This window comes from Shewanella sp. Sh95 (genome assembly GCF_001308045.1).
Classification (GTDB): domain Bacteria; phylum Pseudomonadota; class Gammaproteobacteria; order Enterobacterales; family Shewanellaceae; genus Shewanella; species Shewanella xiamenensis.
This window is the reverse complement of sequence record NZ_LGYY01000234.1, coordinates 1-49913: the sequence shown is the minus strand read 5'-3', so window position 1 is coordinate 49913 and position 49913 is coordinate 1. Positions and strand designations below refer to the sequence as shown.

Annotated in this window: 39 protein-coding genes; 21 read left to right on the top strand and 18 right to left on the bottom strand. The window is 46.1% G+C overall.

The window, feature by feature from the left end; all coding sequences use genetic code 11:
• Positions 1 to 123: 123 nt before the first annotated feature.
• On the bottom strand, positions 124 to 882 hold the full coding sequence (locus AEA42_RS23065; RefSeq protein ID WP_156312365.1) for a methyl-accepting chemotaxis protein: 759 nt from the start codon (positions 880 to 882) through the stop codon (positions 124 to 126).
• Positions 883 to 1313: 431 nt separating this feature from the next.
• On the opposite strand from AEA42_RS23065, the gene AEA42_RS17195 reads away from it, so the two are divergent.
• Complete coding sequence (locus AEA42_RS17195) at positions 1314 to 4025, top strand: acetate--CoA ligase family protein (RefSeq protein WP_055648381.1); 2712 nt, start codon at positions 1314 to 1316, stop codon at positions 4023 to 4025.
• A 335-nt stretch (positions 4026 to 4360) separates the two neighbouring features.
• Here AEA42_RS17195 and AEA42_RS17190 read toward each other — a convergent pair whose 3' ends face one another.
• The gene (locus AEA42_RS17190) at positions 4361 to 5392 is read right to left on the bottom strand and encodes an isoaspartyl peptidase/L-asparaginase (protein ID WP_055648380.1); all 1032 of its coding nucleotides are present in this window, start codon (positions 5390 to 5392) and stop codon (positions 4361 to 4363) included.
• A gap of 120 nt (positions 5393 to 5512) precedes the next feature.
• Between AEA42_RS17190 and AEA42_RS17185 the strand changes: the two genes are divergently transcribed.
• Positions 5513 to 7369 carry an autotransporter assembly complex family protein gene (locus tag AEA42_RS17185; RefSeq protein ID WP_055648379.1) on the top strand — a complete coding sequence of 619 codons (1857 nt, stop codon included), beginning with the start codon at positions 5513 to 5515 and terminating at the stop codon, positions 7367 to 7369.
• A complete protein-coding gene (locus AEA42_RS17180; protein ID WP_055648378.1) occupies positions 7366 to 11550 on the top strand; it encodes a translocation/assembly module TamB domain-containing protein in 4185 nt (1394 codons plus the stop codon). Before AEA42_RS17185 ends, AEA42_RS17180 begins: the two co-directional genes overlap by 4 nt.
• A gap of 195 nt (positions 11551 to 11745) precedes the next feature.
• Here the strand turns inward: AEA42_RS17180 and rplY are convergent, their stop codons facing one another.
• The gene (rplY, locus tag AEA42_RS17175; protein WP_037417983.1) at positions 11746 to 12033 is read right to left on the bottom strand and encodes a 50S ribosomal protein L25; all 288 of its coding nucleotides are present in this window, start codon (positions 12031 to 12033) and stop codon (positions 11746 to 11748) included.
• A gap of 312 nt (positions 12034 to 12345) precedes the next feature.
• Between rplY and AEA42_RS17170 the strand changes: the two genes are divergently transcribed.
• Positions 12346 to 12789 (top strand): hypothetical protein, encoded by a 444-nt coding sequence (locus AEA42_RS17170; protein WP_037417982.1) that lies wholly within the window; start codon positions 12346 to 12348, stop codon positions 12787 to 12789.
• Here AEA42_RS17170 and AEA42_RS17165 read toward each other — a convergent pair.
• The 10 genes from AEA42_RS17165 to AEA42_RS17120 form a co-directional block, all read right to left on the bottom strand.
• A complete protein-coding gene (locus AEA42_RS17165) occupies positions 12740 to 13288 on the bottom strand; it encodes a DUF882 domain-containing protein (protein ID WP_047540686.1) in 549 nt (182 codons plus the stop codon). The two genes, AEA42_RS17170 and AEA42_RS17165, sit on opposite strands and share 50 nt — an antisense overlap.
• 123 nt (positions 13289 to 13411) lie before the next feature.
• Positions 13412 to 14824, bottom strand: a complete 1413-nt coding sequence (locus AEA42_RS17160) for a L,D-transpeptidase family protein (protein WP_231640417.1) — start codon at positions 14822 to 14824, stop codon at positions 13412 to 13414.
• Positions 14825 to 15233: 409 nt separating this feature from the next.
• On the bottom strand, positions 15234 to 17417 hold the full coding sequence (mdoH, locus tag AEA42_RS17155; protein ID WP_037417976.1) for a glucans biosynthesis glucosyltransferase MdoH: 2184 nt from the start codon (positions 17415 to 17417) through the stop codon (positions 15234 to 15236).
• A 23-nt stretch (positions 17418 to 17440) separates the two neighbouring features.
• Positions 17441 to 19075: a glucan biosynthesis protein G gene (locus AEA42_RS17150; protein WP_037417971.1), complete on the bottom strand. Its 1635-nt coding sequence runs from the start codon at positions 19073 to 19075 to the stop codon at positions 17441 to 17443.
• 410 nt (positions 19076 to 19485) lie between these two features.
• On the bottom strand, positions 19486 to 20880 hold the full coding sequence (locus AEA42_RS17145) for an ATP-binding protein (protein ID WP_037417968.1): 1395 nt from the start codon (positions 20878 to 20880) through the stop codon (positions 19486 to 19488).
• Between the two features lie 110 nt (positions 20881 to 20990).
• Positions 20991 to 21650, bottom strand: coding sequence for a response regulator transcription factor (locus AEA42_RS17140; protein WP_037417965.1), 660 nt, complete (start codon positions 21648 to 21650; stop codon positions 20991 to 20993).
• Positions 21651 to 21659: 9 nt separating this feature from the next.
• The gene (locus tag AEA42_RS17135; protein WP_055648376.1) at positions 21660 to 22562 is read right to left on the bottom strand and encodes an FAD:protein FMN transferase; all 903 of its coding nucleotides are present in this window, start codon (positions 22560 to 22562) and stop codon (positions 21660 to 21662) included.
• Between the two features lie 136 nt (positions 22563 to 22698).
• Positions 22699 to 24045, bottom strand: coding sequence for a DUF3570 domain-containing protein (locus AEA42_RS17130; protein WP_050991330.1), 1347 nt, complete (start codon positions 24043 to 24045; stop codon positions 22699 to 22701).
• A 75-nt stretch (positions 24046 to 24120) separates the two neighbouring features.
• A complete protein-coding gene (locus AEA42_RS17125) occupies positions 24121 to 24342 on the bottom strand; it encodes a DUF4266 domain-containing protein (RefSeq protein ID WP_037427735.1) in 222 nt (73 codons plus the stop codon).
• 3 nt (positions 24343 to 24345) lie between these two features.
• Positions 24346 to 24813, bottom strand: a complete 468-nt coding sequence (locus tag AEA42_RS17120; RefSeq protein WP_037417957.1) for a TlpA disulfide reductase family protein — start codon at positions 24811 to 24813, stop codon at positions 24346 to 24348.
• Between the two features lie 348 nt (positions 24814 to 25161).
• Between AEA42_RS17120 and hyaA the strand changes: the two genes are divergently transcribed.
• The 11 genes from hyaA to hypA all read left to right on the top strand — a co-directional run bounded on the left by hyaA (position 25162) and on the right by hypA (position 37511).
• A complete protein-coding gene (gene hyaA, locus AEA42_RS17115) occupies positions 25162 to 26298 on the top strand; it encodes a nickel-dependent hydrogenase small subunit (RefSeq protein WP_037427738.1) in 1137 nt (378 codons plus the stop codon).
• A 3-nt stretch (positions 26299 to 26301) separates the two neighbouring features.
• Entirely contained in the window at positions 26302 to 28005 is a 1704-nt protein-coding gene (hyaB, locus tag AEA42_RS17110) for a nickel-dependent hydrogenase large subunit (protein ID WP_055648375.1), read from the top strand.
• A gap of 21 nt (positions 28006 to 28026) precedes the next feature.
• The gene (gene cybH / locus AEA42_RS17105) at positions 28027 to 28701 is read left to right on the top strand and encodes a Ni/Fe-hydrogenase, b-type cytochrome subunit (protein ID WP_037417952.1); all 675 of its coding nucleotides are present in this window, start codon (positions 28027 to 28029) and stop codon (positions 28699 to 28701) included.
• A 7-nt stretch (positions 28702 to 28708) separates the two neighbouring features.
• Entirely contained in the window at positions 28709 to 29287 is a 579-nt protein-coding gene (locus AEA42_RS17100) for a HyaD/HybD family hydrogenase maturation endopeptidase (RefSeq protein WP_037417949.1), read from the top strand.
• Positions 29268 to 31106 carry a hypothetical protein gene (locus tag AEA42_RS17095; protein WP_055648374.1) on the top strand — a complete coding sequence of 613 codons (1839 nt, stop codon included), beginning with the start codon at positions 29268 to 29270 and terminating at the stop codon, positions 31104 to 31106. Before AEA42_RS17100 ends, AEA42_RS17095 begins: the two co-directional genes overlap by 20 nt.
• Positions 31107 to 31238: 132 nt before the next feature.
• A complete protein-coding gene (gene hypF, locus AEA42_RS17090; protein WP_197278453.1) occupies positions 31239 to 33668 on the top strand; it encodes a carbamoyltransferase HypF in 2430 nt (809 codons plus the stop codon).
• Positions 33669 to 33898: 230 nt separating this feature from the next.
• On the top strand, positions 33899 to 34696 hold the full coding sequence (gene hypB, locus AEA42_RS17085) for a hydrogenase nickel incorporation protein HypB (protein ID WP_037427746.1): 798 nt from the start codon (positions 33899 to 33901) through the stop codon (positions 34694 to 34696).
• Positions 34696 to 34941: a HypC/HybG/HupF family hydrogenase formation chaperone gene (locus AEA42_RS17080; protein ID WP_055648372.1), complete on the top strand. Its 246-nt coding sequence runs from the start codon at positions 34696 to 34698 to the stop codon at positions 34939 to 34941. Before hypB ends, AEA42_RS17080 begins: the two co-directional genes overlap by 1 nt.
• 62 nt (positions 34942 to 35003) lie before the next feature.
• A complete protein-coding gene (gene hypD, locus AEA42_RS17075) occupies positions 35004 to 36143 on the top strand; it encodes a hydrogenase formation protein HypD (RefSeq protein ID WP_037417937.1) in 1140 nt (379 codons plus the stop codon).
• Positions 36136 to 37155: a hydrogenase expression/formation protein HypE gene (gene hypE, locus AEA42_RS17070; RefSeq protein ID WP_055648371.1), complete on the top strand. Its 1020-nt coding sequence runs from the start codon at positions 36136 to 36138 to the stop codon at positions 37153 to 37155. The genes hypD and hypE overlap by 8 nt, the downstream gene beginning before the upstream one ends.
• Positions 37155 to 37511: a hydrogenase maturation nickel metallochaperone HypA gene (hypA, locus tag AEA42_RS17065; RefSeq protein ID WP_037427750.1), complete on the top strand. Its 357-nt coding sequence runs from the start codon at positions 37155 to 37157 to the stop codon at positions 37509 to 37511. Before hypE ends, hypA begins: the two co-directional genes overlap by 1 nt.
• 92 nt (positions 37512 to 37603) lie before the next feature.
• On the opposite strand, the gene lpxM is transcribed toward hypA, so the two are convergent.
• From lpxM to pheS, 4 genes are all read right to left on the bottom strand, one after another.
• Positions 37604 to 38542 (bottom strand): lauroyl-Kdo(2)-lipid IV(A) myristoyltransferase, encoded by a 939-nt coding sequence (gene lpxM, locus AEA42_RS17060; protein ID WP_055648382.1) that lies wholly within the window; start codon positions 38540 to 38542, stop codon positions 37604 to 37606.
• A 95-nt stretch (positions 38543 to 38637) separates the two neighbouring features.
• Positions 38638 to 38934, bottom strand: coding sequence for an integration host factor subunit alpha (ihfA, locus tag AEA42_RS17055; protein ID WP_011622581.1), 297 nt, complete (start codon positions 38932 to 38934; stop codon positions 38638 to 38640).
• Positions 38935 to 38937: 3 nt separating this feature from the next.
• Complete coding sequence (gene pheT, locus AEA42_RS17050; protein ID WP_055648370.1) at positions 38938 to 41325, bottom strand: phenylalanine--tRNA ligase subunit beta; 2388 nt, start codon at positions 41323 to 41325, stop codon at positions 38938 to 38940.
• Positions 41326 to 41339: 14 nt separating this feature from the next.
• Positions 41340 to 42323 carry a phenylalanine--tRNA ligase subunit alpha gene (gene pheS, locus AEA42_RS17045; RefSeq protein ID WP_037417925.1) on the bottom strand — a complete coding sequence of 328 codons (984 nt, stop codon included), beginning with the start codon at positions 42321 to 42323 and terminating at the stop codon, positions 41340 to 41342.
• Positions 42324 to 42793: 470 nt separating this feature from the next.
• Between pheS and AEA42_RS17040 the strand changes: the two genes are divergently transcribed.
• Together AEA42_RS17040 and AEA42_RS17035 are read left to right on the top strand one after the other, a co-directional pair.
• Entirely contained in the window at positions 42794 to 44311 is a 1518-nt protein-coding gene (locus AEA42_RS17040; RefSeq protein ID WP_055648369.1) for a methyl-accepting chemotaxis protein, read from the top strand.
• Between the two features lie 522 nt (positions 44312 to 44833).
• Positions 44834 to 45124, top strand: coding sequence for a cytochrome c3 family protein (locus AEA42_RS17035; protein ID WP_037417920.1), 291 nt, complete (start codon positions 44834 to 44836; stop codon positions 45122 to 45124).
• A gap of 231 nt (positions 45125 to 45355) precedes the next feature.
• On the opposite strand, the gene AEA42_RS17030 is transcribed toward AEA42_RS17035, so the two are convergent.
• Complete coding sequence (locus tag AEA42_RS17030; RefSeq protein WP_055648368.1) at positions 45356 to 47278, bottom strand: ATP-dependent DNA helicase; 1923 nt, start codon at positions 47276 to 47278, stop codon at positions 45356 to 45358.
• 434 nt (positions 47279 to 47712) lie between these two features.
• Between AEA42_RS17030 and AEA42_RS17025 the strand changes: the two genes are divergently transcribed.
• From AEA42_RS17025 to AEA42_RS17010, 4 genes are all read left to right on the top strand, one after another.
• Positions 47713 to 48183 carry a DUF2059 domain-containing protein gene (locus AEA42_RS17025; protein WP_055648367.1) on the top strand — a complete coding sequence of 157 codons (471 nt, stop codon included), beginning with the start codon at positions 47713 to 47715 and terminating at the stop codon, positions 48181 to 48183.
• 91 nt (positions 48184 to 48274) lie between these two features.
• Positions 48275 to 48727, top strand: a complete 453-nt coding sequence (locus AEA42_RS17020; RefSeq protein WP_047535512.1) for an acyltransferase — start codon at positions 48275 to 48277, stop codon at positions 48725 to 48727.
• 68 nt (positions 48728 to 48795) lie between these two features.
• Positions 48796 to 49122, top strand: coding sequence for a hypothetical protein (locus AEA42_RS17015; RefSeq protein ID WP_055648366.1), 327 nt, complete (start codon positions 48796 to 48798; stop codon positions 49120 to 49122).
• A 65-nt stretch (positions 49123 to 49187) separates the two neighbouring features.
• On the top strand, positions 49188 to 49808 hold the full coding sequence (locus AEA42_RS17010; protein ID WP_231640416.1) for a hypothetical protein: 621 nt from the start codon (positions 49188 to 49190) through the stop codon (positions 49806 to 49808).
• Positions 49809 to 49913: the final 105 nt, after the last annotated feature.

The window sequence follows — 49913 nt, the reverse complement described above, 5'->3', positions numbered from 1 at the left end:
TAGGATATTGGCTTCGCGCATCTTGTTGTCCAAGTGTAGTTTTTAGCGAAACCATTTGATCATGCAACAAGATGCGCTTCCACCCTAATTTGATGATTTATTTGTAAATCATCAGGGGATTCTTCAGTGCTGGGTGAGTTGTTCAATCTGATTCTGAATAGATCTCAGTTGTTTTTGAATACTTTCACTAAATCCAGAACTGCGGTTAGACAATGCACGCACTTCATCCGCCACGACCGCAAAGCCTCTACCCGCTTCCCCCGCACGCGCCGCCTCAATCGCGGCATTTAAAGCGAGTAAGTTTGTTTGAGAAGATATTTGATCGATATCCTGTAAGGCCTTCATCGCCTGCGGCATGGATTCGTAAATAAGATTAACTTTCTCAAGCAATTCCATTGTTGAGGCAGACATTTCTATGGTGGATTGAATAAAGCGTTCTAACGTTTGCGACGTATTATTCGCAAATTGTTTCATCTGCTCGGAGTGAAATATCTCAGCATCATCAGTACTTTTTACTAGATCAGAGATAAATCCCGTTTGCTCAGTCATCAGCCGGCCTAAGCCATCAAAAGAATCTCCGAGTAAATTAACCGCATCTTCCTGAACCCGAAGGACATTATGGATATTATTTTCACATTCACTAACAGTCGCAATCGCCTCTTGGTATAAGCGTTGGTGCGTTTGCCAACCAAGAGCGACGCCATCCCGTTGTTCTACTTGAGATATGCTAGACACCACCGAAGATTGCTGCTGACGGTAAAATTGCCAACATAACATCACGGCAACCGCCAACACCGGACTGAGGAGCCAAAGGGTAATAGACCCCACCAAGTAACCTATTGCTATTGCAAAGACTGCGATGATGCCATCCATGTATCTCATAAACACTTCACAATAATTTATCCGTGTGTAAAAAGTAGTTTGAGATTCAGGGGTTTTCAAACAAATACGGAAAAATTTTACTTTGTTGAGGGCGTGTTGACATTTCTTGATTAGATTATCTTCGCTCTGGCAAGCTTATACTCTCGTAACACGTCGACTCAGATGACGAGAGGCAAGGAGTAGACGTTTGCCATCTGCTGCCTTGTAGCATTTGGCAACCAAAATCTCCGCAAAGCCCACAGGTTTTCGCTTCTGTAGTCAGAGATCTCGCTGTTACTAAAAATGTTTCATTAAAGATAAAAATATGATGTTTACCGCATTTAACTTAATGATTTACTAATAAACTTACCGCGCAATACCTGAATCAAAACTGTGCAGCCCCACGTGCGTAGGTTACACTGGCAGCGTCTTCGTCTGGGATGGGATCATTTATGAGTCAACGTACACTACATTCCTTATTTAAACCCACATCCGTTGCCATCATTGGCGCCTCTAATAGCGAGAAACGAGCAGGTAATGTGCTAATGAAAAACCTGCTATCCAGCGGGTTTTCTGGGCCCATCATGCCCGTTACGCCCAAATATCGCGCGGTTATGGGCGTGCTTGCCTATCCCAACATTGAAGCCTTACCGATAAAACCCGACCTCGCGGTGATTTGTACTCGTGCTAGCCGTGTACCCGCGATTGTCGAAACTCTCGCGCAATTTGGCTGTAAAGTGGCAATTATTATGGCTTCTGGGATGGCGCAGGAAGTCAACGATGATGGTGTAAGCTTACTCGACCTAGCCATGCAACATGCCAAACGTTATGGCATGCGTATCCTTGGTCCTAATAGTTTAGGGATGCTTTTACCGCCCTTAGGACTCAATGCTAGCCTTGCCCATGCGAGTGCCTTACCCGGCAAAATTGCGTTTGTATCCCAATCAGCGGCAATATGCACCACAGTGCTCGATTGGGCAAATAACAAAGGGATTGGCTTTTCGTCTTTTATTTCCCTTGGCGATGCCACTGATATTAACTTCGATGAACTGCTCGATTATCTCGGCCGCGATAGCCGTACCAGTGCCATTATGCTGTATATCGACTCAGTTAATGAGAAGCGCCATTTTCTCTCTGCTGCCCGAGCAGCCTCGCGTAATAAACCGATTTTAGTGATTAAATCGGGCCGCAGCGCCGAAGGCGTACGGGCCGCGAAACAACATACGGGCGGTATCGGTGGTAATGATGCTGTGTATGAAGCCGCCTTTAGGCGCGCGGGGATGCTGAGGGTAAATGATTTAATAGAACTTTTTGCCGCGGTTGAAAGCCTTGCCCACTCCAATCCACTGCAGGGAGAGCGATTAGGTATTATCAGTAATGGTGGCGGGCCCGCGGTATTAGCCGTCGATGAACTGATCCTCCGCGGCGGGAAATTAGCAGAATTATCCCCAGACACGCTTGCTAAGCTTGATGCAGTACTGCCCTCGACGTGGTCGAAGCAAAATCCGGTGGATATTATCGGTGATGCGAATGCTAGCCGCTATGCCAATGCGCTCTCCATCCTAATGGATAGTGAGGAATTAGATGCCATTTTAGTATTGCATTCGCCCTCAGCCCTTGGTGAAAGTGTCGAGATTGCCGATGCCTTAATTAAAGTTATCCACGCGCATCCGAAGAAAAACCGTTTAAATATCCTCACCAACTGGAGCGGTGAAGACTCGGCCTATCAAGCCCGCAAACGCTTTACCAAGGGCGGCATCTCCACCTATCGCACCCCCGAAGGGGCAGTAGGCGCCTTTATGCATATGGTGGAATATCGTCGCAATCAAAAACTGCTACAGGAAGTGCCGCAGTCGATCCCCGACAATATTCCGACCGATAGCCAAACAGCGCGAAAATTGCTGCAAGCGGCGCAGGCCAAGGGTAAAGCGGTACTCGAAACCCATGAAGCCAGCCCGATTTTGCGCGCCTATGGCCTCAATACTATCGACACTTGGTTTGTCAAAGATGCTGATGAGGCCGTCGCTATAGCCAATGAGGCAGGTTACCCCCTTGCGCTCAAGGTGCAATCACCCAATATTTTGCATAAATCCGATGTTCACGGGGTGATGCTTAATCTGACCTCGGAGGAAGACATTCGCCATGCCGCGAATGCAATTACCCAGCGGGTACATCAGGCCAATCCGGACGCCATTATCGAAGGCATGATAGTACAAAAGATGGCACTGACTGCGGGCGCGCAGGAAATCCGTGTCGCCGTGATTAGCGATCCCGTCTTTGGCCCAGCCATCTGTTTGGGTGAAGGCGGCTCAGAATGGGATCCGACTCAGGATGCGGCGGTTGCTTTGCCTCCACTCAATATGGCACTGGCCCGTTATATGGTCATCCAAGCCCTAAAAACCCATAAGTTAAAAGATCGGCATTTGCCACTAGGGCTTGATATGAACGCCCTATGCGTGATGCTGACGCAAATATCCCACATAATTATCGACTGTCCAGAGATTGCGGCGCTGGATCTCAACCCTGTACTGGCGGCGGGGGAAAACATTACCCTGCTCGATGTGAATATCCGCCTACACGATGCCAATACGGATAATCCCTCTCGACTTGCCATCATGCCCTACCCCAAAGAGTTAGAAGAATTTGCCGAGCTAAAAAATGGCCTCAGAGTGATGCTTCGCCCCATTCTTCCCGAGGATGAGCCTAAACATTTGGCCTTTGATAACTCCCTCTCCGATGAGGACAGATATAAACGCTATTTTGGCGTACGCTCGAAAATGACCCACGAGGAAATGGCGGTATTGACTCAAATCGATTATGCCCGCGAAATGGCCTTTATCGCTACGGCCAAAGGACCGGACGGTGATGACATTACCTTAGGCGCGGTAAGGGCCTCCATCGACCCCGATAATACCGAGGCAGAATTTGCTATGGCGGTACGGGGGGATCACCAAGGCATTGGGCTAGGTAAACTGCTGCTTGAAAAATTGATTAAATACTATCAAGCCAATGACACCCCTGTGCTTACAGGCTTTACCATGTTTGAAAACCGCAATATGGCAAGTCTTGCTAAAAGCCTAGGCTTTAAGGTGACCTTCGATATGGAAGAGCATCTAATCAAAATGCATATGGACCTCAAAAGTAACAGCCCTGTCAATACATGATATACCTAGGGTATGTTGACGTTTTAGGGTTATTTTTGCAGCAATTTGGCGGGCGTTTATGCAAGGCAAAGTCCGTGTAGTTATTCTACATAAACGGACGATAATGCGGCAGAAACGCCAGCTAAATGCTTCCTCAAGGGTTCGACTTACTTCCTGCCATAAGAGCCGTTCGTCATTTGAGTAGAATAACGACACAGCATTCCTCGTTTCGCGAGCACGTACTGCCGGAACGATCAACATTTAATCTCGAAACGTCAACACACCCTAATGTCTTACAAATAATAAGTGCCGCTTATGCGACACTTATTCTTTGTGATGATCGCAGGTGACTCACATTATTGATCCTGCCAAATCATTACCTGTGCGGGTTCACCATTGGTGCGGGTTGCACGGTACATCCCCTCAGTATTAAAGGGGGTAGCAACATTGCCTCGATGATCAACCGCAATCACCCCACCAGAACCGCCCGCCGTGATAAGACGTTGATTAATCACTTCATCCGCCGCTTGAATAATGGATTTTTGCTGGTATTTCACCTTGGCGCAGATATCGCCCGCCACTTGGTAGCGAATAAAAAACTCACCGTGACCCGTTGCAGATACAGCGCAAACGCCGTTTTCCGCATAAGTGCCCGCACCAATCACTGGCGAATCCCCGATCCGGCCAAAGCGCTTAGCCGTCATGCCGCCGGTGGATGTCCCCGCCGCTAAGTTACCGTTTTTGTCTAAAGCGACTGCGCCAACGGTGCCAAATTTATAATCGAGATCTTTCATCTCAATGCCTGCAATTTGCTCGGACTTTTCAGCCGCCTGCAAGTTTTGTCTGGCATCGAGTAATTGCTGATAACGGGCATCGCTATCAAAATGGCTGTTAGGTACCAGCGTAAAACCTTGAGTCAAGGCAAACTCCTCAGTACCCGCGCCCGAGAGCATCACATGCTCGGACTTATTCATCACCGCTATAGCTAAATCGATTGGATTAGCAATATGGCGTACACCTGCCACAGCGCCTGCATTCATGGTTTTACCATCCATGATAGAGGCATCTAACTCATGACCACCATCATAGGTGTAAACCGAACCGACACCGGCGTTAAACAATGGGCTGTTTTCCAATACATTGATGGCTGTTTGTACGGCAAGTATGCTATCGCCACCCTGTTCTAATATTTTTGAGCCCTTATCGACGGCTTCTTTTAGTTTATCTTTATAGGCTTGTCGCAGTTCAGGCGTGAGATTGGCTTTAGAAATCGTGCCTGCGCCACCGTGGATCGCAATGGCAAAAGGTTTTTCATTTGCTTGGGTATTTTGTGACATAAAAAGTGCACTCGAGAGAATTAAACTAAAGGTGGCTAATTTTATTTTCATTATTTACATCCCCTTAAACAGTAACGTCCTTTGTAACCATTTCAATGACTAATTTCAATCATCTCCTTGCCTGTTAACGCTATTCTGGCGACAATGAAGTCACATCACAGGGACTATAAAGTGCAGCGATTCTTGCAAATTACCTCATTATCTTTTCGTCTTCATTTGCTACTGAGTCTAAGTTTAGTGGCATCAGCGACTATGGCCGCTGATAACTTTTTAACGCTTTCAGTCAATGGGGTCGACGAAGCCCTGAAGCGTAATATTCTCGCCCACTTAGGTGCAATGCCTGACTCCGAAGTGCAGCGCCGAGCCTTCTTATTTAATGTGGAAGACAATGTTACCACCGCCCTAGAGTCTATGGGGTATTACCATGGAGAGTTGGAGGAACATTTAGTCGAGAAAGAGAAAGGTCCTTGGGAACTCAAGCTTACGGTCAATGCAGGTGAACCGGTTAAAATTCAATGGGTCGATATTAATTTTTCAGGCGAAATGCTTGACGACCGAGCCTTCGACAAATGGCTTGCTGAGGTCAATATTAAGCCCGGTGATACGCTAAACCACGGCATATATTCGGATGTCAAATCCCAACTGGTGACGCTCGCCCTCGCGCGAGGCTATTTCGATGGCGAATTTACAGAATCACAGATTAACATCAACCGCGATTTAAACACCGCCCAAATCAGCCTGCATTTTAACTCTGGCGCACGTTACCATTTTGGCCAAGTCAGTTTTGAAGGTCATACCTTAGAGCCGGATATTCTCACCAAACTTATCCCCTTTAAGGAAGATGCAGCCTATTCGACTCGCAGAGTCAGCGCTCTTAACCGTCAATTGCTGGATACGGGATATTTTTCCAATATTAAAGTGATCCCACAGCTCGATCAGGCAAAAGATAATCAACTGCCCGTCAAGGTAGAGTTAACCGATAAAGCCAGCCATTCCATCGAATTAGGCTTAGGTGGTGATATCGGCCAAAGCGCAGATAAGACCTTCGATCCTAGGGTGCGTGTTACTTGGCGAACCCCGCAGATCAATAAATACGGCCATTCCCAAGAAACCAGTTTGGAGTGGTCGCCAGACAGACCCAAGTTTTTAACCACTTATACCATTCCACTGACTCATCCTTTGGACGACCAACTGAAGATCCGTTTAGGCTTACTGCGGGATAAATATGGGGTTACACAAGTTTACGAGCCTGAAAACCGTGATTTTCGCAACACAGGGCAGCTAGAAGCGACCAAGTATTTACTCGGTCTATTAAGACAGCAACGGCTGGAAAATCAATGGCTCATGAGCTATTCCCTCGATGCCATTCGTGAAGAATATACTCAGTCAGATATCGACTACAGCCCGAGTTTTTACCTTGCGGGGATTAACTTTTCTAAAACTACCCGTGGCGATAACACCCTCGATCCCAAATCCGGTTTTAGGCAAATATACAGCCTAGATTATGCCGATCCTTATCTAGGCTCAGAAACACGCCTTGCCCGCTTGCAGGCAAAATTTAAGTGGATTGACACCTTTTTTGATAACCACAGAATCGTGGCGCGTATGGATCTCTCCGCCAACCTTGCCAATGAAAATGAGTTAGCCTTGATCCCACCATCACTGCGTTACTTTGCAGGTGGTGACCAAACCATTCGCGGCTATGGCTATCAAGAGTTAGGCCCTTATCTGGACTATATCGATGCCGATGGTAAGGTCAATCGGGAGGTTATCGGTGGTCGTTACTTAATGGTTGGTAGTTTGGAATATCAATATTACGTTACACCAACATGGCGGGTTGCTACCTTTGTCGATGCGGGTAACGCTTTTGATAACAATCAGTTTGAGCCCGTTATCGCCGTAGGTGGTGGTATCCATTGGATATCCCCCATCGGCCCAATTAAGTTGGATTTAGGGGTAGGTTTGAAAGAGACAGACACTATCGACCGCTCATGGCGTATTCACTTAACCATGGGGACAGAATTATGAGTCAGCCCCCAATTCATGAGCCCAATACATCCGCTCAACATGAAAATCAAACGCATGAGCCACAAACTGTGGAACAAAACCCAACTTGTGTTCCGCCTAAAACCCTAAAGCTGCGCCTATGGCAAATATTTAAACTCTTTACGCGCATTATTGTTTACGTCCCCTTAACTCTCTTGGTGATGATGGCATTACTGCTGGGGACTGAAATTGGCTCACGGATCAGTGTCGGCTTAGCCGATAAATTTGTGCCCGATCTGGCGCTCACCTACACCTCAGGCTCCTTAAATAAGGATCTCACCTTAGCCCACGCCAGTTGGTCGATGGAAGGGATTAACGTTGAGCTCAAGAATTTACATTTGGCGTGGCAACCCACTTGTTTGCTACAAAAACAACTGTGTGTGAATGCTTTAACGGCGAGCCAAATCGATGTCAATATCGATACCGAGGCCTTAAGCTCAGGTTCCACTGAAGACGACGTTACCCCCGAAAATGATGAGCCGAGTGAACTGGTTCTGCCCTTTGGGATAAAGCTCGACAGCGCCGAACTGAACAACATCAATATTGCGGTCGATAAGATGCGCTTTTCGGCCAATCATATTCAGACCGCCGCGACTTGGTTTGCCGAAGGACTGACGGTTGAGCAGCTTAGCAGTGAAGGCTTGGCTGTGTTAATTCCTACCGAAGACAGCCCTGTGCTAGACACACAGGCCACAGATCCTCAAGGCGCAAGTATTCAAGTCACAGATACTCAAATCACAGGCACACAAGTCACTGACACCAAGGCAGCCGAGACAGCTGCAACTGCAGCGGCGACAGCAAGTGCTAAAGCTTCAGCGGATAAGCCCATTGCTAATAAGGGAGCTACGGCGCAAACGCCAGCGAATACCCAGGCTGAAAAGCAAATTGATAAAAACGCCGATAAGCAAACATCTACAGAGGAATGGGCACTTGCCCATTTGCCGCAGGTGTTTATGCCTTTTCCGGTGGATGTAAAGCAACTTAGCTTAGACAACAGCCGTTTGCAGATTGGGCCACGCGAAGATCTGTTTAGCCATATTGAGCTTCAGGGGCAATTTGCCAAGTATCAGTTAACCCTTGATAAACTGCAACTTGGCCACAGTTATGGAGATCTTTCTGTGGTGGGCCAACTCGCCCTCGAACAGGACTATCCGCTCGCGCTTGAGGTTAAGGCCAATGTGACTCAGGTTGCCGAGTTGCCGGAGCTGACACATCAACAATTAAGCCTCACGCTTAGCCAAAGTGTCGGACAACTCGGTATTCAAGCCCTTGCAAAAGGAGATGTCGATTTTAGTCTCAATGGGCAATTGACCCTGAAAGATCCCACGCTTCCCTACAAGGTCAAACTGGAGAAAGCCCGCGCACAGTGGCCACTGCAACATGCCGAGTATCTCGTCAGCGATCTTAACCTCGACAGCCAAGGCTCCCTTACTCAACAAGCCGCAATACTCAAAGGAAATGTCACCACACCTTTTCATAAAATGTTAGCCATTAGCGGTGAACTCCATCATCAAGATGCGAAACTCGATATTAAGCAGTTTAATGCTAAGGGCGAGCTAGGTTCGATCGATGTGACTGGTGAGCTAGATTACGCTAAGGCGATCAATTGGAAAGCCAAGGTATTGCTCGATAACCTGAAATTACAGGAAATCACCCTGCCAGAAATAGCGCAGATGCCAGAATCAACGCCAAATAAGGACACGAACACACCGAGCACAAATACCGATAAGGCGATGCCTGCCACTGCAAGCAGCAGCCTGCCAAACAGTTTAATCTCTGGACAATTACAGACCACGGGACGTTTGTTAGATAAACAGTGGCAAGTTGCTCTAGCGGACACTCAACTGTCGGGCAGCTTGCAGGGATATCCATTTGATATCACCGCCGATGTCAGTATCAACGATAAACTGTATATCAGCGCCAAAGGGGTCAATGCCAAGGTACTGGGTTCCACCTTAACTTTAGCGGGAGAAACCAACAAAACCTGGAACATTAAGGGTAAGCTGCAAGTCCCCGACTTTGGTTTATGGCTACCCCAAGCCAGCGGCCAATTGCAGGCCGATATCAATGTCACTGGGGATGAAAAACATCCACAGCTTGAGTTAACCGCGCAACTGGTCGATCTGGTGCACCAAAATATTAAGCTGAGGGAATCCACGCTCAAAGCCTACTATAAGCCTTTGGATGCACACGAATTTGCCCTATCGCTCAAGTCTAAGGCGCTACAACTCGGTTCACAGAATCTAGATACCGTCACCTTTGGCAGTAAGGGCGATATTCAAAACCAAAAACTGACCCTAAGTGCCACTGGGGATTTGGGGCTCGAGCTTGGCGTGACCAGTCAATACGATATGAAAAAATCTCGACTACAAGCTCAAGTGAATAAAATTAACTTGGCAACTCCTGTTGGTCGCTGGGAAATAGATAAAGATATCCTTGTTGCATGGGATCAAAATACAACCAAAGGCAATGTCAGTCCCTTCTGTCTAGTCAACCCTAACAGTAAGATTTGTTTAGATAATCAAATCTCGCTAGGTAAAAAAGGCGAGGTGCAACTAAGTTATGCTGGTAATCTTGGTAAACTTTTAGCCCCAGTATTACCAAGCAATATGGATTGGGATGGTCGCTCTTCGCTATTGGCAAACTTTGCTTGGACCGCAGGGCGAAAACCCACGGCGAATGTCGATTTTAACTTCGATCCCGGTAGCATCAAACTCAAACGCGCCAAAAATCGCGAAGTCACCATTAAATATCAGCAACTTGCTTTAAAAGCTAACTTAGATGCCAAACGACTAATGTCGTCTATCAACTTTGAGTCACAGGACGTGGCAAGCTGGCAAAGTGAACTCACTGTTAACGTGACGCCTGACCGCTCGTTGTCGGGTTATGCCAATATCACACAAATTAACCTTCAACCTCTTGGCGAATTTTTCCCACAGCTCAATACCCTAGAAGGCTTACTGACTAGCAAATTAAACTTTGCTGGTACCCTAGATGCCCCCGAAGTATCGGGTAATGTTTCGCTCACTCAAGGAGCTCTTGCACTGACAGCGAACCCTACCCTTATCAATAAAATTGATCTGTCGATGGATCTTGGCGGTCAGCAGGCATCCCTTAAAGGTCGCTGGATGATGGGCAATGGTTTAGGCCGAATTACGGGACAAATGCGTTGGCCTCAAGGGCAGTTTAGCGGAGAACTTGCCGTCAAAGGCGATAAACTGGCGGTGATCCAACCACCACTCGCACTCTTAGATGTATCGCCCGATCTCACGATTGCTTTTAGCAGCCAACAACTTGAAGTCAAAGGGGTAGTCGATGTTCCCTCGGGTAATATTAAGATAGTGCAACTGGCTGAGGGTGGTGTAGCCTTGTCAGAGGATGTCGTTTTCAATGACTCAATTGCCGCCGCGCAACCTAAAGCCAGCCCCTATGCCATTGTGGCCGACCTGAATATTAACGTTGGCAACGATCTTAAAATCGATGGTATGGGCCTCAAAGGTAAGCTACAGGGAACCTTAAAACTTCAGCAACAGGCGTTTCGCCCACCCCTGTTATTTGGAGATATTAAGGTCAAACAAGGCAACTATAAGTTTATGGGGCAAACGCTGAAAATCCGTACGGGTGAAGTGCAATTTGTAGGCCCACCTTCTGTCCCTAATTTAAATATTGAAGCAATTCGGGAAATAAAGAGCGAAGATCTGGTCGCGGGAGTGCGCGTCACTGGTACTCCAACTCGGCCGGTGGTCACCCTTTTCTCTAATCCTGCCAAGGAACAAGCCGAAATTCTGTCTTATATTATTAAAGGCAGCGGGTTCAACAGTACCAATAATGAGCAGAACAACTCCTTGATGATGGGAGCTGCGCTGGGACTCAGTGCTCAGGTTGGTGGCGGTGGCGCTATTAATAATATTGGAAATACAGCAGCGGGCATTATCGAAGAATTTGGTTTCTCTAACGTGCAACTCGATACTAATGATGAGGGCCGCGTTGCCATCAGTGGTTTTATCGGTGATAACCTTATGGTCAAATACGGTGTTGGCGTATTCAATCCTGGATATGAGATGACTGTCAGATATTACCTGTTATCCCAACTCTATCTTGAAACCGTATCCGGTACCTTAGGGCAATCCCTCGATATCTATTACAATTTCAATATCAAGTAGTGCTTGGCTAGCACGCAGACACAATAGTGAGCTACATGCCGATGATGATATTGACGCTGTGCACAGGCAAAATGATTAAACACCAGCAATTGTTTGATGGTTAAAGTCACTTAACTTGCAAGCATCAGAGTTTGATGAGTGAAAAGCAGCCACAAAAAAAGCGCCATATAGGCGCTTTTTGCTTCAATTACGCAATTAAGCGTAAACGAAGTCAACGTGTTCAATGATTGGCTTGAACGCGTGGCGTTGCATAGCTTGTGCACGAACGCCTACTTCTTTGCCATCTAATACGATAGTCACTACAGAAGTATAGAAGTCAGCGTTAGCTTGAATGTTGATGATGTCTTTGTGATCAAAAACAATAGAAACTGGCTCTTTGCCTGCGCCATAAATAACGGCAGGAACTTTACCTGCATGACGTAGGCGGCGGCTCGAACCTTTCCCTATTTCAGTGCGGGTTTGTGCTGGGATAGTGTAAGACATGTGTTTCTCACTTAAATTTAGAGTAAAAAATATCACCATTCTCGACCAATGGTGACTCATATAAAGCGCGCGCATACTAACACAGTTACTCAGCAGGTACAAGAACAGCCAAACTCTGAATGCAATGGGGTAATAATGGGATATCGTTATCAATTAACAAGAGTATTTATTGAATTGGGAAACTTGTTCTAGCGCTGTTACATAGGCGAAACACCTTTGATCTGAATCGAAAAACACGCGATCTTGATCACACTTAAGCCATTCGATGCCTGTTAAGCTCGAGCAAATTTTGCCACTTCAGCCTTGTAAAACATGTGTCACGAGCTGTATTTATTGCAACAAGAAAATCGACTCTCCTGCCAATTAGCCCGTGAACTGGTCTCACTCATTAAAACTGTCCCCTATCAGCAGACCACGATAGAGTTAAAATTGCTGGAACTGCTCGCCTGCACACAACAAAAAAACCGCAGTTTACTCATGCTAATGCAGATCTGTGAATCACCGGCAGTTGAGAGCCAAAGACTAAGACAATTTAAGTTTTCACAAAGTCTGAATAAGCAGGTTAGTGATTGGCAGCAACACCGTGAGATGAATAAACTGGGACAAGTTTTTTTGCCGCTACTCGAGTATTACTTACAGGACATCCAAACACTAGAGCTGCAATTTTATCAGCAGCTCTCATTAAACACTGAGCAAAAGATACAAACTACCAATGCCGCACAGGACCGCAGTCAACGTGCACAAAACCAGACTTAGGATAATAGCCTACGCCTCCTAGCTTAAGTGATAAAGCCGCATCTCTGATTGTCTTTAATTTGACCCCAGGGATCGCAATATCCATTGCCATCCCTTGCATATGGTAACTTTTTTTAGCTACACCACCACTTTTACCTGCCAACATCGCATTGGTTTTTGGTGAGCGGTAACCAGAAATCACATGGATTTCATTATCAGTATTTAACGTCGTCTTAAGCGTATAAAGCAGATCAAATAAGCGTTTATCCATCGGTGCTGTTACATTTTGACGGTGATCTCGCAGCAAGTGGCTAAAATCGGCCAACACTTCACTCTGATAATGGCCATCGACCCAATAGCTACCGTTGTTATATTCACCCGTATGGCGATTATACAGGCTAAGCTCACGCACACCTTTGGTTGAACGGCTCGCTATCGCTTTGGAAGGAATTAAGGAACACAATGCCACACCACTGAGGCCTAACAACAACTGCCTACGGGCAGGACAAAGTAAGGTCACATCATCACCTTCTGTTCGTTTTTTGGACACTGAGAACGCAAATTATCGTGAATTGCCATCCAGATCAAGTCTTGATCGACATGCAAACAATCAGATTAAAAAATCCTTCAAAAGTTCAATCAATTAGAGCATGTTAAAAATCGTTGCCGAAACCACATAACTCAGCTCACTCTCCTGCTGGTAAATGTCATTCCGATATTGCACTTCCCCAGCGTCATCAAGCCATACCGTCCAATAGACAATAAATATGGGCAACTTATCAGACAAGGAAAACCATTGGGATTGGGTGATATCTGAACTTAATTTATCCCAAAGGCGCTGATCATTGACTAAATGGGTCTTAAACCAGCGTGCTAATTCTTCAACCTTCTCGACCCGAATACAGCCCGATGATAAAGCTCTGTTAGCCTTTTTAAAGAGACTTGGCTCAGAAGTTCCATGCAAATACACACTAAAACTATTGTCGAAATGAAATTTATAGTGGCCTAAGGCATTTTTGGGTCCTGGCCGTTGCACCAACTGATAAGGAAAATGCGATGAAGCGAGTACTTGCCATTGTTCTGCAGAATGCTCGGCGCGCTTACCATCATAATCGTAAGCATCAAATTCTCGTTCAGTAAGATAATGCCCATCATGGCGAATATGCGGCAGGATATCACGTTGAATAATCGTGCGTGGCACTCGCCATTCTGGGTTCATCACAACACTGGAAATTTGACTTTTTAATAAAGGCGTTGGCCGCGATGCTTTACCGACAATCACTTTAGACTGTAAAGTCACCTTCCCTGCTTCAACTAACTGGAGCTCAAATGCTGGAATATTAACCAGTAGGTAGCGTGCTGGTAACTGTGGTGTCAATATCCACTGTCTCAGCATATTTTTCGCCAGTAACTTAGCCCGAGTATGGGGCGATTGGTTAAGCCAGTAAAGGGTTTGTTTTCCTATTACGCCATCGGCTTGTAACCCATGTTGCCGCTGGAATTGCTTAATGCTAGTCACTAGTTGCTCGTTATAAAGCATCCCATTTTTAGCCTCTTCAGCAGATTCGATAGTGGGTTCATTTGGCAGAAAGCCTAATACAAAAAGTCGCTTCGCAATTGGCAAAATCAAAGGACTTTGCTGCCCGGGATTTAGTTTTTCTTCCTGTGTTAACGTATCCCATGAAGTCATGTTCTCTAACCTCATGAGCTGTTTAAGCGTAAAGAGCACGGCTCGGTAATGAGTGTCCTGTTGAGTAAATACCTTACTGATACAAGGTTCAACACATTCCGCTTGCTGATCGAGGTAATACCAATAGCGTTCAAGCTGTTGGTGCATCTTAAGCAGTTCGGCTTGTTCATCAGTACTCAAGGGCCGATGTTGCCATTGGCTGAGTTTTTGATAATTAGCTCGAAATACCGGACTGACATCGGCAAGATCAAGCAACAATGTCTGATCGAGTAGTTGTGTAATAGAAATGTCTAGCTCTGTAGAACCATTTGTTAGTTCGGTAGACTCAGCGGCTTGTGGTGCACTCGAAACGAATGTAAACACCATCAACAGCGCTTTTAAATACCATTGAAATGTGCAACACCCCAAGCGATAACACCGCGCAAAACGAGTCACAGACACCATAGACATCTCCCTTTGACAACAGTAACTTAGGTAGGTTAAGAGATGGATAAATGCAATCAATACAGCAAAAAATAAAATGCCTAATCTCAAACTGCACTTTGGCGCTGAAAACAAGGCAAATGTAGGCGCAAAAAAACGAGCCTATAGCAAGTCAATTCAATCCGTAAGTCGTGCAACGAATTGTTTGCGATACATTTATTATCCAGAGCGAGATTAGTATTAAGATCACTATAGCTGAAGCTGTTCGTAAAATGCAGCTCACTATCGACCTAAAACAAAAATGCCACTGATCATCAGTGGCATTTTTACTATTTAGCGTAATAGAAAGTAATTAACAGAAGGAGACCAGATCCTCTGGCACAAACTGTTCTGGTAGTTTTTGCAAACTCCGCAGCATTAGCGGATTAGCCAGCACTAAAGCCATTTCCTGGCGATTAAAGAGTGCTAAGGCACTTTGCTGACACTGTGCTTCATGTACTTTGACGTGCACAATGGCTTCAACTGGTTCAATCGGCGTTCCGGCGGCACGTAGTGGCTGTTTATCAACCATGGCTAAGTGAAGCTCCATCAGCGCAGGATCTTTCAGCAATTGCGCTAATGTCCAAGGCTGTTCGATATGCGCTTGGTAAGCCGCACGTGCTTCTTGTGCCCTAATACAAATAGGCGCAGGACTGCGTTCTTCTGGAGTGGCGAGGATCCCAATACGTTTGAAAAACTCCCCAATTTTAATCGAACCGGTCCAAGCCGAAATGGGCACCGCTAACCACAAACCAATCAAGGCGGGGCTCATCCACGCGAGCAATGTTAAGGAGTCCAAAATCGCGGCATAACCCAACATCACACCTGCAAGCATATGCCAACGGTGGCGATAAATCAGGGTTAACCAAGGCATGCTACCATCGTCACGGCGCTGTGGAGACCAACCACTATCACGCCCCATCAGAATCGACATTACCGCACCACAGTGGATGAACATCATGATTGGCGCGATCAATGCTGAGAGAATGACTTCAAATAACACACTGAGCATCGCTTTAATGCGCCCGCCTACGCTGCGGGCAAATTTGCCATCTTTTAACAGCAACAACACGCCAAAGATCTTCGGTCCAAATAACACCACCATAGTGATATAGAACAGTCTCAATGCCCTATCCGAGTCCATGATTGGCCACGTTGGGAATAATGAGAACTGATCGGTGAAGTACTCTGGACGAATAAAGTGGGCCTGCAAAGCGAGCATCAACCCCGTTAAAATCAATAACAACCAAAATGGCGAAGATAAATACGCCATAATACCCGTCATTAAGTGCAAGCGACTAACCCAATGCAACCCTTTAGTTGGCAGAATACGTGAGTGCTGCAAGTTACCCTGACACCAACGACGATCGCGTACCGCTAAGTCAACAATTGATGGAGGGCATTCCTCGTAGGAACCGGGTAAATCGTATGCAATGACCACACTCCATCCGGCACGGCGGATCAATGCAGCTTCAACAAAGTCATGGCTTAGGATATGACCACCAAAAGGTGGCTTACCCTTAAGATTAGGTAAACCCGCAGCGCCCATAAAGGCTTCAGTCCGGATAATAGCGTTATGGCCCCAGAAGTTACCTTCTTTTTGCACCCACCAACCAAGACCAGTACCGATCACAGGACCATAAATGCGTGCAGCAAACTGCTGCAAACGCGCCATTAAGGTGGTGCCATTGATCAGTGATGGAATCGTTTGAATAAGACCCGCATCAGGATCAGCCTGCATCCGCTGCGCTAAGCCCGTGATAGTGGATGACTCCATCAAACTGTCGGCGTCCAGGACCAGCAAGTGATCATAACGCGAGCCCCAACGACGACAAAAGTCCGCTACGTTACCCGCTTTACGTGCGACGTTTTTACGGCGGCGACGATAATAAACACGAGAATGTTTATGGGTTTCTTGGCGAAGAACTAAAAACGCCTGTTCTTCTAACAGCGCAATTTCAGGATCGGTAGTATCACTTAAGATAAACCAATCAAACGCATGCCCATGACCCGTTTGCGATAATGCTTCAGCCATCACAGATACCGCTGAAAATACCCGGTCAGGAGATTCATTATAAGTAGGCATTAAAATCGCAGTGCGCGTGTGCAGCTCAGTTTGTGCAAGCTCGTTTGGTTTAGGCTTTTTCAATAGGAGGAAAAAGCCAGCAATACCACTACAAAACGCCAGTGCAATCCAGCAGAAGTTAATCGCAAATAACGCCAACATCAAATATTCGAGGGGAGTAATCCCTCCAATACTGAAAACTGCGCCCATTTCATAGATAGCAAAGGCCGATAGTAATAAGGCGCCACCAACAACAAACACCCGACGGGAAACCCGTGAACGGACTCCATTTGCCACAGTGCTACGGCGTGGAAATCCTTCAGGCATTTGGGTTAAACTTTGGGGCTCCATAGCGCCTGGCCTTTCATTAGGCATAGCGCTACCACCCACGAGTACTTCAGTCTCAAGTACCGAATTCTCGGATACAGTCATATTATGTTGCTCCGTCATGGACCTTAAAGCGTCCAGCGATAGAGCCAGGTTTCAACCTGACGCGGTGTAGAGAACTTGAGTTCAGCACGCAATTCGATAAGGTCTTTATCTTCGGGCTCTAACTCAAACGCGAGGCGATAACCATTGTTTGCCGCATTACGCGCGATGACAACATTTGAAATTACTCCACCAGAAGATTCAACCTTCGCGAGTGGTAACTCATCAGGCATAGCGCCATTTAGATGATAATCAACGACAAACAAACGTCTAGGGGTCGCTTTAGCAATGTCAGCACGACCACTTGCAGTACGACTTACCACGACAGAATTGGTTTTCGCAACTGGTTCATCGCCCCAGCTCATGCGATAAGCGAAGTGATATTCGCTACCAGCAGGAATAGGCTGACGCGGCTTCCAGAAGCTCACAATATTATCATGAATTTCTGATTCTGTTGGAATTTCTGTCAGAACAACCGCACCTTGTCCCCAGTTGCCCACAGGCTCAATCCATAAACTTGGACGACGCTCATACTGGGCTTCAAGATCCTGATAAGAGGCATAGTTACGTTCACGCTGTATAAGACCAAAGCCTTGTGGTGAGTTATCAGAAAACGCACTCACCTGCAATTGACGTGGATTTGCCAATGGACGCCATAGGTGCTCACCGCGGCCGTTGAACATCAATAAACCGTCTGAATCATGGACTTCAGGTCTAAAGTCATCGGTATCGTGGCGACCGTTTAATGAATGCAGGAACATGCTGGTGCTAGGTGCCAGTCCAACTTTATTTAATTCGACACGAGGGAATAAGGTCGCTTCAACGTCGATTTGGGTGTTATCACCTGGACGTACCGAGAATCGGTATGCACCTGCAACACTCGGGCTATCGAGCAACGCATGTACCACGATCAGATTACTGTCGTAGGATGGACGTTCAACCCAAAAAGCGCGAAAAATCGGAAACTCTTCACCTTCTGGATCAGCAGTTTTTAATGCTAAACCACGGGCAGATAAACCATAAGAGTTACCTTTACCTAAGGCGCGGAAATAACTCGCGCCTTGGAACACCATCAACTCGTCAAAAATACCGTTAGTGTTTAATTGGTTATGGATACGAAACCCTGAGTAGCCGATATCATCATTAGGTAATGCTTGAGAGATAACCTCACCCGCAGTGAAATACTTAGGCTCATAAGCTAAGTGGGTCGCTTGGTTTGCTTCAACGATGGCAATTTCAATTAAATCTTGAAAATAAAACCCGCGGTGAAACATTTGCATTTGAAACGGTAAACCTTGATCGCGCCAAATTGACGATACTGGGTTAAAACGAATATCGCGGTATTCATCATAGGTTAACTTAGCAAGACCAGCAGGCAGTGGATCTTTTAACACGACATAGGGCTTAGAGGCCAATTTACGCGCCAATTTCACCACAGTTTCACCATCAAAGGTGCCTGTTTTGGTGAATCTTACTTGCGTTTTGTTTGCAGGCTGAGCAGTTGCCTTGGGTGGACTCACCACGGGCGTGGTAGGTTTATTCTCAACAGGCTTGGTCTCATCAGCAAATGCAGTGCCCGAAAAGGCGAACGCCGCGCTAAGCGCCAGTGAGCAAATGAGTGAAGAAGGTTTAAACGATTGGCAACGCAACAAGCTAACCATAGGATAGGTAACCTAAAAATAAACTAAGAAATCAACGTTTTTTATATGTACAGTGACATTTTTTTATTGCGGTTTGAGCGAAAAAAAACACCGACTGTTACACATCGCGAAAGATATCAGAAGGAGTAAAAAACTCATAAATAAAGATGCAGTTAACTCCCTTTGCACAATACTATTTAGCAATATACTTATACCTTTAAAGAATATCAAATTCGAATTAACATACCAAATTGATCTTTAAAAGTTACAAAGGCTAATAAAGTGCTGCCAAGTTCCCAGAATGAACATAAAATCAGTTAGTTTTACAAACTGGCCACCGACAATAATCTTAGGTGATAGTCGCTAATATGCGAGCCTAAGCATACAAAAAGTGATTCAGAGAGAGACTTCATTGACTTACACTCTTAACACTATCGAGGCAAAAATAGGCTGACGACTAAACCAGTCTCTTCACGGGGAGTGATGGTTAGTTGGCCTTGGTGTAAGCCAATAATATGCTGACAAATGGATAATCCCAATCCCGCACCTATACCTTCATTTTCATTGACACGGTAAAAACGCTCGGTGGCATTCGCAATTTGCTCACTTGTCATCCCTTGACCACGGTCGGCGATCTTTATTTCAACGCCTGTGGTGGTTTGCGCTGCACTAATACTAATTTCAGATTCTACTGGGCTGTATTTACAAGCATTTTCGATAATATTCTTTAAAACCACCAGCATATAAAAACGGTCACACATAATGGATAATCCGGCATCCACGTCAATATTCCACTCATATTCAGTGATCAGGGGCATCAGTTGGTTGAGCGTATCCTCCACCATAGATAACAAGGTATGGGATTGCACATTCAACTCGGCAATCGAATCGACACGAGCGAGCAACAATAATTGTTCTACTGTATGGCTCATGTGCTTAACACCAGCATCAATCGCGGCAAGGTGGATATGCTGAGCAGGTTCATCTGCGACTAATCCCTCTAACCCCTGTTGATGTAACTTAATCACAGATAATGGCGTTTTTAGCTCATGGGCGGCATCGGCACTGAAGCGGCGCTCTCTGGCAATGAAGTGTGCAATACTGCTGATATACTGATTGAGTGCCCGTCGAACTGGCACTAATTCCTTAGGTAATGACATAGCTAACGGTGTGAGATCGTTCGGTGAGCGTGCCATTAATTCCCGTTCAAGGGTTTTTAGCGGCCGAAATAGAATATAAAACAGTAAACTGACGATAAACAGGGTTAACGGTACCACAATTAATGGCACTATTACTGCGTTATGCATAATTTGCGAAACCAACTCTTGGCGCACTTCATCCTGCTGAGCCGTGATAATCCACACTTTATATTTAACAGAAAAAAAGCTGAACACATGCCACAGCTCCCCTTCGAATACTTTTTTACTATAGCCCTGCACAAATTTAGTGATCGGTTCGCGCCCAATATTGTCTGAAAAAACCAACGCCTGCCCCGCTTCACTCCAGATCTGAAACGCCAGTTTATGTTCATAGGCAAGCTTAAGTGCGTCAGCCTTTTCAGCAAAGCTACTGACTTGACTGTCCGGAACGTGGAGAACTTGAGGTTGTGATTGGGGAAGCTTAAAATCGGCTTCTTCATGGTAGAACAACTCGAGCATTTTTGCGGTTTGCAACATTTGAGCATCAAATAATTCTTCAATTTGATGCTTCGCATCACGAGTGCTAAACCAGCTTGAAATCCCTACTGAAACCGAAATCCCCGAGAGCATTAGCAAGGTTAATAGCAAGCGTAAAGAGTACACATCCAGCACCTTGAGTCGATTCAACCCGTTATCCCCGTCGTTTGTATGAGTGTAAACCTGTCTTATAAAGCAGTTACTTCATACCGATAAACGTCGAGTTTGTCACTTAAATCCTTGCATAAATTGCAAGATGGCTAATTCAGTTCCGTAAGGGTGTAGCCAATTCCGCGCACGGTCTTAATTAACTCATTAGCTAATTTTTTACGTAAATGATGAATATGGACTTCGATTGAATTACTGCCCACCTCATCCCAGCCATAGGTGAGCTGTTCCAGCTGATTACGGGTTAACACTCGACCAGCCGACTGAGCAAGTTCAAGTAATAATTGAAATTCTCTGCGTGAAAGGGGCACATTTTGATCGCGAAAAATCACTTCTCGCGTGTTGAGATCAATACTTAATGCACCAATATTTAAACTGTTATGGTCTAGACCATATTGACGGCGCACAATTGCCCTTATACGTGCCGCCAACTCACGCACATCGAAGGGCTTACCTAAATAATCGTCGGCTCCGACATCTAGGCACTCCAATTTAGTATCAAAATCGGTATTCGCGGTCAGCACTATGGTGGGAATCGATACACCCTGCGAACGCCATGTTTTAAGGAGTTCTTTACCATTACCGTCGGGAAGACCTAAATCAAGCACAATAGCGCTAAAGGTTTCATTTTTTATTCCCACTAACGCCTGCTGATAGCTACTTAAGTGATCCACCTGCATGCCCATTTTGGCAAGGTTGAGGCAAATTCCTTGGGCCAGTAACTCATTATCTTCCACTAACATGATACGCATGATGATGCCCTATCGAAAAAGACTAAACTGAACCGATTGCTCGGTTAAAAAGGCTTCTGCCTGCTCACCCTGCAACATTGCCATGGTGGCGAGCATTCCCGCGGTAACGCAATTGGGTCCAAGAACGGTCACCGACCGTGGCGCACCGCGCACAGGATATCCGGTTCGTGGATCAATGATATGCCCATAACGCCTGCCATCGACCTCAATAAAACGCCTTGTGTCACCACTCGTCGCTAAAGCACCTTGTGTAATAGCGAGCACTTTGGCTGCACAATCAAGGCGATGCGGATCTTCAATCCCCACCTGCCATGGGACTGAATGCGCTACAGGACAAGCAATATCACCGCCAAAATTCACTAATACCGAAATATTAGGGTAGGATTCCGCCAGTTCATAGGCCACGCTGTCAACCGCGTATTCTTTTGCAATCCCCCCCACATCAAGTTGCATACCCGTGGGGATTTTTAGCTCGTGTGAATTAAATTCAAGGCGTTCAAATCCCACTAAAGATCGCGCTGCGGCGATATCAGCCATTATGGGCAGAGTGGCGTCCGGAGTAAAACGCCACACTTGCATCAATGGACAAGCAGAAATATCAAATAGCCCGCCACTAAGCTCAAAGCATTGTTTCGCAAAGGATAAAAGTTGCCAGGTTTCTTCATCGATAGTCACTGGTTTGCCTTGAGCATGATTCAACTGCCACAGGTAATTACCTTCAATAAAACGGCTGTATTTTTGCTCGATGCGAGACGCCTCCCGAGCTGCCATATCGAGCATATCGTAGGCAATACTCTCATCATGACTGGCAATGAGTAGCTCGCATGGGCTGGCCATTGCCCTAAATTCCCCCAAGAATCCCCAATCACGGCGCAGGAGTCGATATGGCGCACTTGGAGAAAATGATGGCATTTCGCATTCCTTATGGTGGCGCTTAATGTGGCTTCACCAATGACAGGGTTAAATACAAGTCTTACATACAGGAACTGGGCAACTCAGTTGCCCAGTTCAAACCGTAATAACGTGAACTAATTAGCACAGTTTAGCTTTAAAAAGAATAACTAAACTGTGCAGTAATCGCCTTTTGAGTCGGGAACAGATCATAGTTTTGCAACTGACCAGGGAGCTCGGTGCCATTGTTTTTCGGATCTTGTTGATAGTATTCCAAGCGGTATGTCATCTCATGTCCGCCTGACAAACGGTGACCAAACTTAACCCCTACCGTATAGGCGCTCATATCCCCAATGCGGTAATCAGCACTAGCAAACTCAGGCAATGGTGACTCCGCCATCAAAAAAGGTTGATAGAAATTCACCGCAGCTTGTTGATAGTAACGAAGATGCAACTGACCATAAAAACTGCCACTGAAGTAATAACGATAATGGGTTTCTAAGGTGTGTGAGGTTAAATCCCAATCATCGGTAGTATAGCGATAGGAAAAATCGACCACTCCCGAATCGAGCGCGCCTTTAGTCATCATATAAAAACTGTGTTTTAAGCGTGAATCTGGACGATTCTCGTAGACGATATTCTCGGTCGTACCGTTATTGTCTACGACACTTAAGACTTTGTAGGGATCGGTTAAATAGCCACTGACACTCGATAAACCATAGTTTGCTTGCAATAACCAACGCTGATTAAGAATTTGAGTGATACCCAACATCAAATCAGCAGTTTGTTTATTATCGCTACTAGTTTGGCGAGTGGCATCAAATGCACTGCGATAAGCTTCATCGCTGGTAAAGTTATCGCGGATCGCCATCGTTGATAACGCTACAGGCCTGCCACCAACAGGGTCAACCACATCGAAGCTATATGAGGTGCCTAAAAACAGCGTAGTGTTGTCCTTATTAAAGCCACGCTCGACACCTGCATTAATCCCCATCGACATATAGTCGAATTCCTTAGAAGCATAAACACCGCCATTGACCTTCCAATCGGGATTCAGTACCTGCGACCAGTTCGCATTTGCCTGCACTCGAGTGTCGTGGAAAGTATCATCGAGCGGGGTTTCTCCTGCTGCTACGGTATATTGGCCATTGCCTGAAGGACGGGTAAAGGTTTGACTGTTACTTTGAGCGACAGCGCCCGAGGCCGAGGCCCCCGTTAAGCTATCAACCACCAGCTTAAGGTCAAGTACACTGTCATCGCCAAAGTTTTTCTGTGCCGTACCTATGGCTTCTATCGCTTGAACTCTGTCCTGTTCACCGTAATACATGAGTGCGGCATCAACTTTCCAGTCATCGATATTTTTCGCCAGCTCGGTTGCGTGACCATTGGACGCGAACAACCCACAACTGGCTAAGGCTAACGCGCTAGCGATCTGTTTTGTCTGCGGTTTTAGTTGCACAATTTGCGAGTCATTTTTGTCTAACTTATTGTTCTTATTTGTCATGGCTGACAACACCTTTATGTCACTGAAGCTTATTTAGACGAAAACCTAAGGTATTAACGATTATTAAATTAAGGTTTAGTTACAACCACATCCACCACCAGCAAAAGCTCGGCCACCACTACTACCTTCTTTACTGAAGTAAATATGATCATCTAACGCCTGATCTAACTTTTCGCTATCAAGCGACATATCACTACGCGCAAACTGCCCTCTTTCCCAAGGCTCAACCCCTAAGCTTGAACAACCACTCACTCCTAGCATCACTAACGAGACAGCAACTAATGTGATTTTGCGCATAGATCACTCCTTCAAAAGATTCACCAGTTCTTGTTCATAATCGGCAATATTGTCTTGGTAAAAACCGACATGCTGATTTACTAACTTGCCTTGGCGATTAAAGATAAAACTACTGGGCATACCCAATAAATCGAAGCTACGTGCGACATCGCCTTCAGGATTAAAGCGCACCGTAAATTGGGCTGGTACTTGCTTTAAAAATGCATCGGCAAGGGCTTTGTCGGTATCAAGGTTAATGGCTACCACCGCTAACCCTTGCTCTTGATACTTTTGCTGCATGGTATTCATCCAAGGAAAAGACTTACGGCAGGGTCCACACCAAGAGGCCCAAAAATCGACGTAAACGACTTTTCCTTTAAATTCATTCAGTGAAACAGTTTGATTTTGTGCATCAAAGACAAGGTGTTCAAGTGAAGGAGCGGCAAGTACGCTTGCACTAAATAATCCGAGGAACAACACGAGTTTTTTCATAGGCTATCCATTTATCACAATACAGTTCGAATTTATTAACTGAATCTTAAGGTTTGCTTAAACTTAAAAAGAATAAATAAAGTCTTTATGCCACATGGACATCTGAGCCATCAATTGGTTGGAAAGTGAGCTCTAACGGCAAAAATGTTAAAATTGAGACATTTTGTCCCATTAGCAAAATCGAAATTAGATCTGAATCATGTTAATTTAATGTCAAAATCAGTTTAATCACATCTCTGAAAAATTCTTGATATGCATCAATAATTTTCTAGTGCCTAGCGCCTAAACTGCATGTGTCAATTATGTAAACCCTTAACAATTTACATTCCAACAACAAAAGGTTGACCCATGGACACACATGCAGCCCTCTATGAACAGGGAAAGGCGCGCTTAGATGCGTTGCGCCAATTAGCTCCCCGTCAACAGCAGACATTACTCGATAAATTACAACAACATGGCATCACACGCCGTGACTTTATGAAATGGAGTGCGATGGTAACGGGTATGCTCGCCCTACCACTCCCCTTTAGTAACTTAGTTGCAGAGGCCGCCGAATTAGCCGACCGTGTACCCTTAATTTGGTTACATATGGCTGAATGTACTGGCTGCTCCGAATCCTTAGTTCGTGCCGACACCCCCAACCTAGATTCGCTGATCTTCGATCATATCTCCTTGGAATATCACGAAACCTTGATGGCAGCTGCGGGTTGGCAAGCAGAGGAAAACCTCGAGCACGCCTTAGAAACCTACAAGGGTCGCTACCTGCTCGCGGTGGAAGGCGCGATACCGACCGCCAATAACGGCAGCTTCTTGACCGTGGGCTGTAAAGGCCATACAGGCTTAGAAATTATCAAACATGCCGCCGAAGGCGCCGCAGCGATTATCTCTGTGGGCACCTGTGCATCCTTCGGTGGTGTACAAGCCGCCTACCCGAACCCCACAGGGGCTAAGGGCGTGCACGAAGTTGTAAGCAAACCCGTGATTAACTTAGGCGGTTGCCCACCAAGTGAAAAGAACATTGTCGGTACTTTGATGTACTTCATCATGTTCGGCAAATTACCTGCACTGGATATGTTCAATCGTCCAAAATGGGCTTATGGCGCACGGGTACATGATAACTGTGAACGTCGTGGCCGTTTTGATGCCGGTGAATTCGTTGAAGAATTTGGCGATCACGGTGCAAAAGAAGGCTACTGCCTCTATAAAGTGGGCTGTAAAGGACCTTATACCTATAACAACTGCCCCACTGAACGCTTCAATCACCATACCAGTTGGCCTGTGTTAGCTGGTCATGGTTGTATGGGCTGCTCAGAACCTAATTTCTGGGATGATATGGCTGACTTTGAGAAACCCCTTGGTCGTCAACTGCTCCATGGATTGGATGCAACCGCAGACACCGTCGGTGCGGTGATTTTAGGCGCGACTGTCGTCGGCATTGGAGCCCACGCTGTTGCCAGTATTTTTGCCAAGCCGCTGGAGGAATAACCCATGAGCAAGCGCGTTGTTATCGACCCTATCACCCGTATCGAGGGTCACTTACGTATCGAAGTTGAAGTTGATGAGAATAATGTCATCAACAAAGCATGGTCATCCTCTACATTATGGCGTGGTATTGAAGTTATTCTCAAAGGCCGTACGCCTATGGACGTTGGCCTCATTGTGCAACGTATCTGTGGTGTATGTACTTATTCGCACTATCGCTGTGGTACCGAAGCGGTAGAAAATGCCTTAGGGATTCAAATTCCCTTGAATGCAAAGTATCTTCGCTCGCTGATGCAAACATCGCTCTATATGCATGACCATATAGTGCACTTCTATCATCTCCATGGCTTAGATTGGGTCGATGTGGTTTCAGCACTCAGTGCAGATCCCGCTAAGGCCGCCCAAGTCGCCCTCAAATATACCGATAAGCCTATCTCCGCTGGCGAAGGTGAATTAAGGGCTGTGCAAGAGCGCGTAAAAGGCTTTGTCGAAACAGGAAAACTTGGTCCATTCGCCAACGCTTATTGGGGTAATGGCACCTATAAGTTTACCCCTGAACAAAACCTGATTGCTCTATCTCACTACCTTAAAGCCCTCGAAGTACAAAGAGTTGCCGCCGAAATGCTTGCAATATTCGGCGGTAAACAGCCACATCCTCAATCATTAGTTGTCGGTGGCGTGACTTCTGTACGCGATATGTTGAGCCCTGCACGTCTGCAAGAATGGAAGCAAAAACACGCAATCGTAACAGACTTTATCCTGCGTGCTTATCAAGCCGATATCGTGATGGCAGCCGAAGCCTTTGGTACTGAGCCTAGCGTGCTAGGCGGCGTCAATGTTAAAAACTTCATGGCTACCCATGACTTTGTGCTCGCTAATGGCGAATATATGTTCGACCAAGGCGTGATTATGAATGGCGATTTAGCAGGTGTGAGTGATATTAACCCTGATCTAATCGCCGAAGATGTCAGCCACGCTTGGTACAATGCTGATGCGCCGCAACATCCGTATGATGGCACCACCATTCCAAACTATACCGGCTTTGTTGAGCGGGATACGGTTTATGGCAAACTGCCAACCTTAGATGGTGATGGTAAATACTCCTGGGTGAAATCACCTCGTTATCAAGGTGAACCTGTCGAAGTGGGCCCACTGTCTTGTTTATTAGTCAGTTATGCCCGTGGCAATAAAGTGGTGGTCGATGCCGTCAATGCTTTGCTGGCACGCACAGGTCTCCCAGTAGAAGCACTCTTCACTACCTTAGGCCGTACGGCTGCGCGGATGCTGCAAACCGTGATCGTCGCGCAGGAAGGCCTGAAAACCTTCGATGCCTTGTTAACAAACATTCAGTCAGATGAAACCACCTATGTGAAACCCCATATCGATCCAAGTAAAGAGTATGTGGGTCACGCCATGATTGAAGCGCCCCGCGGCATGCTAAGCCACTGGATCCGAATCAAAAATGGTGTCATTGAGAACTATCAAGCCGTGGTGCCTACTACCTGGAACGCAGGTCCCGTGGATGCTAATGGCAAGATAGGCCCCTATGAAGCCTCACTGATTGGTTTGAAACTGGAAGATCCCACTAAACCCCTTGAGGTGATACGTATTATTCACTCATTTGACCCTTGCATGGCGTGTTCTGTACACGTGATGGATTTTAAAGGTCAGGCATTGAGCGAGTTCCGTGTCAGCCCCAATGGTCAATAACAACGAGGGAGGGAACGCAACATGAACCATTCTGAAACCCGCATTCGGACACTGGTTTTTAGTCCTGCGATACGGATTTTCCACTGGTTACGGGCACTGACGATTTTAGTGCTAGTGATCACCGGATTCTATATTGCTTGGCCGTTTCTTGTGGCGCCCGAAAGTACGGATGTATTAGTACAAGGTTGGATCCGTTTTGCCCATTTGATCTGCGGTTTTATCTTAACCGCAGTCACCTTGGCCCGCTTCTACTTGTATTTTTTCAGTCGTAGCGATATCGAGCGACGCTCGTTTCGTGATGTGATGAGCATTAAGAGCTGGATTACCCAACTAAAATCTTACATTTGGATGGGACATTTACATAAAGCTGGCGTTTACGGGCCACTGCAATTTGTGACCTATGTAGCAATCTCCTTTGTTGCGCTTGTGATATGTATTACTGGTCTCGTACTGTATGCCAATGTCTACCATGAAGGTTTAGGTGGCATGCTTTGGAGCAGTGCAGCTTGGATCACCGCACAAATGGGCGGGCTGGCACAGGTGAGAATTTGGCACCACTACCTCACTTGGGCATTCGTTATCTTTGTGGTTATCCACGTCTATATGGCGGTTTGGTCAGGGATACGCTTCAAACATAACTCAGTTGACTCAATTGTCTCTGGTTACGACTACCCGAAACCAGACTCACACCACTAGGAGTCCAATGAAGATATTGCTACTGGGTATTGGCAATGTCCTGTACGCCGATGAAGGCATCGGCGTACATTTTGTCAATTACATCACTGAGAATTATCAGTTTACGCACGAGTCCCATCAGCTCGAGATGCTCGATGGCGGCACCTTGGCCCAGGGACTCATTCCGATTATTTGCCAATACGATTATTTGATCGTGGTCGATACTGTCAATGCCAATGGCGTCGAAGCGGGTGAGGTCTATTTCTTCGACTTTGATAAAGCCCCGCAGGAAATTGACTGGCAAGGCAGCGCCCATGAAGTCGAAATGCTACAAACCCTAAACATGATGGAAATGGTTGGCGACAGGCCAAAAACCTTTGTATTAGGTGTTACTCCAACCGTGCTTGAACCTATGACACTCGGCCTCACCCCCAAAGTTGCATCCGCAGTTCCTTTGATGGAGCGCACCCTGTTATCCCACTTAGCCTCCCTTGGATTCACTGCGACACGCATTGCCGATCATAGTATCGACTCGCTGATCCCCGACTCCTATAAACGTGGTGTCACTCTTGGTGAAAATATAGAAGATGAAAAACATCAGATTTGATTTTACCTGCTCACGTCAGGTGCCCTTATATGCGTATTTATGTAATCAATACCTAAATTATGATGCGCTGAATATTAGCATTGGTTGCGACAACCACAATGATTTTGGTCCACAAACCTATTTTATTGAAGCCCAAGGTGAACAAGCGCCGCTAGAGCAATTGGCCGATGCGATTGCCGCTGACTTTTTAATGTCTGTTTGGTTGGTTGACTCAGGCATTAAAGTTATCGATGAGCCACAAGGCCAGCGCACCTTATTGGAGACTCATGATCCCCAAATGGATAAATCGGTTGCCGCTTTTTGCCAGCAATGTTATCCCCTGTTTGGCGATAATCAAGCGGCGCAATTTGGTGCTATTGATTTAACCTGTTCCTGTTGCCACGGTGAAACCCGCTTAACCCCTGCCCAAAAAGCCCTCACGCTAACCGATCTTAAAGCCATGGCTGAGCAGTTAATAACCCAAGGCTCATTAGCGTTAAGCTGTGAAGGTATAGCGCTAAGCTTAGAACCGTTTGCTCGCGATGCCAGCAGACCACAACTGCTGATCTGTAATCCAAACACCTTAAATGCACATTTTTGCTTAAAGGATCATCAAGTCGTTGCGCTATCCAGCATTGAAAAACCGCTTATTTGCGCAAGACCCATTCAAGATCACCAAAAACTATTTGCGCCGCTATACGATATTTGTTTTGGCTATAGTCGCGTGGTAGCGGTCCTTAGCGAAATTTTGCGGCAAAAAGGAATTGATTGGGTTTATCTTCAAGGTCAGCACCATAGGCCCAAATTAGCTTGGGTTGATGGCGCATGGGCCCAGTTGTCCCACCAAGATGGAGATAATGCTAATAACATCAGCAAACATTTCAATGCGCCGGAGCCGTTAAGGGAAGACATTCGCTTTCTCGGTTTTAAAGCACAATGGCAAGCGCATAAAAAAACACGCTCGCACCAAGGCACGCTTAGCGTACAAGTCTTATCCTCAGTAGAGAGTGAGACGAATTACGAAGGTGATCAAGAAGATCATACGATTACCGATGCAGCGCTCTTTGCTGCACTGCTAAATGGTAAATTTACCAGCCATAAGCAAGCCAAAAATGCGGCGGTGATTTACTTAAGCCATGCTCATCCGAGCCAAATTGTCACCTGCGATAATAAAGGCGACACTTCACTGTTTTTTGCCCTGCCTGAGCTGCCCGATAATGGATATGATATTTTCCACAGGCTCGACAGCAGCCCGCAAAAAGCGGTTGCGCAGAAGTTTAAAAGTCAGTTTCCTGATGACTACTTGAAACTGCTCAGCCTAAAACTCCACGGCAGACGCGATAATCTTCAGAGCCTATGGGCAATTGCCGCGATATTGATTGGTTTGAATCCGCAGGAAGAAACCCAGTCACAAGACTATTTGAGCGATGCTCTCATGGCAGCGGCCATGCGTTATCAGGGAGCGAATGCACCGCGCATCGATTACCCTCTCACCAAAGGCGAAGCCCATCGGAGCCTTAATTGGTGCAAAACCCTTGGCACACTACTGAGCTTTAGAGTGGCTGGCCACAGCGACCCAAGCCAACTGGCTTTTGCGATGCAGGACTCCCTCGCTGATTACCTTGCCAATTGGCTTGAGCATATAGACTTAAATATTGGAGTTCAGACAATTGCTTTAGCGGGTAATGAGTTAGCTAACGAAACCCTCTGTAAACGCATGAGTTTACGCTTAGGGAAAAACTTCCCGTTACTGGTTAATCGTAGTCTCGATTTAGAGGGAGATAACCTTGCTGTAGGTGCGCTGTATGTTAAGCAGCGGCAATTAAACACCCTTGGATAAATACTTAACATTCGTGTTTGCTCCAGAGATATCGCAACATTAGAGGATAGATTGTTATCTTCTAATGTTGCAGCCAAACCTAAAAGAAGACTGAAATTGAAACAAACAGCCTCATCCGCTAACCAACAGGATATGATTGAACGTCGCCAACTGCATATCACTGGCATAGTACAAGGCGTGGGCTTTCGGCCTTTTGTCTACCGCTGGGCAACCGATTTGCAACTCACTGGCACAGTACTCAATAATGCCAAGGGCGTGATGATAGAACTGCAAGGACCGAGCGCAAAACTGGATATTTTTATCCAAGAGTTAGCAACTAACCCGCCACCACTGGCACGTATCGACCATATAACCCATGGACAGCTAGCGGTAAAATTAGCGGAGACACACTTCGAGATTGTTCAAAGCGATAGCCAAAGTGATGAAACAAAAGACCCTAGCTTAGCAGCACTCGTTGCCGTGTCGGCCGACAAAAGTACCTGCCAAGATTGCTTAGGCGATATGCGCAATCCACAGGATCGCCACTTTGGCTATGCCTTTACTAATTGCACCAATTGCGGCCCAAGATACACGATTATCAATGCCTTACCCTATGATCGCCATCATACCGCCATGGCAAATTTCGCTATGTGCCCCGATTGCGCCAAGGCCTATCAAGATCCTTTAAATCGCAGGTACCACGCTCAGCCCGTCAGTTGCCCAAAATGTGGCCCACGCCTGAGTTTAAAAACACCTCAGGGTGAGCTAATCGCATTGACGCCCTTGCTCCACTCGCAAAACAACAGCATGGCGGTATTGGCCGCTGCGGCCAATAAGCTTGCACAAGGACACATCCTCGCCATTAAAGGGCTCGGCGGATTCCACTTGATGTGTGACGCGAGAAACAGCTTCGCAGTGAGTCAACTACGGCAGCGAAAACAGCGTAAGGCGAAGCCGCTGGCGGTAATGATGCCGAGTATTGAAATGGCAAAACAGTACGTTACGGGCACGGAGGCGGAGTGGCAAACCTTAAGCTCGCCGGAACGGCCCATCGTATTGATGCAAGCGTTGGATGAGCATGACCTTAGCCCCGAAATCGCACCCAATATCCCCAAGCTGGGTGTATTTTTACCTTATACGCCACTGCATCACTTACTGCTTAGCCAATTTAATGGCCCGCTAGTGGCCACCAGCGCCAATGTGTCGGGCGAGCCCATTATCACCGATTGCGATGCGCTTATCAGCCAACTTGGGCATGTGGTGGATGCCATCGTCGATCATAACCGACCAATACTCAACGGCTGTGATGACAGTGTTGTGCAACTTATTCAACAGCCAAATGGCAATACGCCGCAGGTGCAAGTGCTGCGTCTAGCGCGGGGTTATGCGCCATTAAGTTTTCCATTAACAGCGCCACTAACACGCTCAATCCTCGCCGTGGGAGCACAGCAAAAAAATGCTATCGCTTTCGGATTTGGTGCAAATGTGTTTTTAAGTCCGCATATTGGCGATCTTTTTAGTGTCAGTGCCGAGCAGTATTTCGAGCGCACCTTAGGCACCTTTGCGCGCCTGTATCATTTCAGTCCCGAGCTGATTGTCCATGATAAGCACCCAGACTACGCACCATCGCGCTGGGCAGAAGCGCAGCAACAGAAAAGCCTTGATACACAGAGTGGAGCCTCTGGTTCAATCCAAACCTTAAGCGTGCAACATCACCATGCCCACGTGCTTAGCGTCATGGCCATCAATCAATATCAAGATCCGGTATTAGGCTTTAGTTTTGACGGTACTGGTCTTGGCGATGATGGCAGTCTCTGGGGCGGTGAGGTGTTATTAACCAGGTTAGACAAAGCGCAACGCCTAGCCCATTTTGAAGCCATCTCCCTACTGGGCGGTGAGCAAGCAATAAAACAGCCTGTGCGATTATTACTGGCACTGCTGTTTGAACAAATGAGTTTAGCGGCGGTACAAACCTTAGAGTTACCGATCCTAAAAAGCCTGACCCCCTTAACGTTAAGCAATTTGCACCGGATCTGGCAAAGTGGCAATACGATTAAAAGCTCATCGGTTGGCCGATTATTTGATGCTCTCGCCTGCGCCTTAGGATTGATTGACACCACACAATTTGAAGGCCAAGCGGGCATGCTGATAGAAGCCGCAGCAAGACGCGCCGATAAACAACATCTACCGCCACTTATCCTCAATTTACCGCTGAGTTCATCAGAGGATGACCCTCAACAAATGCAAGTTTGGTGTAGTAGCCAACTGTTTAAACAGCTTATCGTGCAAATCACTGAGGCGCCACTTTCCTCCCACAGGCAAAGCATTATCGCCCGCGCGTTTTTGCATAGTCTTGGAGATGCTATTTGTAGTTATGCTGCGCGCTATCCATCACTGCCCATTGCGCTATGTGGCGGAGTATTTCAAAACCAATATCTGCTCGAATATTGCCTTAGTAAACTTCATCTCCAAGGCAATACCGTGCTCCCCAACAAACATATCCCCGTTAACGATGGCGGTATCGCCCTTGGCCAGCTTTGGTATGGAATTCATCAAGAGGCAATGGATAAAAACCACAAATAAACCGCTGCTATGACATATCTGCGTAGAGCTTGATATGCGCCGTGACCAAATGGCCAAAATCTGATTGATCAGGGTCAAAACGACCTAATAACCTGACGAACATCAAAGATTCCTTTAAGGATTTGTATCACACTTAACATTAGCGTAATCAAATTAACCCTATTCGATAGCATCACCATATTGTTCGGACAACAGCTCAAATCTGTGACGAGAACAAGGAGAATGACAAGATGTGTAAAGACTGCGGCTGCTCTCTACCCCGCCACTCTGCGATTCAACAAGGGCATGATCACCATACAGGTCATTCCCACGAACACAGCCATAAACATCAGGAATTGCATACAAATCCTCAGCTTAACGATAAAAAAACCTTGTCGGTGATCCATAAAATTCTCGATAAAAATGATGTAGAAGCTGCCCACAACCGTGCCCATTTCGAGGCTCACCATATTACCGCCTTCAATCTAATGAGTAGCCCAGGTAGCGGCAAAACGACCTTGCTTGAGCACTTAAAAGAGTACACAAAACTTAATTACGCCGTTATTGAAGGCGATTTAGAGACCTCCCGTGATGCTGACCGCCTAATCGCAAAGGGCATTACAGCACATCAAATTCAAACTGGCAGTGCATGCCACCTAGACGCCTTTATGGTGCATGGTGCTTTGCATCACTTGCCGCTGGAAGGGTTAGATATTTGCTTTGTGGAAAACGTGGGCAACCTCGTCTGCCCCGCCAGCTATGATGTGGGCACCCATAAAAATATCGTGCTGCTCTCCGTTCCCGAAGGCGATGATAAGATTGAAAAATATCCAGTAATGTTCCGCCGTGCTGACCTGGTTCTGATCACAAAATGCGACCTATTACCCTACTTCGATTTCAGTGTCGACGAGGCCAAAGCCCAGCTTAAAAAACTCAATCCCGACACTCAAATACTCGAAGTCTCCATTAAAGATGGCGATTCCATGCATGCCGTTGCCGCTTGGCTAAATGAAAATCTGCGCCGAAACACTGTGGGAGAGCCACAATAATGTGCTTATCAATCCCCTCACAAGTGGTAGCAGTTGATAACGAGCGCCAATCTGTAACCGTCGATACCTTAGGCGTAAAACGCGATGTCAGCAGCCATCTTATGACTGAACCCTTGGCTATTGGTGATTATGTGCTCATTCATATCGGTTTTGTGATGAATAAAATTGATCGCAATGATGCTCTGCAAAGCCTTGAATTATATCAAGAGATAGTCGCAAAACTTGAAAATGAAACCACGCATTAAGCAACAGCCGCAGTTATAAACGATCGCAAACTACAGACGATACACTGCGACAAGGATTGAACATGCTTGAATTAAAACAACTCTATCAAGGCTTTCGCGATCCCCAAACCATTGCCTCGCTTGCAAAGGATATTGCCCAGGTCGCTCACTCACTCGATCAACAAATCAACATTATGGAAGTGTGTGGCGGCCATACCCACACCATAATGAAATACGGCTTACTGGATTTGCTGCCGGATAACATTGAGTTTATCCACGGCCCCGGTTGCCCTGTATGCATTATGCCTAAAGAGCGGATCGATCAAGCCGCAGTGCTTGCCCAGCAGGAAGATGTGATATTAGTGACGCTAGGCGATATGATCCGCGTCCCCGGCTCCCAAGGTTCACTTGCCAGTTTCAGAGCCAAAGGCTGTGATATTCGGCCTATCTATGACCCTTTAGACACGCTCAAAATTGCCCGTGATAATCCAAATAAAACCGTGGTGTTTTTCGCCATTGGATTTGAAACTTCCACCCCAATGACGGCAATATTGTTGCAACTGGCAGAGCAGGAAAAGCTGGCGAATTTGTTTTTTCATATCAACCATGTATTAGTCCCACCCGCAATTGATGCCGTGATGCACGATCCTAATGCGAGGGTCAATGCCTTTATTGGCCCAGCACACGTCAGCGTGATCAGTGGCGCCAAAATCTATCGCCCGGCCGTAGAGCAATACGGCACACCGGTAGTGGTCTCAGGTTTTGAGCCCGTGGATGTCATGGAGTCTATCCTGCGCATCGTGCGTCAAAAGGCCGCAGGCAAGGCAGAACTCGATATCCAATACAGCCGCGCTGTATCTGAGCAAGGTAATCTTGCCGCACAGGCAAAAGTTGAACAGTTTTTCCAGATCAGACCGCAATTTCGTTGGCGCGGGCTTGGACCAATCCCCAACTCTGCGCTGCAATTAAGGGATGAATACGCACACAGGGACGCAGAGCTGCGCTTTAAAGACAGATTGCCCGTCAAAGAAATTGATGATCATAAGGCTTGCCAGTGCGGCGATATTCTACGTGGACTCGCCAAACCGAAGGACTGCAAAGTCTTTGGCCGCGGCTGCAATCCCGAAACCCCTCTCGGTAGCTGCATGGTCAGCTCCGAAGGCGCTTGTAATGCTTATTACCGCTATCAAGGCATCGATAGCAAGGAGCAACATCATGGCTGATGTATCAACCAAAGAGAAAGCGATTCAACTCAGCCACGGTGGTGGCGGTAAAGAGATGAATAAACTCATCCGCGATCTGTTTTTTGCCGAATTCGATAACCCGATTTTGCGTAGCGAAGAAGACGCCGCAAAACTTGAATTACAGGGTGCGACAGCCTTTACGACGGACTCTTTCACTGTATCTCCGTTGTTTTTTGCCGGTGGTGATATCGGTAAGCTGGCGATTGCTGGGACTGTTAACGATCTCGCAATGATGGGCGCTGAGCCTCAATATTTAAGCTGTAGCGTGATCATCGAAGAAGGTTTTTCGCTCAAAGACTTAACCACAATTGTACGCAGTATGGCCAAAGAGCTGAAACAAAGTGGGGCTAGAATTGTTTGTGGCGATACCAAAGTAGTACCTAAGGGCTGCGCCGATGGCTTGTTTATCAATACTTCAGGCGTTGGGCGTATTTTACGTCCGAATATCTCGGCTGCCAATGTCGCGCCCGGCGATGCGATTATTGTCTCCCGTGATGTGGGCTGCCATGGCGCGGCTATTTTGATGGCGCGTGAGGGTCTTACCCTCGAGTCCACGCTACAAAGCGATTGTGCCACGCTCTGGCCAGTCGTAGAGCAATTGATCGCAGCTAATATTCCACTCCATGCTATGCGCGATGCTACCCGCGGCGGGCTCTCTGCCGTATTAAATGAATGGGCCGTTGCCGCCAATGTCGGCATCACAGTCAATGAGGCGAGCATCCCGGTTTGTGATGAGGTCAAAGGCTTGTGTGAACTCTATGGCTTTGAGCCAATGGATTTAGCCAATGAAGGCACCTTTATCTTGGCTGTTCCCAACGATATCGCCCTTGGTGCGTTGGAAATTATGCAACGATTTGGTCACTGCGAAAGCGCGGCCATCATCGGTACCGTCAGCGACGAACTACCCGGAAAAGTGATCTTAAGAACGCCATGGAATACCAAACGTTACTTAGACTTGCCTCAAGGTGAACTGCTACCAAGGATTTGTTAATGCACGAGTATTCTATAGTAAGCGCCTTAATTGAACAGTGCGAACAACATGCACGGGCAAATCAAGCAACTAAAATTACTCGGGTAGCAATCAAACTCGGCGTAATGAGCGGTGTCGAACCCACCCTACTTCAAACGGCGTTTGAGACCTTTAAACTCGATGGGATCTGCCGCGAAGCCGAGCTTTGCATGACACTACAGCCACTAGTGATCAAATGTGCAGATTGCCAACAAGAGTCGGTGCTCGATGAACGTTCAATCGTGTGCCCCGCCTGTAACAGTTATCATACGCGGGTATTAGAGGGTGAAGATATGCTGCTGATGCAGCTAGAAATGGAGCAAGCAGAGGATATTTAATCGATTATAAGCACGGCTTCAGTGATAAAAATGGCTTTAAGTCTACACACTAAAAGCCATTTTTATTCGGGTTTACCATAAGCGATAAACGCTTACTGATAAATTGAGGCTTGCCCTTCAGGGCGAGTCTTTAGCAATCTTAGGAACCACATATACTGCTCTGGATAAGCGAGTATCACTTTCTCAACCGCTTTATTCAGTGCTAACGCCTCGTTTTCCTTACCGACCATGTCTTCGGCGGCAATGGCGGGCATCACAGTTAAATCAAACTGGCGTGAAGCTTGGTTATAACCAATTTTCACCGGCAGCACTTGGGCATTTCCCGCCTGAGCTAATCGGCCAACCACGGGTAATGTCGCTTTGACTGTGCCTAAAAACGGGGTAAACACACTCTGATCTGGGCCTAAATCCTCATCGGGCAGGTAGAAAAAGCTATTGTTCTGCTTAAGCTCTGCTAATAAGGCGCGAATTCCGGCCTCTCGCATATAAACGTGGCCACCACAACTGCTACGTACTCGATTATTAAACCAGTTAAATAACGCGTTTTTATGGGCCTTTGCCATAGTGACCATAGGCAAGTCGAGGTTTAACCTCAGCCCAGCATAATCAATAGGCCACACATGGGGCATGATAAATATCACCGGCTGCCCTACTGCTTGCGCCGCTTGTACATGCTCAAAGCCCATCAAATTCACACGGCGGCGTAAATGCGCCTTAGATCGTACCAACAGCTCACCTTGCGATAACAGCACTAATACGAAGTTCTGCACGTTGTCATCAATTAAGGATTCTATTTCTGCGGCGGATTTTTCAGGGAAACACGCCTTTAAGTTCGCCCTGGCAATACTTATCGGCTTTTTCGCAATAGGCGCCACCAGTTTGGCCAAGGTTCTAGCAATAGGATCACGCAGCCACGCGGGCATGATCCCAAAAATCACTAATAGACCGATCGCCAACCAAGTAACCCAATATTTAGGGTGCAATAACGCCAGTTGAAAACGTCGGTCAAAATGTTTGGGCTGTCTTGACAAAGAAATCACCTCAGACAGTGGAAAAGTCATTCACCATAAAAAGAAAATAGTAAAGCCACTCACGAAGGAGTGGCTTTACTGTCGAACATCTAAAATTACTTGCCCGCGTTAGAAGCTTCTACGCGAGTTTTCAGTTTCTGGCCGGGACGGAAGGTCACGACACGGCGAGCGGAAATCGGGATATCCTCGCCTGTTTTTGGGTTCCTTCCCGGTCTTTGATTCTTATCCCTAAGGTCAAAGTTGCCAAAGCCAGATAACTTGACCTGCTCACCACTTTCAAGTGCGCCTCGAATTTCTTCAAAGAACGACTCAACCATCTCTTTGGCTACACGCTTGTTTATACCGAGTGTTTCAAAAAGATGTTCTGCCATTTCGGCTTTGGTAAGTGCCATACTTTAATCCCTCAACGATGCGTTGAACTCGGTCTTCAGGGCAGAAACAACTGAATCTACAGTTTCAGCGATCTCTTTTTCCTCAAGTGTACGAGTAGTGTCTTGTAATGTAAGTGCTATCGCCAAGCTCTTCTTGCCGGGCTCAACACCTTTACCTAAGTATACATCGAACAAGTTTATGCCAACCAACTGATTTTCGCCAACTTTTCTTATCAATTTCATTACATCGCCTGCAGATACACTTTCATCTACGACTACTGCGATGTCACGACGATTAGCCGGGAACTTAGATACAGCTTGGGCTAGCGGTAAACTGGTATGCAATAAAGCATCCAATTCCAACTCAAAAACGATGGTTTTACCATTGAGTCCAAAAGGCTTCTCCAAACTAGGATGGATAGCACCTATATGACCGATCACTCGATCATTTCTCAATATTTCAGCACATTGCCCTGGATGAAGAGCAGAATGCGTCGCTACTCTAAAGCTAAATTCTGATGCGGAAACTGTCAAGCCGATAATTGCTTCTAAATCACCTTTAAGGTCGAAAAAATCAACGGTTTTCGATTCCATTGACCAATGTTCGTCATTTTGAAGCCCTGTAATGACGCAACCGAGCATTGCTTGCTGTCTTACACCGGATTCTGCATGAATATCAGGAACAAAGCGCAGGCCAGTTTCAAAAAGTCTCACGCGACCCTGTTGACGACTTTGGTTGTAGCCAACCGCAGTCAATAATCCAGTGAACATCGACAACCGCATGGCCGACATTTCGCTAGAAATCGGGTTCGGTAACACCATGGCTTGCTCACCTGGGTGAACCAGATTTTGCAGCTTAGGATCAACGAAACTGTAAGTCACAGCTTCTTGGAAACCACGGGCCACTAACAGCGAACGAACGCGCTTGAGGCTTAAGTCGGTTTCTTTATGATCAGACATCCGCAGTGACGCCACGGGCGCAACGTTTGGAATGTTGTTGTAACCGTAGATACGGGCCACTTCTTCGATTAAGTCTTCTTCAATCGCCATATCGAAGCGGTAAGTGGCGGTGGTGACCTGCCAGCTCCCCTCACCTGCAACGACGCCGAAACCTAAACGTTCGAGGATTTCAACCACGTCGCTATCGGGAACATGGTGACCCAGAATTTTATCTAACTTGCTGCGACGCAATAGAATTTGCGCAGGCTTTGGTAAGTCAGCGTCAGATTTGGCTTCAACCACAGGACCCGCTTCACCGCCGCAAATATCCAGCACTAAGCGAGTCGCACGGTCCATAACTTTGTGCTGCATCTCAGGGTCAACACCACGTTCGAAACGGTGTGATGAATCGGTATGCAGACCTAAACGGCGTGACTTACCCATAATCGCTAACGGCGCGAAGAACGCACATTCAAGCAGTATGTCTTGCGTGGTGTCGCTCACACCCGAATATTCACCGCCAAACACACCAGCAAGGGCTAATGGACGCGCATCGTCGGCAATCACTAGAGTGTCGTTTGGAATAGTCACTTCGCTGCCATCGAGCAGGGTGATTTTCTCTTCACCATTACCTAAACGCACTTGGATATCGCCAGTCAGTTTGGCAAGGTCGAAGGCGTGCATCGGTTGACCGAATTCAACCAACACAAAGTTAGTGATATCCACGATAGGATCGATTGAGCGGATACCACTGCGACGCAGTTTTTCCTGCATCCATAATGGCGTAGCCGCTTTCACGTTCACATTCTTCACCACACGACCTAAGTAGCGTGGGCAAGCTGCGGTTTCTTTGACATTAATAGCCACTTTGGTATCAGTGCTTGGCGTCACGGCTTGCCATTGTGGCTCAGTTACCGCTTGACGGTTTAACACGCCGACTTCACGGGCCAAACCTACCATACCTAAACAATCGGCACGGTTAGCGGTTAAATCCACTTCAATCACAGCATCATCAAGCTGGAGATACTCACGTAAATCCGTGCCTAATGGCGCATCTAATGGCAGTTCGATAATGCCATCGCTGTCGATGTCGATGCCCAGCTCGCTGTATGAACACAGCATGCCTTCTGAAGGCATACCACGCAGCTTAGCCTTCTTAATTTTAAAATCGCCTGGCAGTACGGCACCGACCATTGCTACGGCCACTTTTAAGCCTTGACGGCAGTTAGGTGCGCCGCAGACGATATCGATAAGCTCGCCACTGCCGACACTGACTTTAGTCACGCGCAGTTTGTCTGCATCTGGGTGCTGGCCACATTCGACCACTTCACCAACCACAACGCCGTTGAACTCGGCAGCCACGGCATCAACGCCATCGACTTCGAGGCCAGCCATAGTGATCTGGTGGGATAATGCTTCACGGCTAACGGCAGGATTGACCCACTCACGAAGCCAAGATTCGCTAAATTTCATGCTATACAGCTCCGTTATTTAAATTGCTTCAGGAAACGCAGGTCGTTTTCGAAAAACGCTCGTAGATCGTTTACGCCGTAACGCAGCATAGTTAAACGCTCAACGCCCATACCAAAAGCAAAACCAGAGTATTTTTCTGGATCGATGCCAACGCTACGCAGCACATTTGGGTGCACCATACCGCAGCCTAACACTTCTAACCATTTGCCGTTTTTACCCATTACGTCCACTTCGGCTGAAGGCTCAGTGAATGGGAAGTAAGAAGGACGGAAACGCACCTGCAAATCTTCCTCAAAGAAGTTACGCAGGAAATCATGCAACACGCCTTTTAATTCGGCGAAGTTAACGTTTTCATCTACCAGCAAACCTTCCACTTGGTGGAACATTGGTGTGTGAGTTTGGTCGTAATCGTTACGATACACACGACCCGGTGAAATAATCCGCAGTGGCGGCTTTTCCGTTTCCATAGTACGAATTTGCACGCCCGAGGTTTGGGTACGCAACATCAGCTTAGGATTAAAATAAAACGTATCGTGGTCGGCACGCGCTGGGTGGTGCTCAGAGATATTCAAGGCGTCGAAGTTATGGAAATCATCTTCGATTTCAGGGCCTTGTTTTACCGAAAACCCTAATTCCCCAAAAAAGGTTTCGATACGTTCAATGGTGCGCGTCACTGGGTGTAAACCACCGATTTCGATAGTGCGACCAGGTAGCGTCACATCAATCTTTTCGGCAATTAATTTGGCTTCTAGCTCTGCACTTCTCAGGACGTCGATGCGCTCAGTTAATTTCTGTTGAATGGCCTGTTTCGCATCATTGACCGCCTGACCAAAAGCGGGTTTTTCTTCAGGACTTAAGCTGCCCATCATTTTCATCATGTCGGTGATCTTACCTTTCTTACCTAGGTAATCGACACGGATATCATCCAGTGCTTTTAGATCACTGGCCTGGTCAATAATGACTAAGGCTTGTTCTACGATCTCAGTTAACTGCTGCATTTTCTCTTCCACTGCATAGTCGCGCTTGATAAACAAGTGCTATGGGCGCCAAACTTTCAGGCTATTTCGGTGCTCAGGTTATCGGGCGTTAATGCCAGACGCTTTGCTAGCTATAACGAAATAAAAGGAGAGAAATTTTACGCGAGCGAGCGGCATATTACTAGGGCTTATTCGGGGTTTTTATCATGCAAATTCATGTGTTATCCCAACAAACCTTCCAAGTTGATCGCCTTGGAAAGACATTTGTCGATTTTTACAGCAGTCACGTGATCACGCACTAACCACTGGCGACACATGTAACTAAACTGTAAACTTATGTTTGTACCTTGCCAAAATTGCTGCAAAACAAACAAAAATGCCGCAATTGGACAACAATAATACAAGCAACAGCTTACTAAGCAGAAAAACATAAAGTCTATGGCAAATCGACCGATATCCATTTGGTCACAGCCCAATTTATCGAGGCGCTAATGAAAGAAGTTAAATTTCGCTGGATAGATCAATACCTTATCCACATGACCTTAAAAACCAAATTTGCAATTCTCGCCCTAGTTCCGATGTTTATGATTGTGGGATTAGCGGTATTTTTAAATACTCAGTTTAGGGATACCCTGCTTGAAAGCCATTTGCATGGGCTCCAAGACACTTCCCAGAAAATCAATCAACTCGCCGCGCAGATTTCTAGCAAGCTACCCGAGCAAGAACGCCAAAATTTACCTAATCAGCTGAGCCAAGGCTTACAGAATGTTCAGATTGTTACAGTTTCTGAGGCTGATAGCCGCGCACAAACCCTTGCGCGCAGCGGTGGTGGTATTGATACCAGCAGTTCACCTAATCGGGCTGTTAGCTCGGTTAATGATCAAAATATGCTGACCATCATTCCCGTCGACGATCGTCAACTGAACGCCCTTTTAGCCGATGACAATATCTTAGTCTACAGCCTAATGGCGGTGCTGTTATTCGTGCTCTTCCTGTTTAGCTACTACATCTCCACCTTTGTGGGCGGTGCGCTCTACACCACAGTGATGGCACTTAAACGCGCAGCCTCGGGGGATCTGACTGGGCGATTGAACTTCTTCGAAGTGAAAGATGAGTTCAGCATCTTAGCGATTAGTATCGACACCTTGGTCGAGCGTCAACATACCCTAGTGAAGCAAATTGCTGAATCCACTAGCAAAATCCGCGAAGTGGTTTCATCATTTAGAAGCACGGCGCAGCAAGGACAAGCCCTTGCTGTCAATCAACGTCAGCACCTCGATTCCTTAGCCACGGCGATGGAAGAAATGACCGCTGCGGTTAAAGAAGTGGCGCGCAACGCCGAGCAATCCTCCGCCGAAACCCAAGAGGCGAATCAACAGGTTAATGCGGGTTCTAAGGATATTGAAACCACAGTAAGCGCAATTGATGTGCTGTCGGATGAAATTTCTGCTGCATCGAATGCCGTCAATACCCTCAACGACAACGCCAGTAAGATTGATGAGGTGGTTTCGACCATTAATGCTATCTCGCAACAAACTAACCTACTCGCGTTAAACGCCGCGATTGAAGCGGCGCGTGCCGGCGAACAGGGTCGCGGTTTTGCGGTAGTGGCCGATGAGGTACGAACCCTTGCTGGCCGCACGCAAGCTGCAACGGTAGAAATTAAATCCATGATTGAGTCGCTGCAACAAGGCACACGTAACCTCACCCAAGTGATGTCTCGCACCGTGAGTCAAGCAAGTGAAGGCAAACAGCATGTACTGCAAACGGGTAAAGATCTCGAGTCGATTGCCCACCATAGCAGCCACGTGTTCGAAATGAGTGTGTTGATTGCCACGTCTGCGGAAGAACAATCAGCCGTAGCTAACGAAATCGCGACCAATCTGATGGAAATTCGCAATCAATCCCACGATGTCGAGCAATCGGCGAACCAATCGGTATCGGGTTGTGATGAGTTGCAAGCCACCGCGGGACAATTGGACCAGCTGATGGTGGGTTTAAAAATCTAATCGTTGAAGAGCTAAGCAACAAGGGAGCCAAGCACCCTTGTTGCTTAAATAACGAATCGTCATCTGGTTAATCCCTAATTAATTCATTTCTATAATTTAGAATTCCTAAATAAATTAAAATAAAATCTAAATTTTAAAATTTAGATTTGGATTATCGAATTTATCGCCCCCACAATAAAATCTTGATCATACTTTTAAACTAAAAAAGTATTCATCCATTCACCTTTGATAACGATCAACGTTTTGTCACCTTAAAAATCTATTATACATTCAAGAAGCCAAGTTAAATCTCAAAAAACTATTAACTTAAGCTTAATAAACTCTGTTAAACCCTAATGTATTTCAGTACACATTAATAATAAAACAGCGGTATAAGTTTCAAGAGAAATACTAATTAGACATTTAAAAAAGCAATGTTTGCACATTGCTTATATTGCGCCACTAGCTCTTTATGATCGAATAAGAGCTTATTTGCTGGCTTGAGAATGATAATTTAACCCACAATAAAAGAAGGAAAATAACATGCTTAAAAAGATGATGCTCATGTGTGCACTGTGTTTCTCTACTAGTTTAATGGCGGCATCACTTGCCGACAGCCATTCAGAAAGATCAGACTGTGAATCATGCCATAAGGATAAAACACCTTCTGCGGATTATGTTTTTGAAAATGAGCAATGTGTATCATGCCATGGCGAAATGAAAACACTCGCAGGTGAAGCTCATACTAAGCATGATGGTGTTTTAACATGCACTAATTGCCATATCGCTCATGAAGAAAAAGCACCTGCTGATGCCTGCAAAGCATGCCATTAACTCACTAAAAATCTAAAGCCAAAAGCCGAAGAATAACTTGTTTTGAATGGAACCATTTGGCAGGATGCCACTTGACCCACTTCCAAGGGTGTTTGCCATCTATTGCTCACAGGTGGCATTTTTTATCCCCGTTTGTATCGCCTTAATGTATATCTAACAACTGAATACTTCGCTCATATTCCATAAAAATAAGAAAAATTTAAGCATCCCAAGTAAACCATAAGACGAGTGTCAAGGTATTGTTCTCAAGAACGCCAAGGCTTTATCTAAATCACGGGTGCGCGCCATCAGCGGCAGGGAGTTTAAAAATGCCTGTCCGTAGGCGCGATTCACAATCCGATTATCACACAGGATTAATACGCCGCAGTCCTTTTCGTCACGGATCAAACGTCCAACCCCTTGTTTGAGCGCAATAATCGCTTGAGGTAATGACACTTGAGTAAAAGGATCGCCGCCCTGACGGCTAATATTGTCGGCGCGGGCACGGTAAAGCGGCTCATCGGGCGAGACAAACGGCAATTTATCAATAATCACGCAGCTTAATAACTTGCCACGCACATCTACCCCCTCCCAAAAACTGCTGGTGCCAAGTAATACCGCATTGCCCAGTTGGCGAAACTTTGTGAGCAAACTCTGTTTACCCGCTTGGCCCTGCACCAGCAACGGATATTGAGTCCGAGTTCGCAATGCCAACGCCGTTTGCTCAAGCATTTTATGGCTGGTAAACAAAATAAAGGTTCGCCCCTGCGCTGCCTCAATCGCTTTGACACATACATCGACTAACTGTTTGACTGCTTGCTGCTGATTCGCCACATTGCCCAATTGCCTCGGCACACAAAATAACGCCTGACGCGGATAATCAAAGGGACTATCCAAAATATGCGCCTTGGCCTCACTGATCCCTAACTCCTTGGCAAAATGCGCTAAGCTGCGGTTCACTTGTAAGGTTGCCGAGGTAAAAATCCAACTGGTATTGGCCACAAATAACTGCTGACATTCGCGGGCAATATTAATCGGTGAAATCCGTAGCATCACAAAACGGCTAACAAATTCAACACTATAGGCAGCCTGTGGATTGTCACATTGGAAAAACTGATTGAGCTTATGGTTAAGGCCAGCCAGTTTAACGGCAATATCATCTAATAACTCACTGCGCCCCACATGGGCGAGCAAGAGTTTTTGCAGCGCGGTTAACTCTGCGAGTAAATCCCATGATGCTAGCGCAATTGACTTATTGCCAAGCAGCATACGCCAATCCGACTCGGCAATAGAAAACAATCCATTATGCCAGTCACTCAATTTGGCTAAACAACGCTGACAAAATTGGGCAATCTGCCCCGTATCGCTGAGCTCAGTTTGATAAATCTGCAATAACTTTTGCAGGTAGTCATCAATAGTGCGACTCGAGGATTGCTGGCCAAAATAACTGACGCAGATATCCGGCAGCAAATGCGCTTCATCGAAGATCACCACATCGGGATCGGGTAATAATTCAGCAAAGCCTGTGTCCTTTAACACACTGTCTGCAAAGAATAAGTGATGATTCACGACAATGATTTTCGCATCCATCGCGCGGCTGCGAGCCTTACGGGTAAAACAGGCATCATAAAATTCGCAGCGCTGGCCAAGACAGGTCTCTTTGGTACTGACGACTAAGGGAAGCGCGGGAGAATGTTCAGGCACTGAAGTTAAGCCACCAATATCGCCGTCTTTACTCATGCCCGCCCATTGATTGATTTTGAGTAAATCATCCAACAATCGCGCCTCAATATGGCTGGCCTCCTGCATCTGCCTATCGAGTCGATATTGGCATAAATAGTTATTGCGGCCTTTTAATAGCGCAAGCTTGGGCGCAATTCCAAGCATAGATGTCAATGCGGGTAAATCCTTTAGAAACAATTGCTCCTGCAGGTTTTTACTGCCAGTACTGACAATCACTTGCTTGCCACTTAACATAGCGGGAATTAAATAGGCGAAGGTTTTACCGACCCCTGTACCCGCTTCGATCAGTGCATTGCCCTTACTCGCAATCGCTTCACTGATGATTTGCGCCATCTCAACCTGACTCTGACGCGCACTGAACCCCTGAATATGCGTAGCGAGCACGCCATCGCTGGCAAAAGCTCGCAGCACTTCACTCGCCAATCGACTCATCGGACGTTGAGCTTCAAGCGAATGGTGATTTGATTGCTGATGTTTAGCTTGCCGCGGAGCTGAGTGTCGAGAGTGAGTCAATGGCGAGCGAGTTCCTATAAAAACGATTCAAAAAAGCGGGTTGTGGGTTAAGGCGTTAGCCTACCCTAAGGAACCTAACGCTGTTGCCGCAGTGTAATTAAGCCCGCCTGATAATACCAATAGTTTTAATCTAGCGCCGAGCTTCTTGAGCTAAAACATGGAGTAGCGTAGTTTAAATGATCTAACAACCAAAGGCTTAACTCAACTTTTCACCGATTGCTTGCTAAGAGGTAAGCTGCTAAGTTGCGTTAATGATTGTGCTAATAACTTAATTTTGCACGAAGCTTCAATTATGGATATATAACTCAATTAAGGTTTACGTTTATAAACGTTGAGATGATTAAGGATATAAAATGAAAAAGTTCCAATTATTACCGTTAATGTTATTTATTTTATCTACTCCCGTAGTAGCGCAAGAAGCACCAATAGATGAAATGTTTAGAGTGATGTCAATCGATAAACAAATGGCTGGTGGATTTGAAGCTATGTTACCAATAGTAGACCAAATAGCCACCAACTATAAATTAGATAATAAGGCTAAAGAAGAACTTAAGGGTATTTATAGAGCATGGTTTAATGAAGATGTTGATCGTCCCAGAGTGATAAACGAATTAAAAAAACAGTACTCTGAAGCTTTCACAAATGAAGAAATCATTAAAATAACCCAATTTTATCAAACTTCTACAGGTAAAAAACTCTTAGAAAAAACGCCACAATTGATGCAAACTGGAGCACAAATCGCCATGCAAGAAGCACAAACAAAACAATCTAAATTAATTGAGCGTATTAGACCTTTTCTCGCAAAGCATGGAATTAAAGAATAAAGCTATAACAATTATCTGAACATGAGGTCTGACATTACGAGACGTGTACCAAGCTACGCACTCAGTGGTAAGCATTAGGCGGAGATTAACTATGCCAACGACCTTATCCTTGTCACAATATGTGAAAAAGCGAAATGGTGTTCCACTGGGTGCCAGTCACTCGATGAGGAATATGCTATCACGCGCCCTGGGTGCTAAGTCATTCCCCATTTTTTGGCATTATTGGAATCCGATTTGGGGTTATTATTTATCACGTAATGTCATGCGTCCTAGCAGTCAGTTTCTGCCGATGTGGCTCGCCGTACTTGTCACCTTTTTGGTCAGCGGTGCGCTACACGATCTCGCCGTTGCTCTGGTTAAATGGCAAACCATATTCTTTTTTACACCTTGGTTTGGCATCATGGGAGTTATAGTGATTGCCTCAAATAAATATCGCCTTTCCTACGGTACATTACCTTGGATTATGCGGGCTTTGATTAATTTACTGTTTATTTTCTCATCATTTGCGTTAACCGAATTAATGCAGGGTCTGTGGAGGCCTTGAGCCTGATTCTGTCGGTTTAATTAACTCGTCCAAATGATGTAAATGATGCTCGCTCAAAAGGATATTTCATGCGATTAACATTAACCTTGGAAACCCTATTATCCCAACTTGGTTCTTTTTCGTGGCACTTGGATGTGTACAAAGCCCTAGAACAACCATTAAGTCCCACAATGTCGGTGTTAATCATTGACGATGAGCTTGAAGAAGAACGCGACCAACAGGATGAGCCTCTCTACCCGCAAACTCAAGGTTATCAATACTTTTTAAGCATTGCGGATTTGCAAAGCATCAAGGCTAATTTAGTGCAACAGCTGCCACATGCTACCTTGCATGACATAATTCATGCTGTCAGTTATTACTATCAAAACGATGCTTATATAAATGTAGAGAGCTAACCGCTTTAATTGCGCTTTTATAAGATAAATTAAAACAATTGTTAAAGGATAAAATAGAATCAGCTATGGATAAAAAAGCAAAAAGGATTTTATTCTCCACCTATTGGAAGAATGGTTGGATTGACGTAAAAAACAGAAGTATCTCCGATCCCGACTTTATCTATGCCAAATCGAAAGGATTAATGTTTGATCCTTTAACTATCTCCCATGATGAATGTATCCTTGCCACCACAACGCTAGTAAAAGGCATTTCGCAAGCACAAGTAACAAAAGGATTTTTAAGCAGTCTAACCTCTCGGCGATTGGATTGGCGCTCATCCCTTGCATCCTATGCGATCGCCCAAAAAATCCCATCTCATCAATACACACCTGTCATTTCAGGCTCTTCTTATATGGATGGCAAACCAACTGCACATTCCTATACCTGCGGCATTTGCCGAGACAGTCAATATGGCATCCGAGGAAGCGAATCCTATATCGAGGTGGATATTAACGTATTCAATTTCGAGCGTATAAAATGGGGCGGCATGCGCCATGGGGATATTTTGTATACCTATTTTGATTTAAGCCAATTTATTAATGCCGATATTCCAGAGCCGACGTCAGAAGATATGGCCTGTTTTAGGGAGATCTTAACGATTATCGAAACGTCAGACCCGAGCGATTATCCGTCATTCCGCACCTAATTTTCGATTTAAAAAACTTGACGGCGATCGGTCATTCTGATCTATTACTCTCTTTTGCAGGTAATTCATCATGGCCGCTCCCGCTATCTCTATCCGTAACCTCGA

What these genes read in the sequence shown, in the direction of transcription:
- AEA42_RS17095 (WP_055648374.1), top strand. Translation starts at nt 29,268, where the DNA reads ATGAAAAACATCAGATTTGATTTTACCTGCTCACGTCAGGTGCCCTTA.
- AEA42_RS17180 (WP_055648378.1), top strand. Translation starts at nt 7,366, where the DNA reads ATGAGTCAGCCCCCAATTCATGAGCCCAATACATCCGCTCAACATGAA.
- AEA42_RS17190 (WP_055648380.1), bottom strand. Translation starts at nt 5,392, where the DNA reads ATGAAAATAAAATTAGCCACCTTTAGTTTAATTCTCTCGAGTGCACTT.
- AEA42_RS17150 (WP_037417971.1), bottom strand. Translation starts at nt 19,075, where the DNA reads ATGGTTAGCTTGTTGCGTTGCCAATCGTTTAAACCTTCTTCACTCATT.
- AEA42_RS17035 (WP_037417920.1), top strand. Translation starts at nt 44,834, where the DNA reads ATGCTTAAAAAGATGATGCTCATGTGTGCACTGTGTTTCTCTACTAGT.
- cybH (WP_037417952.1), top strand. Translation starts at nt 28,027, where the DNA reads ATGAACCATTCTGAAACCCGCATTCGGACACTGGTTTTTAGTCCTGCG.
- AEA42_RS17080 (WP_055648372.1), top strand. Translation starts at nt 34,696, where the DNA reads ATGTGCTTATCAATCCCCTCACAAGTGGTAGCAGTTGATAACGAGCGC.
- hyaA (WP_037427738.1), top strand. Translation starts at nt 25,162, where the DNA reads ATGGACACACATGCAGCCCTCTATGAACAGGGAAAGGCGCGCTTAGAT.
- AEA42_RS17125 (WP_037427735.1), bottom strand. Translation starts at nt 24,342, where the DNA reads ATGCGCAAAATCACATTAGTTGCTGTCTCGTTAGTGATGCTAGGAGTG.
- AEA42_RS17140 (WP_037417965.1), bottom strand. Translation starts at nt 21,650, where the DNA reads ATGCGTATCATGTTAGTGGAAGATAATGAGTTACTGGCCCAAGGAATT.
- hypB (WP_037427746.1), top strand. Translation starts at nt 33,899, where the DNA reads ATGTGTAAAGACTGCGGCTGCTCTCTACCCCGCCACTCTGCGATTCAA.
- AEA42_RS17130 (WP_050991330.1), bottom strand. Translation starts at nt 24,045, where the DNA reads ATGACAAATAAGAACAATAAGTTAGACAAAAATGACTCGCAAATTGTG.
- AEA42_RS17030 (WP_055648368.1), bottom strand. Translation starts at nt 47,278, where the DNA reads ATGAGTCGATTGGCGAGTGAAGTGCTGCGAGCTTTTGCCAGCGATGGC.
- hypE (WP_055648371.1), top strand. Translation starts at nt 36,136, where the DNA reads ATGGCTGATGTATCAACCAAAGAGAAAGCGATTCAACTCAGCCACGGT.
- AEA42_RS23065 (WP_156312365.1), bottom strand. Translation starts at nt 882, where the DNA reads ATGAGATACATGGATGGCATCATCGCAGTCTTTGCAATAGCAATAGGT.
- AEA42_RS17020 (WP_047535512.1), top strand. Translation starts at nt 48,275, where the DNA reads ATGCCAACGACCTTATCCTTGTCACAATATGTGAAAAAGCGAAATGGT.
- AEA42_RS17135 (WP_055648376.1), bottom strand. Translation starts at nt 22,562, where the DNA reads ATGCCATCATTTTCTCCAAGTGCGCCATATCGACTCCTGCGCCGTGAT.
- AEA42_RS17025 (WP_055648367.1), top strand. Translation starts at nt 47,713, where the DNA reads ATGAAAAAGTTCCAATTATTACCGTTAATGTTATTTATTTTATCTACT.
- AEA42_RS17100 (WP_037417949.1), top strand. Translation starts at nt 28,709, where the DNA reads ATGAAGATATTGCTACTGGGTATTGGCAATGTCCTGTACGCCGATGAA.
- AEA42_RS17015 (WP_055648366.1), top strand. Translation starts at nt 48,796, where the DNA reads ATGCGATTAACATTAACCTTGGAAACCCTATTATCCCAACTTGGTTCT.
- hypD (WP_037417937.1), top strand. Translation starts at nt 35,004, where the DNA reads ATGCTTGAATTAAAACAACTCTATCAAGGCTTTCGCGATCCCCAAACC.
- pheS (WP_037417925.1), bottom strand. Translation starts at nt 42,323, where the DNA reads ATGCAGCAGTTAACTGAGATCGTAGAACAAGCCTTAGTCATTATTGAC.
- hyaB (WP_055648375.1), top strand. Translation starts at nt 26,302, where the DNA reads ATGAGCAAGCGCGTTGTTATCGACCCTATCACCCGTATCGAGGGTCAC.
- AEA42_RS17040 (WP_055648369.1), top strand. Translation starts at nt 42,794, where the DNA reads ATGAAAGAAGTTAAATTTCGCTGGATAGATCAATACCTTATCCACATG.
- mdoH (WP_037417976.1), bottom strand. Translation starts at nt 17,417, where the DNA reads ATGACTGTATCCGAGAATTCGGTACTTGAGACTGAAGTACTCGTGGGT.
- AEA42_RS17010 (WP_231640416.1), top strand. Translation starts at nt 49,188, where the DNA reads ATGGATAAAAAAGCAAAAAGGATTTTATTCTCCACCTATTGGAAGAAT.
- pheT (WP_055648370.1), bottom strand. Translation starts at nt 41,325, where the DNA reads ATGAAATTTAGCGAATCTTGGCTTCGTGAGTGGGTCAATCCTGCCGTT.
- hypA (WP_037427750.1), top strand. Translation starts at nt 37,155, where the DNA reads ATGCACGAGTATTCTATAGTAAGCGCCTTAATTGAACAGTGCGAACAA.
- AEA42_RS17120 (WP_037417957.1), bottom strand. Translation starts at nt 24,813, where the DNA reads ATGAAAAAACTCGTGTTGTTCCTCGGATTATTTAGTGCAAGCGTACTT.
- AEA42_RS17195 (WP_055648381.1), top strand. Translation starts at nt 1,314, where the DNA reads ATGAGTCAACGTACACTACATTCCTTATTTAAACCCACATCCGTTGCC.
- AEA42_RS17170 (WP_037417982.1), top strand. Translation starts at nt 12,346, where the DNA reads ATGTGTCACGAGCTGTATTTATTGCAACAAGAAAATCGACTCTCCTGC.
- rplY (WP_037417983.1), bottom strand. Translation starts at nt 12,033, where the DNA reads ATGTCTTACACTATCCCAGCACAAACCCGCACTGAAATAGGGAAAGGT.
- ihfA (WP_011622581.1), bottom strand. Translation starts at nt 38,934, where the DNA reads ATGGCACTTACCAAAGCCGAAATGGCAGAACATCTTTTTGAAACACTC.
- AEA42_RS17160 (WP_231640417.1), bottom strand. Translation starts at nt 14,824, where the DNA reads ATGGTGTTTACATTCGTTTCGAGTGCACCACAAGCCGCTGAGTCTACC.
- hypF (WP_197278453.1), top strand. Translation starts at nt 31,239, where the DNA reads ATGATTGAACGTCGCCAACTGCATATCACTGGCATAGTACAAGGCGTG.